Consider the following 57,671-nt stretch of genomic DNA (forward strand, 5'->3'; position numbering starts at 1 on the left):
ATCAAACTCTCCAATAAAGAGTAAGATTAGCTCATGCTAAACTCTAGCTTTTGTATTGCTTGTTGTTTCTTTTATAACAAAAATTATAAAACGATTATTGTTGACGTTTTGTTTGTTCAGTTTTCAAAGAGCAATTTTTTTAATTGGAGCGGGTGATGGGAATCGAACCCACGACATCAGCTTGGAAGGCTGAGGTTTTACCATTAAACTACACCCGCATATTTATTTTAAAAACTGGTCGGGAAGACAGGATTCGAACCTGCGACCCCTTGGTCCCAAACCAAGTGCTCTACCAAGCTGAGCTACTTCCCGAAATATGGCGCGCCCGAAAGGAGTCGAACCCATAACCTTCTGATCCGTAGTCAGACGCTCTATCCAATTGAGCTACGGGCGCATATTTATTTATAGCAACTTTTCTATTATACTTCACACCTTGCCGATTGTCAATACTTTTTTTAGATGCGGCCGAGAGGACTTGAACCTCCACGGGGTTAACCCCCACTAGGCCCTCAACCTAGCGCGTCTGCCATTCCGCCACGACCGCACTATAAAGAGTTTATCTCGTTGTATAATATTAATATTTTGTTTTAAATAACAATGCGGGTGAAGGGAGTCGAACCCCCACGCCTTGCGGCGCTAGATCCTAAGTCTAGTGCGTCTGCCAATTCCGCCACACCCGCATATTTTTTATTCAAATGGTGAGCCATGGAGGATTCGAACCTCCGACCCTCTGATTAAAAGTCAGATGCTCTACCGACTGAGCTAATGGCTCATACTGGCTGGGCTAGCTGGATTCGAACCAACGAGTGACGGAGTCAAAGTCCGTTGCCTTACCGCTTGGCTATAGCCCAATATAATGGCGGTCCCGACGGGAATCGAACCCGCGATCTCCTGCGTGACAGGCAGGCATGTTAACCGCTACACCACGGGACCTTTATAAAACCTTTTATAAAAAACACAATATAAATTATATGACCCGTACGGGATTCGAACCCGTGTTACCGCCGTGAAAGGGCGGTGTCTTAACCGCTTGACCAACGGGCCATGTTTTTTATTATTAGTTACAAACCAACTTCTGGCGGAGAAGGAGGGATTTGAACCCTCGCGCCGCTTACGCGACCTACACCCTTAGCAGGGGCGCCTCTTCAGCCTCTTGAGTACTTCCCCATAATGGCTCCGCAGGTAGGACTCGAACCTACGACCGTTCGGTTAACAGCCGAATGCTCTACCACTGAGCTACTGCGGAATAATAGAAGTTGTCCATCGAACATTCAAAGCATTTTATCTACTTGTTTTGTCGACTCTTATTATTATAGGCACCTATAAACAAAAAGTCAACACACTTCCAAAAAAAATTTCACTAACTTATTAGAATCTACTTTTCTTCATTATTAAACAAACAGGAAACACTCTTCATCTGCATAAAAGAAGAAAATGAAGCATTTATTTATATAAAGATGAATAATAATTTCAGTTTTCCCACCATATCTTCCAATAAACCGTAAATCAAATCATCTTTATATCATATAAACTCAACTTCCCTCTACATTTGCCGCAAATATACTTTTCTGTATTAACTCTTTTTCGCCTATAAAAAAGCTGGGAGCATGTCTGACATTTATAGATGATTATTTTAGTTGTTTTGGACAGTTGCTTTTGTGGTAAATGAGAACAAAAACGAGGAGCACCTACCTTTTCCAGCAATTGTTTAAAATCCTTATCACGATGCTGATATCCCATCTTTCTCAAATGAAGATGATAATGGCATAACTCGTGTTTAATAATGCCAATCAGCTCATCGATACCAAACTCATCCAAATACTTTTTATTTATTTCTATATTATGGCTCTTTAATAGATATCTTCCACCAGTCGTTCTCAACCTCGAATTAAACATTGCACGATGTAAAAACTCTACCCCAAAATGCTCCCTGGAAATATCCTCGACAAGCAGTTGCAGCTCTTTATCTGTCATACTTCTCCTCCTCAACAAGACAAACCATACCAGCATATATTAATATTAAATTATTCTTCAGCTTATCTTGCTCAACCTCAATATAATACATTTTATAAAAACAGCTTTATGAATGAAGCTATTGCAAACAGCAACTGACCACTAAGATTTTTTATAGAAAGACCATTTTCACTTCCCTTATAACTGTCAATCAAACAACGATAATCCTTTATTATTTATACATGAATAAAAACACACTACTTTTTTATCTGCCAATTAATAAATCCGCCGCTTATTCTTCAATAAATCATTTTATACCATCCTAAAAGTAGCGTCGTCTATTTTCACTTGGCTTCATTCATAATTTTTGCCTATCTATTCATTTTTTTAGCCTTAAACAAATAGCACATTAAAAAAACTAACTATCAGGGCAGATTTCTTTGTCCCCCTAACAGTTAGTTAAAATCTAACCTTTAGTAGCTAATTTTCTCTCTTCACCTTAAAAAGTTGATCTATCTGCCATGGATAGAAATAAACCCTAAAATAAAATAATCCAATTAAAAATCAACTATAAAATCAGTTGCTTATCTAACTGTAATTCCCTTTAGCAAATTTACTCTTTATAAAGGAGGATGACTAATGCCTAGTTGGTTGCAAAATCAAATTAAAAGAGCTTTCTACGAAAAAGACAGATACCAAATAAAGATACTGAATCAATGTTGGTACTATTATAGAAATAAACACTCCTCTTAAATAATCTCGAATATTGTTTATGGATAAAAAGTAACAAGTGATCGTTGTCTTCTACAATACCACGTATTAAAGGGCTTTTGACACTCCAATCAAGTCTCTAAGGAAAACAAAATCTAGGCGCCCGAAAAGCATGATTGGTTCAACCAACAATCAGTAGGGGATCTGATTGTTGGTTGAACTTTACTGGAGACAACTTTAACTTTCTCAATTACAATTGTTCACTAGGCTGAAGCATAGTAAGAGCCACTCTTCCTTTGTTGTGGTCGATTCCATCGACCCAGACAGTTACTACATCTCCAACACTAACAATGTCTAAAGGGTGCTTCACAAATTTATTGCTTAACTTGGAAATATGAACGAGTCCGTCTTGTTTTACCCCAATATCAACAAAAGCGCCGAAATCAACAACATTACGAACTGTTCCTTGAAGCTCCATTCCTTTTTGTAAATCTTCTAGTTTAAGCACATCTTTTCTTAATAGTGGTGCTGGCACTTCATCACGAGGGTCCCTTGAAGGGCGAACTAGTGCATCTGCTATATCCTTCAGTGTCAATTCCCCTACAGCTAATTCGTTTGAAGCTGATTTTAAATCAATAGCTGCAAGCGCCTCTTTTAATTCTCTTGTACCAATATCATTAGATGACAATCCCAATTTTTTTAATAGATTTTTCACTTCTTCATAATTTTCCGGATGAATTCCTGTTCTATCTAATGGCTCTTCACCATCGAGCACGCGCAGGAATCCTATTGCTTGTTCATACGTTTTTGCTCCAAGCCTTGGAATTTTCTTTAGCTGTTTGCGACTGATAAATTTCCCTTCTTCTTCCCTCTTTTTCACAATATTATTTGCAACTGCCTTAGATAATCCTGCTACATATTGCAAAAGAGATGAGGATGCTGTATTAACGTTGACTCCAACTTTATTTACCGTTGTCTCCACTACAAAAGTCAGCGATTCTGATAATTTTTTTTGTGAAACATCATGCTGATATTGACCTACGCCAACAGATTTTGGATCAATCTTCACCAATTCAGCCAACGGATCTTGAAGTCGTCTAGCAATAGAAACAGCACTTCTTTCTTCTACCTGGAAATTCGGAAACTCTTCCCTTGCAACTTCAGAAGCAGAGTAAACACTTGCCCCAGCTTCATTTACAATCAAATAAAAAATCTCCCTATTTTGCTGTTTAATCATATCCACTACGAATTGTTCTGTTTCTCTTGATGCAGTTCCATTGCCTACCGCAACCATTTCAATTTGATATTTTTGCAGCAGATTTTGAAAAATAATAGACGCCTCTTTTGTTTTAGAGACGGGAGCATGAGGGTATATAACGCCTATCTCCAATACTTTTCCTATTTCATCTACAACCGCTAATTTACAGCCTGTCCGATAAGCAGGGTCGACGCCTAAAACCATCTTTCCTTTTAATGGCGGCTGTAAAAGCAAGTTCCTTAAATTCTCTGAAAAAATATGAATAGCTTGTTCTTCCGCCTTTTCTGTTAATTCACTCCGAATTTCTCTTTCGATAGAAGGCTGTATTAATCGTTTATACCCATCTTCAATAGCTTCCTTAATAATTGCAGAGGAATGCTCATCCTCTTTAGATATCCATTTCTTTTCTAAATATTGTAAAATTGTATCATTAGGAACCTTAATCGCTATCTTTAAGATATCTTCCTTTTCTCCGCGATTTAATGCTAACGTCCGATGTGGCACGATCTTATTTACTGGTTCATCATATTCGTAATACATTTCATATATATTTTTTTCATCTTTTTCTCTATCTTTCACTTGTGAAGAAATGCTTCCTAAAGAAAATGTTTTATTGCGGATCCATTTTCTGCTTTCCGCGTCATCAGAAACACGTTCTGCTATAATATCTTTACTGCCATTGATAACCTCTTCTACTGATAATACTTTCTTTTCTTCTGAAATATATTTTTCGGCTTCCTCTTTTATTGATAATATAACTTTGTTTTCTAGCAGCCAATCAGCAAAAGGTTCCAATCCTTTTTCTTTTGCAATAGTAGCCTTTGTTCGTCTTTTCTGTTTATAAGGACGGTAAAGGTCTTCCACTTCTTGCAATTTAATGGATTTTAAAATACTTTTATGTAAATCATCTGTTAATTTTCCTTGCTCTTCTATAAGCCTAATTACTTCTTCTTTTCTCTGCTCTAAACTTTGTATATAGTGATAACGATCCATAATTGCTTTTATTTGCACTTCATCTAAAGCACCAGTTTGCTCTTTACGGTAACGGGCAATAAACGGAACTGTATTTCCTTCATCTAATAATGAAATAACATTTTTTACCTGTTTTGCGTTAACAGCTAGTTCACTTGCAATAATAGTTAAATATTCTTGTTTTTTTTCTAATACTTTCTCCATAGCAACTTTTCCCATCCTTTCATTATCTGTATTCTATTACATTACACTTCCACTTTAAATTTTTCCAATTTCTAACCAACTAAAATAATAAATCGCAAATTTCAGCTTTCCTCTTATTGTATCAAACTCCTACACTTTATTAATAAAGACAAAAAGAAAAAGCTTACTTTTTTAGAGCAAGCTTCCAAGAATAAAGGTAGAATCATCATCATTATTTTTATATTTCGTTATAATAATATCAGCAATTGTTTCAATGGGAATATAACCTTTAAGCAACGCCTTTATCCCCTGTATGTTAAATCCATCAGAAAAAACAAGGAATTTTGAGTTCGCTTCATATGTAAAACATTGAGTATGATAATTTTGAGGTCTGCCTGACAAATAACCAGTAACCGGTAATGGATACGTTAATTTGCCAGTAGGAGAATATAAAAAGAATCGAATATTGCCTACGCTGCTATATATAATGTTCTTGGATTCATAATGTACTTTAAAAACACAAACAGCCGCGCCTCTTTTTTTTATTAAAACTTTATTGCAAAGCTCCATCAATTCCTCTACTGGGGCATGATGAAACTCCTCAATAACATTAATCACAGCAACTGATGCTTCATTAGCAAACTCACCACTTCCAAGCCCATCTGCTAATACACAAATAAAATATTGATCGGTTGATGTGAAGAAATAACTATCTCCGCAAAGCAATTTCCCTTTTTTTATCGTTTGATGTGCAAGTACGTGGACGTTATTGTTTATTAGGGTTGTCATAAAATAATCTCCGAATTATTGGTTTCCGCATGTATAGCTTCTTGCAGTTTTTTTATAGCTCTTCGCTGCAGCCGCGAAACATGCATTTGTGAGATGCCTAACTTATCTCCAGCGTCTTTTTGGCTCATATTATCTAGATAAGTATATTGAATAATACTTCTTTCTCTTTCTGTCAATACATGGAGAACCTTCTCTAAAACTAGCTTTTGATTAACTCGTTCAAAGCCTTTATCCACATCTCCTACAATATCTAAAAGCGTCACTGTTCCGCCTTCTGAATCTGCTTCAATAGAATGATCTACTGACAGCGCTTGATAGCTTTTCCCCATTTCCATTGCTTCAAGCACTTCTTCCTCTGAGACATCGATATAATCGGCAATTTCATCTACACGAGGAGAGCGCTGCAATTCAGTTGTTAGCTCTTCTACCGTTTTCTTGATTTTGGGGCCTAACTCTTTAATTCTTCTTGGAACATGCACACTCCATGTCTTATCACGCAAAAAACGTTTAATTTCTCCTATTATCGTTGGTACCGCAAAAGCCTCAAAGCTTTTTCCAAAGTTTTCGTCATATCGCCGTATCGCTCCCAATAACCCAATAACCCCTACCTGGCTAATATCTTCATGAAACATTCTTCCTTTAGAGTATTTTCGAGCAAGCGTTTCTACTAAATAACGATAATTTCTGACTAGTTTATCTTGCGCTTCTTCATCTTGGTTTAATTGATACGCTTTAATTAACTCATGAACTTCTTCTTTTGTTAATTGGTGCTTAGGTTGAGATTGTTTCTGCATCCCTCTCCACCCGCTCTCCTTCAAGGTATTTCGTCATAGAGACAGTTACACCGTCATTATGATAAATTTTAACCTCATCCATTAATGTTTCAATTAAATATAAACCTAATCCTCCCTCACGAAGGAACTCAATAGACTCATCCTGTTCATATGGACCTAACTCTTTAATAGTAGAATGAAAATCGAAGCTTTTGCCATTATCTGATACCATTACTTCTAATCGATCACTAAATAATCGAAAACCAATCAAGACTTCTCCAGCTTCGCGATTTTTATAAGCATGTTGCACTGCATTAGTACATGCCTCACTTGTAGCTATTTTCAAATCTTCAATTTCATCATAGCTAAAGCCCATTCGGCTAGCAATTCCAGATAAAGTCAAACGAATTATGCCTACATATTCTGGTTTAGAGGGAATCTTCATTTCGATGTATTCAAAATGCTGGCTCATTAAATTCCACCTTCTATCTTACTAGTAATATCAATAATGTCTGCTAATCCCGTAATTTCAAAAAGCCTTTTTAAGCGCTCAGATAAATTGATCAACTTTAATTCTCCATTATTAGCACGGATATTCTTAAAAACTCCAACAAATACACCTAAACCAGTACTGTCCATATAGTTTACATCTGATAAGTCTACAACCATCTTAATGCCTTGCTTTTCAGAATAACTATAAATCCTTTCTCTTAGCTTTGGAGCAGTATATGCATCTATTTCCCCACATACCTTTACTTCTACATTTAAATCTTGTTCTTTGACATCTATTATTATATTCATACACGTCCCACCTTTCCCCTTCTTACGTACGTCTATGTTCAATACCCACTATGTACACTTATTAAACCTCTCTTTTAAAAATAATTAATGTAAAGTCATCTCGAAGCTGAAAATCTTGAACCTTTTCTAATTCTTTATAAACATTTTGCACAATTTCTTGAGCATTTAAATGCATATGTTTTTTTATGTAGTCAATTAACTTCTCTTTTTCTATAAATCCATCTTCTGTTCTGCATTCTGTCACACCATCAGACATGAGAATAATCATATCTCCAGCATTTATATGCTGTATGACTTGTTCATATTTTGTTTTTTGATCCACACCCAGTAACAGACCTTTTGCAACCAGCTCACTAAATTCTCCAGATGCCGCATCATAAAACAAGCCAGGCTCATGTCCTGCAGAAGAATAATGAAATGTATGGGACTGAATATCATACACTCCATAAAACATGGTGATAAACATGCTTGGATCTACATTTTGTTCCACCACACGATTTAAGTTTTCCAATACATTACTTGGGAACTTCCTATTTTCTGGAAGACTATCCATTGCATACTTTATCATAGACATGCACAAGGCAGCTGGAATACCTTTTCCAATTACATCAGCTATTGCAATACTAACTGTTTGAGATCCATCCTGAACAAAATGAAAATAATCTCCATTCATCATTTTTGCTGGAACACTTATTGCACCAATATCCAGTTCTTTCACATCAGGGATTTCTGTGCTTAAAAGAGTTTGCTGCACATTTGCAGCAATTTCCATTTCACTTCTTAATTCTTGCTGTACATGGCGCAAACTCTGATGCTCCCGGTAAGCCAGTCCATAGCCAATCATTACCTCCAATAAAATGTCGAAAGATTTTATAACATATTCTGGGATATCTGGATATAAATCTACCATTAAGTTTTTATGTAAACTGATAATATCTTCTGGTGACACTTTATGCTCAATTGACTTCCTGCTAAACTTCTGCCCCTGATACAGAGCCTGTTCAGATTCATCCTTGATATAACTCACTAGAAGATCCCGATACTTAGAATCCATCATTTCTCGGAAATCCATTTATCTCCCCCCTATCTGAGCCATTTTATTGCCTTTATATCTGTCCCGACGCCTACAGAAGTTTCGATATTAAATTCATCCATTAATCGTTTGACACCAGGCAGTCCAGCACCTAAACCACCAGATGTCGAAAATCCATCTTGCATAACTTGCCTTAAATCTTTAATTCCCGGACCGTTGTCTACCGCACTTAACTTTAAACCGACTTTTCCATTTTCCATTAGTTTCTCTATACATATTTGCCCTTGCCCAGCATACAAGTATATATTTCTTGCTAATTCGCTTATTGCTGTAGTAATTCGCGCCTGGTCAACTGTGCCGAATCCCAGTTCTTTTGCAACGTTTCTTCCCAGCTGTCGCGCTGCAACTATATCCCATTCATTCACAATTTTCACACAGGATTGGTGTCCCATCGGTCAATCCCCCAATTCCTGTTGTAATTTCTCCAGACCTTTTTCTAAATCTAAGGCTGTTAATACATCATCCAAGCTAATGCCTAGTTCAACTAAGGTAATAGCAACTGCTGGCTGAATTCCTGTTAACACAACCTTTGCTCCCATTAGTTTAGACATACCAATCACATCTCCTAAGACTTTCGCAATAAAGGAGTCAATAAAATCAATAGATGTTAAATCGATTACCACACCATTTGCACTTGTTTCATGTATTTTATTTAATAAGTCTTCCTGAAATTTCAGCGCCGTCTGATCATCCAATTCCCATTGAATAGAGACCAGCAAACAATCATGAAGCTTTAAAATTGGTATTCTCACTTTATTCACCCCAATCCAACCAACTTTCTATTCGTATATTCTAACGCACTTTCCATCCCTTTTTTCAGTGTGTTTTTTGTTTCAAACTGATCTAAATTTATGCCTAGGTTTACAATCGTTTGCGCAATTTCCGGCCTTATGCCAACAATCATGCTTTTTGTTCCCACTAATCGCACCGCATTAGTTGCTTGGATAATATGGTGTGCAACCATCGTATCTACCACAGGTACACCTGTTATATCTATTAGCACAACTTCTGATCTATGCTCCACAACACCATTCAGCAAGTTTTCCATAATCTGTTTTGCTCTTTGTGTATCTATTGTACCAACTAATGGCATAATTGTTATGCCCTCAAAAACTGGAATTAACGGAGCAGATAATTCCTGCAAAGCAACTTTCTGCATAGAAACCGTTCGCTCCCAAACATTTGAATACGTTTGAATCATTTTATTACATAAAGGATGGAGCCAACTATGGAAATCTCGTACATATTTTAGTTGTTTATCCTTATCCAAGATTCCTTCATTCTCCATTCCTTCAAAAATAATTTCTTCAAATATTTGCAAACCTGCTATTAAGATATTTAAATGCCAATTTATACTAACTGCTTTTTCAATAAAAACAATTATTTTATTATCAGAATCGTCAATCAGGCCAAGCAAGTCCTTGATAAGAAGATCAATATATTCTTGAGAAGTTGAAAAAAGCAGATGATCTTCTTCTAACTTTTTAGCCATTCCCTCTGTATTCTCGTTAATACGCTTTATCCAACTAGCTGCTATATCTTCACGATGATTCTGAATATAAGTCGAAAATTCCTTTCGCACGGCCTTGCCTCCATTTTACCATATTAAAAACATAATTTATTTTATGATTACTCTTTATATAAAAAATCCTTTTTATTGCAAAGAATTGCTTTATGACTTTTTTATATACCCTCTTTTTTCCTTTAATAAACCAAATTGTTTTATAAAAAACCCAAAAAAACTTCCATTATTTACACGAATACAAAAAAATATTTAAGGATAAATAAAAAAGCAAGTAGAATTTATGCTACTCACTTCTTTGGCACAGAATAGAAAAAGCGCTCCATTAAGAAGCGCACCATGTTTTTTAGAATTCTATGAGACCTAAACTTATTTGTAAGGCTTCATCCACTTTTTCCATCATTTCATCATCGAGATGAGTGATTTTGTCCGTTAGCCTTTGTTTATCTATTGTGCGAATTTGTTCCAAAAGAATTACAGAATCTCTTTCAAAACCATATCGTTTCGCGTCAATTTCCACATGTGTCGGCAATTTCGCCTTCTGTATCTGAGCCGTAATTGCTGCTATAATGACTGTGGGACTGAACCGATTCCCGATGTCGTTTTGAATGACAAGTACAGGACGGACACCGCCTTGCTCTGAGCCAACAACTGGGGATAGGTCTGCAAAGTAAACGTCACCACGTTTAACAATCAAAGGATTACCCTCCGCTTACAAGACGTTCAACTGTATGCTCTGCCTCATATTCTGCCAAAAAGCTTTCTGATGCAATAGATAAATTTAATTTAGCCATTTCCATATAACCTCGTCTCATGGATTCCCGGATATGTCTCTTTTTCCGTTCACGAAGATACATTTTAGTCGCTTGATAAATAAATTCACTACGATTTACATTTTCCTGCTTTACGAAACCGTCCAATTCAGTTAACAAATGCTTTGGTAATCTTATTAAGATTTCTGTTGTTGCGCTAGATTCAGACACAAACATACACCTCCACCATCACTACACACCATATTTAGCTCTGCTTTTTTAATCATACCATTAATAAAACAATATGCAAAGTACATTCAGTAATTCTACTGTATTATCCGCCAAAAAATGTATCTTTTATGCATAGGTGCATATTTTTTTAAGAATACACTTTATTCATTAACCTTGTTAAATCATCCTGTTTTTTTTCATTCCATTAATCAACAAAATTTAATAACAAAGAGTAACGGCCGCATAATTTTGTTCTCGCTTGCAAATTTTACTGTTCTTTTACATAATAACCGCTATCAAACTAAAGGATTAACCACTTCTACATAAATTCCTTCTTTTCTATATAAGCGTGGGACTCTATTAGATATGGAACAGGTTACCTCATAATTAATGGTCTTTAATTTGGCTGCAATCTCATTCACAGAAATCTTACCAAAATCTTGTTTTCCAATCAATGTAACTTTTGTCCCGGGTTCTGTATATGACTGCAGCTTGATCATACATTGATCCATACAAATTCTGCCGATAATAGGCACCCTTTCGCCATTTACAAGCACTTCTTGACCACTCAATTTTCTTAACCACCCATCAGCATACCCAATTGGCAGCGTTCCTATCCATTCATCTTCCATTGCCTCATACGTAGCACCATAACTTACTTTTTCCCCTTTTTGCAGTTTTTTCACTTGAACAATTCGTGTATGAAGGGAAAAGGACTCCTTTAAAGGAAAAGGCAGACTTTGTTCTATTTCCTGAGATGGGGTTAGCCCATACATAGAAATCCCCATTCTAATAGCATTATATTGCAAATCTGGATGAAGCAGGCTGCTAGCACTATTGCTGCAATGAATAATCGCTGGCTTTTCGGAGAAATAAGAAAGCAATTCCCGAAAACGCTGAAGCTGTTTTTCCATATAAATAGTATTTAATTCGTCTGCTGTAGCAAAGTGTGTAAAGACTCCTTCTACTACTATATTCTGATTTTCAGACAATATGTTTTCAACCTCAATAAGTTCTTTTTTCTCCCTCAATCCAATTCGGCCCATACCTGTATCTAACTTCACGTGAACTTTTAGTGAATGTTCTCCATTTAAAAAGGAGGATGCTTTTTTCAGCCAATCTAAATCAAACATAGTAACTGTTATATTATTTTTCACCGCCATTTCTAGATCAGTAAAACGGACTGCTCCGAGCACCAATATTGGAGCACCTATCCCTTTTTGCCTTAATTGAATCGCTTCATCCAAAAAAGCTACCGCTAAGTATTCTGCTCCTGCCTCTAAAGCTGTTTGGGCAATTTGAAAAGCACCATGGCCATATCCATTCGCTTTTACAACAGCAAATACTTTACTTTTGGGCTCTAGTCTTTTTTTCATTTCTGCCACATTATAAAAAATGGCATCCAAATCTATTTCTGCCCATGTATCTCGAAAAAATGCTCCTTCTAATTCCATTAACTTATGACACTTCCTTTTAAGGGTAAACTTTTATTAAATTATTCTACTCTCCATACCCCTTGTCAACATGCCAATGGCCTTTTTATACATAAAAAAAAAACAGCTTCTTTAAAGAAACTGTCTCCAACTATCCTGTATATATCGCTTTTTATTTAATCGCTTCCCCTTGTACAGAACGGGCAACGCTAGCCATTTCATCTTTTGTCAGCTCTGTTGAAGCAATAATATAGTCTACTCCGCCGAAAGTCCATGTTACTTTATTATCGCTTAATGAACCGATCGTAAATCCAAGATCAATAGGATCTCCTGTCATCGTTATTGGTCCTGCTGTTGCTGGGGCTATTTCTGCTTTTTCTTGAATAATGGTATAAGACTTCCCGTCTCCTTCATAAGTTAAGACTACTCGACTTCCGTTTTCTGTTACCACTTTTTTCTCTTCTACTAAACTTACTCCTTCAATTTGCTCTTCTGGATACTTAACAGAGAATGTTTGATCATCTACCTCTCCCATAACCGGTACTACAAGTTTGGCAGCTGTCATGCTCTTTTTCAAATCAAAATCGGCTTTATCAAAATCCACATCAAATTTCACATTTGAGAACTTTACTTTTACTACTGCTGCCCCCTCTGTATCTTTTACTTTCACACTAACTGGCGAAAGATCTTTTTTATTTAATGTAATCTCTTGTGTTGGCAGCATTTTATTATTTTGATAGCGTGTTTTTGTTTCAAAAATATAATATTTATCTGTCGCTTGGAATTTCGCTCCTTTATCCTCTTCTATATCTTTGACCAAGGATTCATACAAATATGCCTGACTGCTGTTTTCTGGCCATTCACTTTGAAATTTAAAACTTTTGTTTAATGCAGGTGTTAATACATATACACCTTCATCATTCTTCAAAATCATTTGGCTTTGGTCTTTTTTGGCATTTTTAAGATTTACTCGATAATAAGACGGATCTTTATGCCAAATTTGCACTTCGTATGTTTGTGGATCTGTTCCCATTTGCAAGGTCATTTCTGCATCAGCTTTGTATCCTTTTGTTGAAACCTTTTCGTTTAACTCTTTTAAGACTTCATCCTTTGACTTTGTCCCACAGGCAGTTAACAAAAGCATGACTGTTAGCCCTACAAATAGCAACCATAACTTCTTGTTCATTTTTTCAACTCCCCTATTCTCATTTCACGTTCAAGAAGAAAAAAGACAGAATCCGTTTTATAAGAAAAACTAAATGCTCAGTCCATTCTTATCCACATCAGGTTTCACCGCTTATTTCTCCTATTGCTCTATGAATATATGAGACAACCATAGGAAATATGCTACTAACAATTGAACAAGCTCACAGTTGCTTTATTCTTTTTCAATAACAACTTGTGCACAAGCATACTCTCTGCTGTGGGTAATTGATATATGCACTCCACTGGAAATAGGCTTAACAATATAAGGTTTTCCCTGTCCATCTTTATCCACCTCTATATCCTGAAAGCTTAAGTTTTTTCCTATCCCCGTTCCCACTGCTTTGGAAAAAGCCTCTTTTGCTGCAAATCTGCCAGCAAGATATTCTATTTTTCTATTTCCCTTTAATTTTTTATAGTTTATCAGCTCTTTTTCTGTTAGTATCCGCTTAGCAAAGCCTTGTTTTTTTTCTACAAGCTCTTTTATTCTATCTAGTTCAATAATATCGATTCCTATTCCACTAATCATATGACACATCCTTCTAATTCCATGATTTTAAGCATAAATTTAGTACTACTTTTCCCTTACATTGGCTATTATGTAAAAAGGGGCGACAGAGGAGGGTTTTTATAATGTTTACAAGAAGAGAAAGTTTTAAAGAGTTTATCGCAAGCTATCCTATCGTTTCAGCTATTCTGATTATCCATCTTCTATTATATATAGTCACTACTATCCCCATTTTTCCAAATGATTATATTTTAGAGCAGACAATCGGGGTTAATTTATATATTGTTCAAGGGGAATGGTGGAGACTGCTAACGCCTATTTTCATCCATGGAAGCTTTTCGCATTTTTTATTTAATAGTTTCAGCATTTTTCTATTCGGGCCTCCTCTAGAAATGATTCTAGGAAAAACTCGCTTTACGGTTCTATATCTTGCTACAGGAGTACTCGCCAATATTGCTACACTCTTAGCAGAACCTTTGACGTATACCCATCTTGGATCAAGCGGCGCCATTTTTGGGCTATTTGGCTATTATATTGCGTTGATTGTTTTTAGAAAAGATATTATCTCTAAAAATAATTCCCAAGTTATTGCTACAATTGCCATTTTAAGTTTAATTATGACCTTTTTACAGCCAAACATTAACGTATCTGCTCATATTTTTGGTTTTTTATGCGGATTGGTGATTGGAAGCATTTCACAAAGCAAAGGAAAAAAAATCCTAAATACATATAAAGAAGAGTTTTCTCATATCAAAAACAACCTTTCTAGAAGAAAAAAGCCGCCTATCAAAACCATTGTCATTTGGGGTATTCTCCTGCTTCTAGCAGCAATTGGATTATTTCAATAGGCTGTTTGCGTATAGATTATTGCTATTCAACCACAGGCTGAATACATTTCGCTTTCGGCGGGGCAAGAAACCTGAGCCGCTTCGTCGTTTTACTCCTGTAAAGCCTTGTAATCCCGAAGGAGTCTACATGTATTCAGCCTTCTCAGTAATTTTAAAAGTTTTTCCTATTATTCAACAAGCAGCAAAATTTCAGAAAATACGCTTTCCATAAAAGCATATTTTACCAAATATATAAAAACCCTGTATTTTATAGGACTTCTATATAGTTAGCAACGCTTTTAAGCTTTTGCTAACTATTCGAAATAGTATGGATTATTTATTATTTTTTCACAGAATAGGAATACCAATTATATACTTTTTCCACGTCCTCTTTTCTTAAGTCATAAATAGTCCCACCAGATCCTCCCATTCCGGAAGCAACTAAGCAGTTTAATGAAGCGAGATCCGCCCCCCTCTGCCAAAATCCTTCTTTATAATCTAATGCTTGAATTCGATTTTTTTTCATAATAAGGGTCGTTTTTTCTAAATGACGAAATGAAATAGTTAACTGTTTGTTTGTGACATCCCATCCAGCAGCACGATATTTAAGATAACCCCAACTAGGCAAAAGCACAAACAAAACAATAGAAATCATCCCCCATAGGTGAAAATAATAGAATGACACCCCTGCAATAGGAACAGCAATCCAACTATCGCGAAGAATATATCGAAAGCTTGCTTTTTTTGGAGGAGCATGCAAATCGTCCACCAACTCATATTCAGGCATTATTTCCAATAAAAGCTTTTTTATTTTCACTTTTTTGCTAACAGGCATTATCACCATACTTGACGCTTCATTGTCGTTTAACGAGCCCCCAGCGCTTTCTAAATAAACGGCTGCTAAACCAAAGGGCTGTCTTAAAATATTCTCCCTTATTCTAATAGCCTGGATGCGGCTCAACGGGATCGTAATTTGCTTTTTTTCTAATAATCCTCTTGATATAACTAAATCATTATCTATTTTAGCTAGTGTAAAATTTGCATATTTTAGCATAGTAATCAGGAAAGAAACTAACCATAATAGAATAAATAAAATAAAAATAATAGATGTAAGAACAACCATGCCGCTTGAGACAGCATGCTGCAATTCGCTAAATATTTTTTTGTATGGAATTAAGTCATCAAATTGCGAAAAAACAGCAATAAGAGCGGAAAAAATGACCCCAATACCACCAGAAGTTGTTGCTAATATAAGCAGTTCTTTTATGCTTATTTTGTATAAGTCCTGTTTATTATCCGTTAAGATTTCATCTTCTGCTTCATTTTTTTGATTTTTATGTTTATTGATATAATCCCTTAATTTAATGGCATCCTTCATAGGAATAGCCGTGAGCACAGCTTCTGCCTCACCTGCTCCTCCAGCTGTTTCTATTTTTACTTTCACCAGCCTAAATGGTCTATGCAAAATTCCCTCTGTAAAATCAATGCTTTGTATTCTTTCGAAAGGAATAAACCGTTTTTTCTTAACAAATACGCCATTTTCAATTCTAAGTTCACCTTGATGCAAATAATAGCGGAAAAAGAACCAAGAAAGCACTCCTCCAACAAGAACAAATATACTAAAAACAATTAAACCTATGTGATAAAAAAAATCCCATTTAGATGAAGTTCCTCCAAATACAAAAATAGCAATCACAGGAAACAGAACCTCTTTTAGTTGACGAAAAATATTATATAAGATGGTGATGGGATGAAGTTTCTTTTGCTCAAACATCTTCTTTTGCCACCTTTGTTTTTACAGAAATATAAGTTCTTATTTCTTCTGCTTCTTCTAAACCAAGTGCAGGGATTTCGTGGACAGTTGCAGCTGTTGAAATAGAAACAGTCGCTAAACGGTATCTCCTAAGCAATGGTCCCTGCTTTGTATCAACATGCTGCACACGGACCATTGGCACAAGCGTTCTTTTTATCACTAGCACACCTTGTTGTATTTCGATTTCATCCTCTCTAATTTCATATCTCCACCTTTTCCACTTCATTTTTGGCAATATGCCAACAAAAAACACAAAATAGATAATGATGATTGAAAAGCTTATGATTGAAAATAATAAATGCCAATGAAATATAACGGTTAATATGATTACTCCAGCAAATAAAACACATAGAAAAAGTCCTGAAATAATCCCCATTATCCTCCATATCTCCACTGCTTTTGGCGATAATCGATTATACGGTTCTGTTATCATAAAATTCCCCCTTTATCTTTTTATATGGGATGTCTGTGTTCGTTTTCTCTGCTGTTTGTTTTCCCGATAGTATTGTTTACGGCAAAAGAGGGAAATAGTTTCACACTAACCACTCTTTTGCATGCTATTGTTTAATTCCTCATTTTATCACGCATTAACGGACAGTAACCCCCACTGATTGAAGTTTCACTTTATAAAACGAAAAGATGTTTCATCAATAAACATGATATTCTCTCTTTTTTTCAGGGCTTTCACTAACTCAAATAAAGCATCGTCTTTCTTTTTTGCTTCTATCATGCAATCTATATGAGGAACTGTTCCATCCACCTTTATAAGAAATTCTAAAAATTGTTCACTATTAATATAATCAGCATGAGCCCGATCTTTTTCATTTGTGCGAGGACTGGAAATATGCATTTTAATCGGCAAGGAGGAATTGCTCCAAGTTTGGACAATCCGTTCCCAGTGATCTTCCCAATAATCCTCTTCGTTATGAACAATATGATGATGCAAATCAAATACGCAAGGAATACTTAGTTTTTCACAAAGGTAAAGGACTTCATTTAAAGTAAAATTCGTATCGTCATTTTCAAGCATAATCATCTTTTGCCATTTAAGAGGAATCAGCCCCCAATTAGAGATAAATTGTTCAAGCGCTTGCTCCTTATCATTATAAACACCACCTACGTGAAGTACGCAGCGATGTTCTATATTTACTTCCATTCCCCTTAACAGCCGTTCATGCATTTGCAGTGTTTTTAAAGAAGTTTTTAAAATATCCTTATCCCTATTATTTAAAACAACAAAATGGTCTGGATGAAAATCAATGCGCATATTATTTTTGTTTGCAAACTCCCCAAGCTGGAAAAGCATTGGTTTTAAAGGAAGAATATAATCCCAATTGGGCAAATCAGGATGGTTGACCAGAGGGATAATTTTAGAACTTAATCGAAAAAAATGAATATCATTGATTGCGTTATGCTTTAAAAGACGCAGACAATTTTGCAAATTACTTATAGCTATTCTTTCTAATTTCTTAATCGCTGCTTCTTTATCTTTTATCGAAGAATATTGCTTGTATGTCATTGTTTGTGATGGTGAAGCATTTTGCAGATGAACGCTCATCGCTACATATCCTAGCCTAAATACAGTCACAAATGACCCTCTTTTCTCATTAATTTTTGATTAGTATATGCAAAATTTATGTAACCATCTGTTTCATCAGCAAATAAAGTGAAACTGCAATCAAGATGAGTTTACTACGTCTCCCCTGATTGACTCTTGAAACAGGATAATGGAAATAGATTACTAATCTTTGCTATATGATCTGGGCGGGAATCAAAATCCAATTAAATAGGGATAAAAAAATCCTTGTAAACATATTCATGCTTACAAGGATTTTTGGTTAACGATATGTGTTGGAATTTGAATTTGATTTAGAATAGCCGCTGCCATTTTGTTGGCCTGCTCGTTTATTGCTGTAGCCTTGACGTTGACGAGGATTATTATTTTTTCTATTTCTATCTCTATAGCCATTATTATTTTTGTCATATGGTTTGCGATCCCGCTTCATTGGCAATGGCTTTTCTTCTGTAAGTCGCACTGGTGTTGTATCAGGCTCTTTTGTCAGCAATTTTAAAACTGCGGCAACAACTGTATTTGCATCTTTTTGGGCTAATAAATCATCAGCAACTTCTTTATAAGAATCCAAATTATTTGCATCAATTGTCTGCATAATTTTTTCCATTACTGCTTTTTGCTGTCCTTCTATTGCTTGATCTACCGTTGGAGGAATCATTTTTTCCATTTTTCTTTTTGTTGTTTTCTCCACAACTTGAAGGTATGATCTTTCACGATACGTAATAAATGTAATCGCTACTCCTTCCTTGCCAGCTCTTCCTGTTCTGCCGATACGGTGAACATAACTTTCTGGATCTTGTGGAATATCAAAGTTATAAACATGCGTCACCCCTGAAATATCTAAACCACGAGCAGCAACATCTGTAGCAACCAGAACCTCAATAGATCCCTCTTTAAACTTTCTAAGCACAGACATACGTTTCGCTTGGCTTAGATCCCCATGTATCCCCTCTGCCGTATAGCCTCTTAAGTTAAGCGCTTCTGACAGCTCATCGACACGACGTTTTGTACGGCCAAAGATAATCGCTAATTCTGGGGATTGTATATCTAAAAGTCTTGTCAAAATATCAAACTTTGTTTTTTCCTGTGTTTCAATATAATATTGTTCAATCAACGGAACAGTCATTTCTTTTGCTTTTACTTTTACTATTTGCGGCTCTTTCATAAAACGCTCTGCCATTCTTCTAATAGGCGCCGGCATTGTAGCTGAAAATAATAAGGTTTGTCTTTCCTCTGGAATTTTAGAAAGAATAGACTCGATATCATCAATAAAACCCATATTCAGCATTTCATCTGCTTCATCTAAAATGACTGTGTTTACATGATCCAATTTTAATGTTTTTCTATTAATATGATCTAAAATACGCCCTGGTGTTCCAACAATAATATGTGGATTTTTCTTTAATGCGCGGATTTGGCGGTTAATATCTTGACCACCAAAAATAGAAAGGACTCTTGTTCTTTTTCCGAAACCAATTTTATAAAGTTCTTCTGAAACTTGAATAGCCAGTTCTCTTGTTGGAGCAATAATAATCCCTTGGATTACTTCATTTGCTACATCTACTTTGTCAACTAAAGGCACTCCAAAAGCTGCTGTTTTTCCCGTACCAGTTTGCGCCTGCCCGATTAAATCCTTATGTTGAAGACTTAAAGGAATGGTTTCTGCCTGAATAGGCGTCGCTTCTTCAAAGCCCATTCTTTTTAATGATTTCATTGTAGCAGCACTAATACCTAAATCTTGAAACTTAACCAATATATCCAATCTCCTTCTAGTCATTAAAAATATTCACAAATGACAGTGATTTCCATGCACTAACTTTATATATGTACCTCATTTCTTATCAAAGAAACATATTGTTATGGCGTTAGTTTTTATCCACTTTGCCGCTATTCCCCAAACAATTATATTAACGCAGAACAAAACAAGTTTAATGTGAAAAGTTTTGTGGGATTTATCAATCCATCATTACTCATTTGGAGAAACATGGGGTTATATATGCTTATTTGTTAACTAAATAAGATACTGTAAAATTGAGTTTTAACAGAGAGGAAATATTTCAAATGACTTCCAATTTTTTATTTAAGTTTACAGCTAATATTTTCAGTTAGCCAAATACAAAGAAATTTTTATTGAAATTATGCAAGCATGTATACATTTCCCTTATTAGGAAGAGGTTCCTCTTAATTAACAAAACCGAAAAAATCCACCTAATAAAAAAAGAAAAAATGATTAAAAATAGACTTTCCAGTCCTTCAAAATTTCTCTCTATTTGGCTATTTTCTTTTATAAGGGATTTGCCTAGAATCCAGTTGATATACCACTTTTATTTATTGCTCTGCCCTCCTAAAAGAAAACATTCCATTAGCTAATTTATGCAATTGCATGTAAAAATAATCTTATCACTTAAAAATAAGGTTTGCAATAATATGACATTTTAAACCAACGATTTCATATAAGCCCTTTTAAATAAGAAAGGCATTTTCTTTTTGATATATGCACTTTTAATATGCAATAACTCAAAATAAAATATGATGGTATTCGACAAATATCAATTTTCCCCATCTGAAAATTATAAATTTATTATTATTCAATGAATTTTTATAGATTGCTCCTTTTGACCAAATTGCCTGAGAGGTCCATACACGTAAATATTATAATTACAAGTATGCAAACCTCATCATTATAGAAAACTTCCTAACTGTTACTGTAATGCACGGACTACTTCTTCTAATCTCATCCCTCTTGATGCTTTTATTAAAACAACTGTTTCTTGGTCTATTTTTTTGTTTAAAGCTGCGATAAGTTCCTCTTTATCAGCAAATGAAAAAACACGGTTTTCAGGCAGATTTTTTTTTGCTCCTTCTGCAATAAATAAGCCGAGTTTCCCATATGTGAATACATAATCCATTTCCTCTGATAAACTTGTTCCAACTTCATAATGGTATTGTTCTTCATCTGGCCCAAGCTCCAGCATATCACCAAATACAATTATTTTTTTCTTAAATCCGGGAAGTTTTTTCAGCACATTTATGGCTGCTAACATGGACGTGGGGCTGGCATTATAAGCATCATTGATAATATGAACCCCATTTTTCCCTTCCAGCAGCTCCATCCTCATATTGGTTAATGTTAAATTTTTAAAGCCTTGATCCATCTCTTCAAAAGATATATGGAAATATTCTGCAACTAGCATGGCTGCCAAAGCATTTAAGATATTATGATCACCTAAAACTGGCAGCTCAAACTGTTTCGTTAGGCCGTTAATTGTAAATGTGCTCCCATTTTCCTTCTGGACTATACTGACAGGATACACATCATTGCTTGAATTTTTGCCAAACGTTTTAACATCAGCATCCTTTTCTAATTTTGTTATCCTTTCAGAAAGAAGGGGCTCATCTCCAAAATAAATAATTCTCCCACCATTTTTTAATCCATTAACAATTTCTAGCTTTGCTTCTGCAATCCCTTCTCTAGACCCTAAATCAAGAAGATGTGATTCTCCGATATTTGTAATTACTACAACATCTGGTTCTGCCAGTCTAGTCAAAAAATCAATTTCTCCCCGTCCGCTCATTCCCATTTCTAATACAGCAATATCTGTATCTTCTTCTAGATTTAGAACAGTCAAAGGCAGCCCAAGATGATTATTATAGTTTCCTTCTGTTTTTTGCACTTTATATTTTAATGCAAGAAGATTTGTTGTTATATCCTTTGTAGAAGTTTTGCCATTGCTTCCTGTAATCCCCACTACTTTGACGGAGAGCTCATCCCGATAGCTTTTCGCTAAATTCTGGATGCTGTTTAGTGTATCCTCTACATATATAAGCGGAAGATGCTTAGGGGGATTGGGTACATCTTTTTGCCAGAAGGATGCTGCCGCTCCCCTTTTAATAGCATCTTCTACATATTGATGCCCATCTGTTTTTTCCCCTTTAAAGGGCACAAATAAATTTCCTTTTTCTATCTTTCGTGAATCAATCGTAACACCTTGTATTTCTATCGCTTTTGCAAATTCAGCCGCATCTTCTGCACCAGCCATTTTTGCTACTTCTTCTACGGTACGCTTTATCATCAAGAACCCTCCATCCATATGTATAACTCCACTTCATTAACAGGCAATAAGCGTCTACCTAAAAAATATAAAAATCCTATTTAATAGGCAAGCATAGCCTGGAAAAGAATAAGATAAAAATTCTCATTAGACGATGGAAAAACGCTTGCTCATCAAAGCCCCCTTTTGTTCTCCGTTTAAAAAAACGAAAAATAAACAAAGCAGCCCTTGTTGGTCAAACGTTTTTATCCGTCCAATCAGCTAAAAATAACCGATCTTTACATCGTATATTTAATCATTTGCTTCTCTGCATGTCTTTCAAGAGCAAGATCAACTAATTTTTCAATTAAAGCGGAATATTCTAAGCCGCTTTCCTTCCATAAAAGCGGGAACATGCTAAATGGAGTAAAACCAGGCATGGTGTTTACTTCGTTTATAAATACATTGCCCTCTTTTGTCAAAAAGAAATCTGCACGAACTAATCCTGAGCAATCTAATGCTTTAAATGCTTTAATCGCTTCTTCTTTTATTAGGTTATACTCTGCTTCTGAAACTTCAGCAGGAATAATTAATGCTGTATTTCCATCCTCATATTTTGCCTTATAGTCATAGAAATCTTTTTTCGCAACAATTTCACCAGCAACAGAAACTTGAGGCTCATCGTTCCCAAGTACAGCCACTTCAATTTCTCTTGCTGTAACGCCCTCTTCGATAATAACTTTTCTGTCAAACTGAAACGCCTCTACAAATGCTGCTTCTAGTTCTTCCTGATTTGTACACTTGCTGATTCCTACACTTGACCCTAAGTTGGCCGGCTTTACAAAACATGGAAATCCAAGCTCTTGTTCTACTTTTTGATAAGCTTTTTCTTTATTGTTTTGCCAATCTTTTCGGATAAAAGAATTATATTTAACTTGTTTTAATCCTGCTACCTCAAAGATATTTTTCATAATCACTTTATCCATTCCAGCTGAAGAAGCTAACACCCCGTTTCCGACATATGGCAAATTCAACAGCTCTAATAACCCTTGAACTGTGCCATCTTCTCCATTCGGTCCATGTAAAAGGGGAAAAATAACATCAAAATTATTATTTTCCGTTGTTTCAAAAAGGCTGGAGGAAAGCGCTGTCGATTGAATTTCCTCCCTTTTTGAAAATGCCAGCTGATCCACATTTTCAACTGGACCTGTCAATTGCGGCCCTTTAATCCATTCTCCCTTTTCTGATATGTAAATAGGATAAATATCGAATTTATTTGTATCTAATGCTTTAATAACCGCCATTGCTGTTTGCATACTAACTTTATGTTCAGCAGATTTACCACCATATAATAAACCAAGCTTTTTTTTCATTTTATGTTCCTCCAATTTATCAATCATACCTATTTTATTCTACCACTAGATGATGTCTATTCAAAAGCAGAATCCCGATATTCCTTTATCTTTTCATCAAAATGTAATAGTCTCTTCATGTTTGTTATTAATCTATGTTATATCCTTTAAACTGGAAGCTTATTTTATGCATAATATTTTGCCAAAAAAAGAACAAACTTACTTGTTCTTTAGAGTACTCCTGCCTTTCGCTACTTTTCTATAAAAGAAATGGAATGGAAATAAGAACTGGTTAAGTTTCGCAGCATTTGTTCTTCTTCTTCCTCGTACTCTATTATAAAACAGGTGGAAGGACCAGCAGATTTATTAATATCTAATGAACAATGAATTTCTCTCTCTTCCATTTCCCCTAGCAAAACAGAAAGCTCTGCTAAAATTCCCTTTGATCCAACAGGAAGCAAATGATATTTCCTTGCTTTTGCTAATGAATAAAATAAAGATAATGGAGCAATCTTTTCTTTTTCCTCTATTACCTCATTTCCAACAAGGGGGCTGCCAATAACTGCGACTCTGCTATTTTTAATGTTAAAGCTCTCCTGATAGCTGTCTTTTTTTCCAAGCACTGTAAGACCAACGGCAGATTGATTTAGCGTAAAATTGCTCTCTGTGCTCCCTGTAATAGCTAACTTCTCTCCCCCTACCTCGATCATGCCCTGTTTTATTCCCACTATAAGCTTATTCCAGGCAATTTCTCCGCAAAAATTCTGCAAAATAACAGAAAAAGGAATCGCCCTGGCTGCGACACACTCCATCCATGCGACACGAAAAGAAAAATAGGCAACTGTCTCATAATCAACTTTTACTACATCCTGTTCTTTTAAGCCTATTCCTCCACTATTATCTGCTGCTATCACCACTTCTTCCTTTTCATTAAAAGGAATTATTTGCACATCTCTCATTGACTTCTTTTTCTCCATAATTTTATCAGCTGCAATCTAGGCAATAATACTGCAGCAACTGCCCCATTAAGCACCGCCCCTATAAATAAAGAGGGAATAGCAGCAAAATAGAACTTCTCGCTGATCAGAAAGAGAAATGGCAACGGCAAAACAACACTATTTGCAATAATAAATATAATACTCCCGATATAGATCGAGTATTTTTTATGCAGCCATGAATAAACAAAAACCAATAAAAACATTTCCAATCCAATGATTACATGGAAAGGGCCAAGAGGAAAACCTCCGAGAAACGCAGATAAAACATGACCGACTGCCGCTATGACACCGCCGCTAATTCCTCCTAAAAGTACACCTGCTATCAAACTAGGAAAACTATCCAATCCAATGCTGCCAACAGAAGATGGAATTTTAAAGGCCGCCCCTACAGCTGATAAAGCAATAAACAGCGCATAAACACTAATTTTCCTGCTGACCATCTCTTGCATCTCCTTTTCCTTTTCCCCCACGAAATACTTTAGCACTTCTTATATATTCTATATCCCCTACTTGGCTGCGGAAATTAATGACACGTGCTAAGGCAAAAAAGTAATCAGATAGACGATTTAAATATTGCAAAGACAAATCCGATACATTTTCATCTGCTTTTTTTAAAGTCACAACTAATCGTTCTGCCCTTCTTGTTACAGTTCTTGCGATATGAATACTTGCTGCAGCAAGATGGCCTCCTGGAAGAATAAATCGCTCTAGAGATGGTGCCTCTTCTATAAATTGATCAATTCTTTTTTCTAAATAGGAGATAGACTCTGCTGTAAGTTTGACTGGATGGTTTGGCAGGATATTTGCCAAGTCGCCGCCACAATCAAAAAGTTCATGCTGAATTTTTTCCAAATCATCAATAAGATCTGCAAATGTATCTTTTTCTAACTGAGCAATAGCCTGCCCTACAAAACAATTTGCCTCATCTACTGTCCCATAGCTTTCTATACGAATATCATCTTTATCTACTCTGCCACCAATAATGCTCGTTTGTCCTTTATCTCCTGTTTTTGTATATATGCGCATTTATGCTCCTTCTTTCTACTTTTTAGTTTTTTAATGTATCATTTACTCCATACCAAATAACATCTACTCTTTTAGCATTTCGTGCTGCTTCTTGATAAATCCAGCCAACTGCATCTCGCCACTCTCTATTCTCTTTCTCAATAGGCACAATCCCTTTTGTAATATCGCTGCCAATTACAATGACACGACGTTTCTCCTCCTGTTCCTCCCAGCTGATCAATTCTTTAAATAACTGACGAAAATAGCAAGTTGTTTCTTCGATTCCCAGCCTTGCTAACTTTTCCTGCACAAAATACTCCAACCCTACCAACATAAGTACAGGCTTCTCTAAGAGAGAAATATTCTCTATAGCAGTATTTTTATAAAAACTGAGAAGCTCGAGTTCTTCGTTTTGTGTGGTAAGTTGATAAAAATTCAGCGCCCATTTCCTTTTTCCATTAAAGTTTCCTCCCGTAATGAAGTGCATCGTTTTCTCCCCCTAAAATCCTCCTGATTATTCCAAACAAGTTCAAATCCGCTTTCCACATCTACAGAATAGTCAAAAAAACCTTTACTGTCTGATCCATAACATTGCAGCAAATAACGAATTACTCCACCATGTGCAACAATAGCTGCTTTGTCTGCCCTTTCACTTGCTTCTATTAGTAGATCCCATCCCTTTTCCACTCTTTTTGCAAAGTCTGAGAAGTTTTCGCCATTTGGAGGTTGTATGGCAAAAGGATTAGAAATCCATTCACAATAGACTTGGTCATTCTTTAGCTGTTCATATGTTTTTCCTTCCCATTCGCCAAAATGCATTTCCCGAAACATGGAAGTAGTGGTCACTTTTCTATTTGGAAAAATAATCGCTGCCGTCTGTTTTGCACGTAAAAGATCGCTGGAGAAAATTTGATTATATTGTTTATTCGCTTTTTTGTTCATTAAGTGATTACGGCCTTTTTCGCTTAAAGGACTATCCAGCCATCCAATATAAGCCTTCTGTTCATTTTCTTTTGTTAAGCCATGACGAAATAATGCAACAACCATAGACTTGCCCATAATATCAGTTCCACCCCTTCTACAGATGCTCCCAACAAATCTCCTGTTAACCCTCCAAACCAACTGACTATTTTTTTGGATAGAAATAAATAGCTTAACAAACTAGCAGTAAACAATAGGAAGACAATAGGAAGTATATCTTTATACAAGAAAAAAAGACCTACAAAACAAAAGCTAATATACCCTAAATAAATAACCGTAATATGCGGATGGGCTGCACGCTTAAAAAAGGAACCAAGCCCGCTGTCCTTAGCTTCTGGTACATAAATCAGCAATAATCCCATTACCATTTTTGAAAAAAACGGTAAAATCAATAGGAGAATATAGTCTTTCGTCTGCCAATTTTGCAAAATCTCATAAATAAATAAAAATTTTGCACTTAATAATAAAAGAACGGATAAAACCCCAAACGCACCTATTCGAGGATCTTTCATTATTTCCAGCCGTTTTTCCTGATCTTGATAAGAAAAAAAAGCATCACTTGCATCCATCCATCCGTCTAGGTGCAGCCCTCCAGTCAAACAGATCATCCCTAGCCATAAAAGAAACGATACAGCCAATAAGGAAAAAGGCGAAAAATTCAGCAATATATAAACAAAACTGCTGTATATCAATCCTTGAATAATCCCTAAGATAGGAAAAGTGCGTACACTGCTAGTTATAAACGCTTTTTCCATCGGCAGGGATGAACGAATTGGGATGGCAGTGAAAAATTGAATATTTATTAATATTCCTATCCATAATTTTTTCATTTGTCCGCGCCTTGGAAAATGATTTTCTCCAACATATCCCAATCTATGTGACTTTTCATTATTTCTGCTATTAAGTCAAAACGCTTATCTTTCATTTTGCTGATAAAATTTGTTTCCTTGATGGAATATCCCTTTTGTATTCGCAAACGATTCAGCCATATGCTTCTGAATTCATCATTATGAAAAAGATGGTGCATATATGTTCCTATAATCCGCCCATTTTCTGCGTAGCAGCCATCCTCCTTGCCATTATCCAATAATAGAAAGGGCATAATTCCTTCTTTTTTATTTATGGTTGTTTCACCTATATGTATTTCATACCCTGTTATTTTTTCTCCTTTTAATTCTGTTGCCGGAAAAAACTCACCTTCTACTAAGATTGTCTGTTTGTTTGGCTGAAAAGTGGTGGATGCAGAAATGATATTTAGTCCCATCATCTGCAGCCCTTTTTTTCCAGTATCCGCTCCAAATGGATCTTCGAGCTTCGTACAAAGCATCTGGAAACCGCCGCATATTCCAATAATTGTTCCAGACTGTTGATTATATTGCTTTAGCGCTTCTGTCAATCCAACTTTTTGCAATTGAGCTAAATCAGACAAGGTGCTTTTTGTGCCTGGAATAATAACAGCATCTGGATTTCCTAATTCTGCTCCTGTTTCTACAAAACGTATACTGACATCTTCTTCATAATAAAATGGCTCCATATCACTATAATTCGAAATAAAAGGAAGTTTAATCACCGCAATATCTAGCGCATTTGTATTTGTTGTTATTCTTTTTTCATGAAAAGATAAAGAATCTTCCCCATCAATCATGTGATCTTCTATATATGGCAAAACACCTAACACAGGAATCTTTGTATGTTCTTCTAGCCAATCGATTCCATCTGCAAACAAATCGATATCTCCGCGAAATTTATTAATAATAATTCCTTTTACACGACAGCGCTCTTCCGGTTTTAAAAGAGCCAATGTACCGACAATGCTTGCAAAAACTCCTCCACGATCGATGTCAGCAACTAAAATAACCGGAACATCAGCCATTTCAGCAACCTTCATATTTACAAGTTCACGTGATTTTAAATTAATCTCAACAGGACTTCCTGCTCCCTCCATCACAATTGCATCATACTTGTCTTTTAAATAATCCAAGGATTCTTGAATGACAGCCAACCCTTGTTCATAAAATTGGTCTCGATATTTTTTCCCCGATAAAACTTTTAGAGCTTTCCCTAAAAGCACAACTTCTGCCTCCATATTGGAACATGGCTTTAATAAAATTGGATTCATCCATACAGATGCGTTGGTTCTTGCTGCTTCTGCCTGTATTCCTTGCGCTCTTCCAATTTCCTTTCCGTCTATCGTCACATAAGAGTTATTGGACATATTTTGTGATTTAAACGGGGAAACCTTTATGCCCTTATTGGACAATATGCGGCAAATCGCTGTTGCTATAAAGCTTTTTCCTACATCAGAGGAAGTCCCCACAACCATAATACCCTTCATATATGTCATCCTTTCTTTATCACCAAACCATTTTCCACTAAATAAGCCTCTGTTGCTATCTCCACAAAGGTTTGATGCAAATTTCCAAGAAGCCAGCTGTAAGCGATAAGCAAGGGAGTTTGCATTGGTTCATAGGAAACTTCATTGCTGACTATAATAAAATATTTGCATTTTCTGCTTAACAATATAACGGCAGTTACTATCTCCTGCTTAAGACTTTCTAGAAAAGATTTCGACCAATGAGCTTGTTCCTTCAAAAAAAGCTCGTTGCTGACTAATGTTGTTAAGCAATCAAATAAAACAACATCTTTTTTGCAAAATCTCTGCTGTAATGTATGTAAGTTTGCCTCCTGCTCCACTGTTTTCCATTGTCGCTGATAATTAGCTCTTATTTCTTGATGATGTTCTACTCTCTTTTGCATTTCAGCATCTGTCACAACTCCTGTAGCTAAATAATGCAGCTGCAAATCTTCCTTTTCCGCAAACTGTGCCGCCAATTGCTCTGCAAAAGAGGTTTTGCCGCTTCTGACACCACCTGTTATAAAAATCAGCGTTGAGTTTTCATCCATTTTGTCATAACTCCCTGCAATCTTTCGTTTTCCTGCCTATTTTTTATGGCAAAACGCAGCCATCTTCCGTCTAAACCAGGATAATTATAGGTGTGTCTTGCAACAATTCCCTCTTTTAATAGAAACTGAAGAAAAGCATGCTGCTTATCATATAGAGGATCTTTTAATAAGTAAAAGTTCGCCTGTGAATTTGTTATATTTAATCCCATTTTGGCATAAAAAGGAGCTAGTACTTGTTTTTCCTTTTCTACATACTGAATCGTTTCGGCTACAAATGCTTTCTCTTCAAGCAATAATTCCCCTGTTTTTAGTGCAATGCTGTTTAAGCTCCAATGGGGCTGAAATTCTGCCATTTTTTTGATAACAGAAGGATTTGCCACCATATAGCCTAAGCGGATGCCTGGAATGCTGAACATCTTGGTCATGGATCGAACAATGATTAAGGAAGGATAATTCTTTTGTTCTGGAATCATATTTTCATAGGCAGGCACAAAATCATAAAACGCTTCATCTAAAATAAAATAGCAATCATGTTGCACACATTCTTTCAGCAAAACAAGAAGTGCCCCTTTTTGATAATAAATCCCTGTTGGATTATTCGGATTGCATAAAAAAACGGCATCCACCTGATGGATTATCTCTTTTATTTTTTCCAGATCCAGCTGCCAATCTAGATCGTTCATTATATAATAATGAACCTCACACCCATTTGCTCTGCATACTTTTTCATACTCTGAAAATGTTGGCTGGATTAAAAGCACCTTTTTGCCCGCAAGCATTCTTCCGACCAAAGCAAGCAGTTCAGCTGCCCCATTTCCTAATAGCACTACCTGTTCGCTGATTTTTTCATTTTCGGCAATTTTTCTCTTTAAAATTCTTCCTTCTGGGTCTGGGTAAACTTGCATCTGTTCATAAAAGCTATCCCAATTTTCTTTTAATATGCCTGGTGGTCCTAAGGGATTGATGTTAGCGCTAAAGTCGATTATATTTTTTGGCATTGCTAACCCAAGTTTTTCATATAAATAATGGGGATTAGCCCCATGAGATGGCAAATTCAATTATCGAACCTCCTATCCATAAAAACAGCAAAAAGAGTAGTGTCGCTTTTTCCATTAATGTATTGCTTGCAATAATATGTGCTTTATTTCTCTTTACTTGAGGCAATCCCATTTTGGCGCGGTTGGAAATTTGCCCTTTATAATAATTAATCCCACCCAATTGGATCCCTAAAATAATGGCGGTTGCAGATTCTCCCCACCCACTGTTTGGCGAGGGGTGTTTTTTCGCATCAGAAAATAATAATCCCCATGCTTCTCTTTTAGAGCAATAAACAGGTTGGCTAAAAAGAAGAAGCAGGATGGCGGTTATGCGGCTTGGCAATAAATTGACGACATCATCAAATTTCGCCGAAAAATAGCCAAACTGTGCAAATTTACTATTTTGATAGCCTACCATGGAATCACATGTATTGATTGCACGATAAACTAAACTAAGAGGTGCTCCGCCAATTAAAGCCCAAAACAATGGGGCAGTAATGCCATCGCTTGTATTTTCAGCAACCGTTTCAACAGTTGCCCGCACTATTTCATCCTCTGTTAGCTTGTCTGTATCTCTGCCTACAATATAAGAGAGTTTTAATCTGGCAGTTGCCAAGTCTTTTTTCATTAACGGTTTATATACATCAAGAGCAGCTGTTTTTAAGCTTTTTTGTGCAATCGTTGTTGCTATTAAGCAGCTTTCCACTAAGATTCCTACAAGAGAATGGAAAGAATAGCTAATTGAAATGATAGAAACTGATACTAAATATGTAATAAAAACAACAAAAAGAAGCATGCATAATCCCTTCAGCTTTCGATTTTTCCCCTTGTTGCCTAGATTCTCTAGTACTGCTATCATGCTGCCCATCCATTTTACAGGATGAGGCCAATTTGATGGATCTCCAACTATTTTATCGATAATTACAGCAATTGTTATGCTAATAAGGTGATAGAACATTATTTTTTCATCCTGTCATTTCGTTTCTTTAAACTTTCTGTTAGACATTCGGTTACACCTGCTGCGATTAACTTCCCTAAAGGTGCAATCGTTCCAGCAAATTCTGCTCGTGCTCCTTCTTGTGTTGCTGCAATTAAAATGCTATCTGTTGAGGTGCCTGTTGCTATTGTGCCAGTTATTGGATCCATTACTTGCTGGCAGCGAAGCACACTTGCTTTTGCTTCTGTTGCAGTTATCACGCTTTGTATATAGGCCTCTTCAGATAGTTCACCATTCACAAATATCCATATATTAATTGTTCCCGGCAACAGCTCTGAGGAATGATCCATTGTCCTGGCTGCGTCAACAGCATTGCCCACACCTGCCGTTACGACAATAAAAACAGATAAATCTTGGCAAACAATACTTTTATATGCCGCATCTTCTATATAAACTGCTGTCATCATCCCAACTGTTTGTTCTGGAATAAAATGATTAGCTCGCAAATAGCTCTTCATTTCTTGTTGGTAGTCATCACACCTGTAACTTTTATCAACATGACGATTAACAAAATTCGTATACCAGCCAACGCCTGCTCCCGTCACTCCAGAAGAGAGGGTTTTTAATGGTTTCGGCACTGTCATCGCCAAATGGCTTTTGCTTGCTGTTAAGTAACTTTCATCTATAATCAGCTTCTTGCCACTAGGGTCTGTTTTTGGTAAAAGGGCAATTTGTGGAGCAGCAAGTTTTGGATGCGGGATTTGCTTTACATCTGTTTGATAAACTTTTTTTATCATCTTTTCTTGGAGGACTTGTTGGGGACTAGAAATAGCTTCCACCATTCCCTCACTAAGCATTAGCAGCCTATCACAATAAAGTCCTGCTAAATTCATATCATGAAAAATGCTAATGACTGTCAGGTTGTTTTTTTTGCTCCATTCTTTCAAGTTGTCCAAAAGCTCTTTTTGATGGGATAAATCAAGATGATTGGTCGGTTCGTCCAATAATAGAATTTCTGGCTGCTGAGCCAAAGCTTGAGCTAAATATACTCTTTGCTTTTCACCGCCAGAAAGCTCCTGGATAGCAGCATCCTGCAAACGGCTGACACCTGTTATTTCCATAGCCTCTTGAACAATCTCTTGGTCTTCTTTGCTTTGGGACTGAAGCCAATTTTTCTGATGAGCATATCTTCCAAGAGCCACCACTTCTTTCACTTGATAAGAAAAGGATTCTTCCGCATGTTGAGAGAGAACGGCCACAATTTTAGCCAACTCTTTTTGCTTATAGTTTTGAATTTGTTTACCTTTTAAATAAACTTTTCCGCTTTTACATGGATAAATGCCGCTAATTAACTTTAGCAAGGTTGTTTTTCCACTGCCATTTGGGCCCATTATTCCGAAAAGTTCTCCCTTTTTCACTGAAAAGGAAACATCTGAAAGAATGGTTCGCCCACCATATTGAAAAAAGATATTGTCTACTTTAAGCATTCTGTTTATTCCTTCCTTTACGGCGATTTAATAGTAAAACTGCAAAAACTGGCGCTCCTATTAAAGCTGTTATCACCCCAATTGGAAGTTCTGTTGGGGAAATAATCGTTCTTGCAAGTAAATCCGCCAATATAAGAAACCCGCTGCCAATTAGCATAGATAATCCCAACAAATGCGAATGATTTGGTCCTGCCGCTATTCTCACCAAGTGGGGAATAACTAAACCAACAAACCCAATAGTCCCTGAAACAGCCACTGCTGCACCGGTTAATATCGAGCCTGCGATCAATATTAAAAGCTTCCTTTTATAGACATTTACTCCTAAGTGCTTTGCTCTTTCCTCTCCAAATGCTAGTGCGTTCAATTCTTTCCCTTGTGCTAAAAGGATAATGGAGCCTACTATAAAAAACGGCAGAATAATTTTAATGTATGCCCAGCCTCTCATTGACACACTGCCAAGAAGCCAGCTAATAATTTGGCGAAGTTCCTCACCTGTTAAAGCAATCATCAACGAAATAAACGCACTTAAAAAGGAACTAAATATAATTCCTGTTAAGATAATCGTTTCTACACGCATCATTGGATCCATTTTTTTTGCAAAAAGAAGTACGAAAAAAATTGTAAGAAGGGAGAATACTACACTTAATAGAGGAAGGGTGTAGCTCCCAACAAAAGGAATGCTTATTTGAAAAAACAAGGTGATTACTGCTCCTACAGATGCACCAGAAGATACTCCCAATGTATAAGGATCTGCCAAAGGATTTCTTAAGAGGCCTTGAAATGCAGCACCTGCTATAGAAAGGCTGGCACCAACAAGTCCAGCTAATAAAACTCTTGGAAGTCTAATATTTTGAACAATATTAATATGCATTGGGTCAACATTTTTTACTATTGATTCAGGAAGAATACTGTTTGCCAAAATTTTGATGACATCTAGTGGGGGAACAGAAACAGTGCCGACAGCAATTCCCGTAATAATGGAAAAAAGGAGAAAAAAAGCGGCAAATAAATACGCCGCTCCAGTTTTATTTAAATTCATTCGGATATACTGCTTTTGCAAGTTCTTCTACTCCTTCTACTAAACGAGGGCCAGATCGAGTTACCGTATCAGAATCCACATCTGCAACTGCTTTTTCTTTAACAGCTGTAACATCTGCCCATCCTTTGCGGTCAAGCACTTTGTCAACAGGATTTTCTGTCGCATAGCTGCCATATGTAGTAATAATCACATCTGGATTTGCTTTAATAATAGCTTCTTGATCGACTTGAATCCATCCCTCTTCTGTTACAACATTTTTGGCATTAATCATATCTAGCATTTCTTGCATAAATGTATTTTTTCCTGTTGTATAAATGCTAGGTTCGCCACTAACCTCAATATAAACCGACTTTTGGTCTTTTTCAGCTGTTTTTGCTGCCTTATCTTTAATATCTGTCATTTTTTCTTTCATATCATCTACTAACTCATTTGCTTCTTTCGTTTCCCCAGTAGCTTTACCAATCATATCAATGCTTTCATATACACCAGCAAAATTTGTGGCATCATTTACAACCAGCACATCTATTCCTGCATCACGAAGCTGCTGCAAACCTTCTGTTGAATTATGGGCGCTAGACGCATGTGCCAACACTAAATCTGGTTTTAATGAAATGATTTTTTCTACATTAAATTCTGTTCCACCAATTTTTTCAATATTTGCTGTTTCTTTTGGATAGTTGTCATAGTCTGAAACACCGACCATTTCATCACCTAACCCTAAAGCAAAAGCAATTTCTGTATTGCTAGGAATTAAGGAAACAATTTTCTCCGGCTTGTCATCAATTACTACTTCTTTATCAACTGCATCTTTGATTGTTACAGGAAATGCTGCTTCTGTTTGAGTTACATTTTCTTTTTCTTCTGTTTTTGTTTCGCCACACCCTGCAAGAACACCTACTGCAAGCATTAATGCAAATAATAATGAATAAAGCTTCTTCATGATCTATTCCATCCTTTTTAAAATAGTTGCCAAAAAAACAAAAAACATCTCCACATAAATAGAGATGTTGGGATCACTTTCATAAAAGCTAAAGTTTGCTCCACACCCTCCTATCCTCGTAGGTTTTTTAGGTGCATAGAAAATATGGCAGGTCTCCTGACTCATGATACATGTTCCCTGAACCTTCCCATACCTTTTGTACAGTGGCATTTTCAGTTTACAATCATTTACAGTGGCGGGACCGTGTCGGATTTTCACCAACTTCCCTTTTAAGTCTTTACGAGCTTGATTTTTACATCATCCTGTATAAGACACCATTTCCTATCTATTTTATTTTTTAAGCCGTTTTTGATTATACACTATTTTTACTGAAAACTGCTTAATTATCAGAAATTATAAAAAAGTATTTTTTGCGATAACTGGCACCACTTGATTCCAACTGATTTTTTCTTTTGTCAGAATGCAATTATAACCAATTAAATGTACTCCAGCATTTTCTGCCGCTATTAATGCTTCTGCGAATTTATCATCAATATGTGGAGCTGATGTAATCAGCTTAATATCTTCTCTTTGAGCGATAAATAAAATAGCAGTCTTTAGCTGTCCCCTTTGGTGGATTTCAGTAATTTCCTGAACATGTTTTGTTCCTCTTTTTGTTACCGCATCAGGAAACATCCCAATGCCTTTCTCCGCTAAAGTAACGCTTTTCACTTCAAGGAGCAGCAACGTCCCATCCTTATGTTCCAGCAAAAAGTCCCATCTTGAATTTCCTAGCGTATATTCTGATCTTACCCACTTATATTCGGCCAGTTCTGGAATGATTGCTTCCTTTAGCATCTTTTCTGCCAGCTTATTTGGATAAGCTGTATTAATGGAAACAAACACGCCACAAGATTCTACCAGCATCGCCGTCCACTTTGTCTTTCGATTAGGATTTGCACTCGGCAAAACATATACAATTGTACCTTCCAACAATAATTCCTTTAATCTCCCTGGATCTGCTAAATGAACAATCTCTAGTGAATTCGTTTCTTCTGAATAACAATGGAGAATAAATCGATTTGGCCTGCTTTTAAAAATCATTTTTGATAAGGAAACTGGAAACTCAACAGAAATATTTTCTTTCATTTATACTCCTCTTAAAAGCTTTCTAGAGAATAACAACTTGCCATTCTTTTGTTTTTTTATCCAAAATAAGTTTAGCATCGCAATTCTGTTTGCTCTTTTTTTCATACTCCTCATACATGCTGTCCATATTGGCAAAATCTCCAATAATCCAAATGGGAATTTCAAGGCGAAATCTGTTTTGAATGATATTTTGTATGGAGATAACCATTCCTTCTTTCATAAAATCCTTTAGAGCCATTATTGTTTGTTTTGGAAGTGGTGTATATACTCTTTTTTTCTTGATTCCAAACAATACTTTTTCCATTTTTAAATGAGATAATTTACTTGTTACCACATCACAAATCAAACTATAAAATGTTTCCAGATTTTTATAATATGTTTTATTAAACCAGCCATCTTCATGCGCCAAGTAAGCATACTTATTGTTTAGCTGCTGATAAAAAGGCACTCTCAAATGATCTTTTATATGACCAAGATATAGAAGCTCTGCGATTGTTTGACCTTCCAACAAATCAAGAGCTTCTGTCTCTTCAAAGTCAATCCATGAAAAATCACCATAATCTTCAACATCTTGTCTGCTAAGTTTCTCTAATTTCTGCTTCGGAACATAATCAAGCATAGTATGGGGATGGAATTCTCCATCTTCAAATTGATGTTTTAATAATAAAATGGAGGAAATAGTATCCTTTAGAAAATGATAAAATTCCTTAAACTCTATTCCATATGAAATGACAAACCGTTCCTTTTCATGTAAATGAACATATATTAAATCGCGCATATCAGCATTGCCTGTTTTCATCATTTACCCCCAACCCTTATGGCAAAAAGATTAATATATTCCTTGTTAATACCTTCTATTGATAAAAAAATCCTGCTTACCTAACAAATATTTTTCAATTATCTATTATATTTATCTATAACTAGAAAAAATTTTAATAAAGCGAATTTTAATCACCAAGGGTTTTTCCCTCGCCCTGATTGTTAGTTAAACCGACCGGGCTTTTATGGAAAAGTTTCTGCCCATCTAACTTTCTCCTGCCCTCTCCTAATATTGAGGTGAAGTTTTGCTGCCGGTTAAACACAGGATTAAAACACTTTATTTATTCACCTTTTCCCATTAACCAATTTGATTACTGTAACCATTCCAGCTCATATATAAAAGATAAAATCATTATCTTTTTCTCTCATCTTAGTTTATCAAAGTTAAAGAAAAATATCTTATTAAATGTTTATTGCAAAATAATTTTTTTAGTAAAGGAAATGCAAAAAAGCAGAATTGATTGTTGTTTTGAACCAATCAATTCTGCTGGTGCCTGCAAAACACTTTAATTTTCATCATTCCTTTCCATTTACTCCACATTAGCGTAAAGCAACATCCCCACTGACTGTATGCTTATCTTATATTTGATCGTTTCAGCAGTCGTTTAATGCTAGTATTTGATTCTTTTAAAATAATCTCTTTATCTAATGTTTTCATTATTTTATTCTCCATCACAATTTTCCCATCAATTATAGTAGTTTCTACATCTGCCCGTGTAGCAGAATAGACAATTCGTGAAATTGGATCTACATCATAGGAAGGGTACGTATGAAAATTATGAAGGTTTAAGATGGCCAAATCTGCTCTTTTCCCTATCTCGATGCTGCCTATTTCCTTCTCCATTCCCACAGCCTTTGCTCCCCCAATAGTAGCCATGCGGAATACAGTTTTTGCATCCATGGCAGTTGGCCCATGTATAGGTTTTTGAATAAGGGCCGCCAGCCTCATTTCATTAAACATATCCAAATTATTATTACATGGTGCCCCATCTGCCCCTAAGCTCACAGATGCATGATTACAAACTAGATAAGGCGTATCAGCAATTCCTGATGCAAGTTTTAGATTAGAACCTGGGCAATGGCTGACATGCACTCCTTTTTCTTTAATAATTCGCTTTTCTTCCTCATCCAGCCAAATGCAATGCGCCAAGATTAACCGATCGTTTGCCAAACCTAAATGGTCCAAATAAACCACATTGCGCATCCCCGTTTCTTCCTGCACTATTTGGATTTCCCCTTGATTTTCTGATGCATGAGTATGAACTTTAACATGATAGTGGTCTGATAAACTTTTCACCTCTTTTAATAATTCCTCTGTACAAGAAACAACAAACCGAGGGGAAAAAGCATACTGTATCCTGCCATGATCAAATCCATTCCATTTCTCCAATAATTCGACACTTTTGCTAATAGACTCTGCAGTTTTTTCTTGAAGCGGAAGAGGAACTTCATCTCCCTTATCCATCATCACTTTTCCTGAAAGAGCACGTATCCCGCTTTCTGCAATTGCTCGAAAAGCTTGCTCTGTATGATGGACAGTTTCCATATCTACAATGGTTGTTGTTCCACTTTCAATCAATTCTCCAATGCCAAGCATAGCAGAATAATAAATCGATTCTTCATCATGGGCAGCTTCTAGAGGCCATATTCGATTACGCAGCCAATCCATCAATTCCAAATCGTCTCCTTTTCCTCGAAATAATGTTTGGCACAAATGAATATGCGTCTGAACAAATCCTGGGATAATGGTGCGATTAGTGCCATCAATAATTTTATCTGCAGCATGTGCATTTAAATTTGTTCCAATTTGCTTAATTTTATTATTTTCAATCAGCAGATCACCAATGAATATTTCTTCCTTTTTATTCATTGTGATTATTTGAATATTTTTTATCAATATAGTCGTCATAGAAATTCCTCCTTTAATTCTTAGTTAGCCCTTTTAATGCCAATAAAAAAGCTACAAAAAATGCGCAAAATTATTGCACATTTTTCGTAGCCAGAAATTTACGGTTTCTAAGTAGAGACCCTTAAACCAATTTTTAAGGATATACGAATAATATATGAAAGCTTATATCCTCATTGTAAATAATAAAAATTTTTTCGCAATTAAATTGTCAGAAAATATAACAAACTTTTTATGCTAAAATTTCTTCTTTACATAATAATTCATAAATTTATCCATTTCATTCTACCGATTTATTACATATAATAATACAGGGTATACACCTATGATTTTTTCTTGGAAGGGAGCGTGAGAAGTATGATTCAAAACATGACAGACAACCAAATCACACTTCACATCATTAATGCATTAAAAGAAAATAAAAAATCGACTTTTGACTCTATCGTTGATGAATTACAGCCATACGATATTGCTCAAATATACGAAAGTCTCCCCGATGAGCATAGGACCCATTTTTTGCTCTTTTTAAATATGGACTTACTTGCAAATTTACTAGAAGAATTAAATAAAGAAGATCAATTAGAAGTCTTAAATAAACTTGGCATTGAAAAAACTGGAAAAGTCCTTGATTTAATGGATAATGATGATTTAGCATCGCTACTGAATGAATTGTCGCCTGAACGTATTAAACAGCTTCTTTCAGGAATGAAAAAAGAAGAGTCTTTAATTGTTCAAAATTTAATGAACTATCCCGATGAAACAGCGGGACGCCTCATGACGAACCGTTTTGTCTGGATTCGCGACTACTACACAATAAGAGAAGCGGTTGACAAATTGAAGTCATTCGCAGATTTCGCAGAAACGCTCAGTTATTTATATGTAGTTGATCAAAAACGAAAACTTGTAGGAGTTGTCTCCTATAGAGATTTATTAATTGCAGAACCGCAAGAGAAAATCCGCAATATTATGTATGAACGAGTTATTAGTGTATCAGTTGACCAAGATCAGGAAGATGTAGCACAAACCATTCAGAAATACGATTTTTTAGCCATTCCAGTCGTAAATGAAGAAAATGTGCTTATGGGAATTGTAACAATCGATGATATGATTGATGTTGTCATACAAGAAGCAGATGAAGATATTCAAAAGCTTTCAGCAGCTGGTAAAGCCATTGATTTTGATACAAAAGCAGTTGTTGCGGCATATAGAAGACTTCCTTGGTTAATTTTGCTTTTATTTATAGGAGTCTTGTCTGGAAGCATCATAAGCAACTATTCTGATATTTTAAGCAAAGTTGTGGCACTTTCCTTTTTTATGCCCATGATTTCTGGCATGACGGGAAATACAGGCACTCAGTCATTGGCAGTAATCGTTCGTGGACTTATCTCAAATGATATCAACAAAAAAATAGTTACACATGTAATTATAAGAGAACTTGCCGTAGGATTGATTATTGGATTAACTTGTGGAATTTTCATTACTTTAATTGCCTATTTTTGGCAAGGCGATCCAATATTAGGGCTTGTTGTCGGCAGTTCTTTATTTTTCACACTAATTATTGGTACGTTATCTGGAACTATTATTCCATTGATTTTGTATCGTTTAAAAATTGATCCGGCAGTTGCTTCTGGTCCGCTTATTACAACATTAAATGATATTTTTTCCTTATTTATCTACTTTGGAATTGCGAAAATTTTCCTTACTCATTTATTATAAAAAGAGCGACTTTCATCGATGCCAGCTTTCCAACAGGAAAGCTGGCATCGATGAAGTCACTCTTTTCTTATTTTTTGCCATTTTTTTCACCAGTTTGACTTATCCCTCTTAAGCAATTCTACAAAAAACTTTTGAAAATCTTTTGCCATTAAATAAAAACTTCTAATTTTAAGCAAGTCTTAATCTATCTGTCATAAAATAAAAAAATCGAAACAATATTGTATCCTTTATCGTCTAAGTTATATGGACTTTTTACAATAGCAATCTAATGCATTAAGGAGCTTAATAGTATGCAACGTAGTAAAGATAGTTTTTCAGATAAATTTGATTGGACATTATGCCTTCTTTTACTAATATTTTGTTTAATTAGCTGCTTTTCTATTTTTAGCGCCCAAAAAGAGGGAGCTTCTTTTTTAACATCGCAAATTTTCTGGTATGCCATCGGATCAGGAGCAGTTGCTTTATGCCTCTATTTCGATAATGAACAGTTTAGAAAAATGACTTGGTACCTTTATGGATTTGGAATATTTCTGCTTATAGGGCTTATTATCTTGCCGCAATCTGATTTCACCCCGGTTATTAATGGGGCAAAGAGCTGGTATGTCATCCCAGGTATTGGCAGCATACAACCCTCTGAATATATGAAAATATTTTATATACTCGCATTATCAAAAGTCATGTTCCGTCATAACGAGGAAACTATTTATAAAACCATAAAAACCGACTTCATTTTATTAGGCAAAATAAGTTTAGTTGCTTTTTTTCCCATCGCTTTAGTTATTAAGCAAGATTTAGGTACGACTCTTGTTCTCATCGCTATACTTGCCGGCATGATACTGGTATCAGGAATAACCTGGAAAATCATTCTCCCTATATTCGGCGGCATTGCAGCATTTGCTTCCCTTGTATTATATTTGGCGATTTTCGCCAGAGAATTTTTAAAAAAATACTTAGGCATTAAAGAATACCAATTTGCCCGCATTAATTCCTGGTTAGATCCAGAAAAAGCTGGCGATGATGGCCTACAGCTTGTCAAATCCCTACGAGCGATAGGATCAGGCCTTGTTTCAGGCAAAGGGGTTGGCAATATTGATGTATATATTCCAGAGAGACATACCGATTTCGTGTTTACTGTTATTGGGGAAGAGTATGGTTTTATCGGAAGCAGCTTAGTCATCATTCTTTATTTTCTATTAATTTACCATTTAATTCGCACTGCATTTTCAGCAACTGATGCGTACAGCATTTATATTTGTGTAGGCGTCATCAGCATGATTACTTTTCATGTATTTGAAAATGTCGGCATGACTATCCAGCTGCTTCCTATCACAGGAATACCACTGCCCTTTATCAGTTATGGCGGCAGTTCTCTTATGACGAATATGCTGGCAATGGGCCTGATTTTCAGTATACGTTATCATCATAAAAGCTATATGTTTTCTTCTAAATCATATTAATATAACGAAGGGTGAGAAAATAAACTTTCTCATCTTTTTTATTATTTGTTTTCCTTTAAAAAAACTGTTGTTTTTAAGCAGCCTTTCTTTCCTCAAACCGTTCATAAAGAAGTTGGTTGGAGCGAGATTGCCTTCTCCTTTTTTATTAACCGCAACAATTATTTATGAAAAAAGCCTATTATTTTCATCCCCTTGCTTCCTTATAGCAATATATAGCTCTTTTTTTATTATACTTTTTAATTTTTTTATAAAAGTAATCGTTTATTATACAAAATGTAGGGAATTATTATCATTGTACATGTCCTTCATTATCAATAATAACCGCCGAATATTATCAATGTTATTGTAAATAATAAAAGGTGAATTTGAATATTCTATGAAAAATAAAGAATAATCTACCATTTTTGTGTTTAATATGCTATTTTTTTAATAACACATAGCAGTTTATTTTTATAATAAAAGTTAAATTAAAATAATTATAAATAAGTATTGATTTTAATTTAAAATTTGTTATAATTATTTTATAAATTACTTGAAGGGAGTTTTTAAAAATGGGATTACAAACAAAAGTAGAATTGGAAAAAGAATTAAATGTGCAAATTGCTAACTGGAGCGTTCTTTACACAAAACTTCATCAACATCACTGGTATGTAAAAGGTCCTCTATTCTTTACATTGCATGAAAAATTTGAGGAATTGTACAATGAAGCAGGTGCAGCTGTTGATGAAATTGCTGAAAGACTATTAGCAATCGGGGGAAAACCTGTTTCTACTTTAAAAGAATACATCGAAACTTCTACTTTAACAGAAACAACAGAAAAATTAACAGCTTCTGAAATGGTTCGTTCTTTAGTAGAAGACTTCAGCCAAATTAATACACAATTAAAAGCACTTGCAGAACATGCCGATCAATTAGATGATACTATTACAAATGACCTTGCTATAGCTCTAATCGGCAGCATTGAAAAACATGTTTGGATGTTGACTGCTTACTTATCTGAATAAGCTATAAAGACCGTCTATTTTATAACTAGAGGCGGTCTTTTCTGTATGTTTTTACGCTAGTCCAACAGGAGTAAGGAAACGGAGATGCCCTGGAAGCATTTTTATATTACTTGGTGTAGTTGTATAAATTTCTCCATCCATATCCACATCTAAATTTTCTTCTGCTGTTATTTTCACTTCTTTTACCCTTTGATAAATAACTTCCTCTTGCATAATTTCATCAGAAGCAGCTTTTCTCATTGCCATGATATCTTTCGCTGCTTGAAAATTGGGATTTTTAATAATAAATACATCTAAATATCCATCCATATAATCAATAGCTTGAAAAGGAAGCAATTTCCCTCCCAGATACTTTCCATTGGCTACTAAAACCATAGCGGCTTGGGTTTCTATAACCTTTCCATCTGCTTCTATCTTTAGAAAAAAAAGATTTGCTTGCTTTAGCGTCCTAACAGCACTTAGCAAATAGCTTGCTTTGCCTAATATATTTTTTTCTTCTGGCCTTATATTATTTGAGGCTTCCGCAACTAACCCAATTCCAAAGAAGTTCAAAAAATAATCTTCATTCACTTTTCCTATATCTACAGGCACTTCTTCTCCACGCATCAGTTCCTCTATAGCCATTTCAATATTTTGTGATATATTTAATGATCTAGAAAAATCATTGCAAGTTCCTCCAGGCAAAATCGCTAGTGTTGGTCTTTTCAGAAGGCTGGATAATCCATTAATGCATTCATGGATAGTTCCATCCCCTCCTAATATAATCACTAAATCAAATTCTTCTCCAAATGTTCGGCATAATTCTTTTGCGTGTTGCGCATATGATGTTTGATATACATGTACTTCTTCTAATTCTCTTGATAATGTTCGCATAATAATGCCTATTAAAGGATGTATATCTTGATTCCCTGCATTTCCATTATATAAAAATAATCCTTTTTTATATTTCATTCCTTTCATCCTCTCTTAACCTGCTATTCTTTACCCCCTTTGTCAAAAAATCATGCAAAGATACTGGGAAAACGTAAGGTATTCGAGGCTATTCTTCCCATTTCCAACCAGTGCACTTTATAATAATTATATAAAGTATCATACTTTGGAGGTTTATAGATGAATAAACAATTTGTTGTCATTGGTCTAGGCAATTTTGGCGGAAGCCTTGTAGAAGAATTTTATGAAATGAAGGCAGAAGTAATGGCAATAGACCAATCTATCGAAAGAGTAGAAAAATATCAGGGGCTTGCTACACATTGTGTTCAACTTAAAACCTTATCGATGGAATCTTTTGCCCAACTTGGCCTTAGAAATATGGACCATGCCTTTGTTTCATTTGGAGATGATGTGGAGTCAAGCATACTCGCAACCCTTATTTTAAAAGAAATAGGAATCAATCAAGTATGGGTAAAAGCTTCGGACAATTATCATAAAAGAGTGCTAGAGAAAATAGGAGCAGACCGGGTTATTCACCCTGAAAAAGATATGGCCAAAAGAATAGCTCATCATGTTGTTTCCGAAAAAATGATTGATTATATTGAACTATCTAAAGAGCATGGAATAGTAGAAATGATTGCCTCTAAAAAAGTGCATCAAAAGACACTTTTAGAGTTAGATATACGTGCAAAATTCGGCTGTACAATTATTGGCATTCAAAGAAAAGGAGAGACCATTGTATCTCCCTCTGCAGATGAATATATACAAAAAGGCGATACATTAATAGTGATCGGTAAAAACGAAGATATCTATAAGTTTGAAGAAGAAGGACTTTAAGAAAGAGGGGAAATATTTCCCTCTTTTTTTTATCTTAAACCCATTTTTCTCATTCTCTCTCCTTTTTTTTCTTAACAGTTACTTTTTTAGTTTTTCTCGTTTATTCAAAGAATGACAGGGTAAATGGTTACTAATCTACTAGGAATATAAGGAGTGATAGTTGTATGAACAATGCAAATTTTTGGAACGGATGGGGCTATTATTTAGATAGACTCCCCGACTTTTTATTAGCAATTTTAGTATTAATCATTGGATGGATTATTGCTAAATTTATTGAAAAAGCAATTCTTAAAGGATTACAAAAAACAAATCTGGATAATAAAATTTTTAGAGAGGGCACAAAACCTAATCGAAAATACTCTTCTGAAAAAATTATAAGCAAAGTAATTTATTATATCTTGTTAGTGTTTGTATTTACACTATTTTTTAATATATTAAATTTAACAGCATTTACTGCTCCATTAGTTAATATGCTTTCCTCTCTTTTAGGAGCAATACCAAATATTCTAAAAGCTGCTATTATTTTAATATTCGCTTGGATTATTGCCTCAAGCCTAAAATTTATCATCAAAAAAGCCGGCAGTACTTTACAGGCTCACGAAAAACTTCAAAAGTGGAATGTTATAGAAGGAAAAAATCATACAAATATAGTGGACAAATTGGCGAATATTAGTTTTTACTTTGTGCTCTTATTATTTTTGCCTGCTGTATTAGGTGCTTTAAATCTTCAGGGTGTTTCAGAACCATTTACTAATATGCTTCACAATATTTTAGCATTTTTGCCTAAGTTATTAGCTGCTGCTTTAATTGTATTAGTTGGATATTTTGTCGCAAAAATCGTTCGCACCATTGTTACAAGTTTTTTGCAAAGCATCGGCATAGAAAGCTTAGTTCAGCGCATTGGTTTAAATAAGCTATTTGAAAACACTAGTTTATCTTCTATTATTGGTAATATTGTTTTTATTTTTATTATGATTCCAACTATTATATCCGCATTAGATAAGCTGGATATTCAGGGAATTTCTGATCCTGCCATTAATATGCTGAATGACATCCTAACAATGATTCCAAATATAGCCGTTGCGATTTTCTTAATTTTAATCGGCGTATGGTTAGGCAAATGGGTAAAACAAATGGTTGTTGCCTTATTAGTAAACTTAGGGTTAGATTCTTATGTAGGTAAAATGGGCATTAAAACAACATCGAATGTTTCATCTATCATAGGTTCTATTGTACAAGTATTAATCGTGTTCTTGCTTGCCGTACAAGCTCTAAACTTAATAGGTTTACAATTTTTAGTAACTCTTTCTACTGCCATTATAGCCTATTTGCCGCAAGTTATTGCAGCTATTGCTATTATTGGAGTAGGTTTATGGTTAGGCTATTTAGTTCAAAGAATTTTAGGTGGATTCTTGCAAGGGGCTCATTTCCGTTTGCTTCCTGCAATTGCTAAATATTCAATTATCACCATTTCCATCTTTATGGCACTAGATCAATTAGGCGTTGCTTCATCTATTGTCAACTCTGCCTTTATTCTAATACTTGGCGGATTAGCATTAGCTTTTGGACTTGCCTTTGGACTTGGCGGGAAAGATTTTGCTGCCAAACATTTACGCAAATTAGATACAGCAATGGAAAATACCAAAGTCAATAAAAACAATAATGAAAAAAATCTTTAAACTTAGCAAAAAGAGTTGATATGAAACCCGTTTCATAGTTTACATTTAAAAAGAAGAAGGATATGGCAGCGTTATGTATAACCAATTTATACAGCGTGATAATATATTCTTCTTCTTTTTGATGACAAATTTTATTTATCCCTATTTAATGGACATTAAAATTCCCATTTCACTTTATTAATTCATAACCATCTACCAGTTTGGACAGCGGTACAATATCTGCCTCTTGCAAAAAGACAGGAATATATTCTTTTAAGACAGTTACCACCATTGGTCCTGAAATGCCTACATGACCAATAGCAATTAACTTCTCTTGATCATCCAGTTCATTTGCTACTTTATTTGCCTGTTTGACAATATGCTGATTAGAATAAACATGATCAAAAAATAAATTATTTTCTAAATAAGGGACATGCATTTCTTCTGCTAATTTTTTGACCACACTATTGCCTGTTGTTTTGCTGTCTAAATAGAATAAATTATGCTTTAGGCATTCATCTAAAATAATGCGCATTACTCTTTCATCTTCTGTCGCTTTAGATCCCATATGATGGTTCATACCGACCGCAAATGGAATACTTTCTATTGCAGCTTTTGTTCTTTTTCTTATTTCCTTGTCACTTAAATCTGTTGTGATAGCTCCAGGTCCCAGCCAACTTTTTTTCCCTTTTTTGGGTTCCAACGGCAAATGCACAATAACTTCATGCCCTTTTTTATGTGCTCTCACTGCATCTTCCTTGCTTGTCGGCAGAAATGGCATAATGGCTGCTGTTATAGGAACCGGGAGATTCAGCATGTCTTCTGTTCCCTTCATGTTATTGCCGAAATCATCAATAACAATTGCCAATGCTTTTTTACTTTCTGTTTCTTTGGCATGGATAGCTGCATTTGCAGGAAAAGAAAAGAACAGCAGAATTACTAACATGACTTTTTTCATCATAACTTTCACCTCTTTTTATAGTATTTTCTAATCTGAATTTATTCATCCTATAAAAAGAAATGGAATAGCAAAAAAGCTGAGCATCTTCTGCCCAGCTTTTTATTATTTACGATGCATTTTAAATTCTAAAAACAAATCATTATATTCTGCAAGTGATTTTTGGCCAAGATTTTCGTACACTTCCAATTTGGCAGTCATTGCTTCATCTAAATAAAACCGTTTATCTTCTTTAATCTCTTTCGGCAAATATTTCATTGCTGCTTTATTTGGCGTAGAATACCCCACATACTCTGTATTTTGTGCAGCATTTTTTGCATCTAGCATAAAATTGATGAACTTATGTGCTCCGTTAATATTTTTGGCAGTTTTGGGAATTACCATATTATCAAACCAAAGATTTGATCCTTCTTTTGGTACTACATATTCCACCTCTTCATTTTCCCACATAATCTCTGAGGCCATGCCAGACCATAAGACACCTACAGATGCTTCGCCATTTTCAACCAGCATTCTAATTTCATCGCCAACAATTGCTTTTACATTAGGGGTTAACGCATCCAAGTTTTCTTTTGCTTCTCTTAAATGCTGGTGATTTTTATCATTTAAAGAATAATGCAGACTATTTAGGCTCATCCCCATTATTTCCCTCGCGCCATCCACCAATAATATTTGGTTTCTTAAATCTTTATCCCATAAATCTTCCCATGAAGTTATTTTTTTGCCATTTAACATATTAGGATTATACACAATCCCCACTGTTCCCCAAAAATATGGAATAGAATATTTATTTTCCGGATCAAAAGATAAATCCATAAATCGACGATCAATATTTTTTACATTTGGTATCTTCGAATAATCAATTGGAAGAAGCAAATTTTCTTCCTTCATCTTATCTATCATATACTCAGATGGAATAGCGATATCATAATTTGTTCCACCTTGTTGGATTTTTGTCATCATCGCTTCATTTGAGTCAAATGTCTCATAAACTACTTTTATGCCTGTTTCCTTTTCAAACTTCTTAATTAAGTCCGCATCTATATAATCTCCCCAATTATAAACGTTTAGCGTATTGCCGCTTTTGTAGCCACTCGATGAATTCAATTTATCCACTATAACCAAAAGTGCTATGGATAATACTACTATAATAATAAGCCCACGCAGGAGCGATTTCATTTGTTCACCCCCATATTAGATCCTTTACTTGTTCTTCTATTAATAAAGTAGTAGCCTACAACAAGCAATAATGTGAACAGGAACAATATGGCTGACAATGCATTAATATTTAAAGAAACGCCTCTCCTAGCTAATGAATAGATTTCAACAGATAATGTAGTAAATCCATTTCCTGTAACAAAAAAAGTTACGGCGAAGTCATCTAATGAATAGGTTAATGCCATAAAAAAGCCTGCATAAATTCCTGGAGAAATATAGGGCAAAATAACTTTCGTAAGCACGTCCTTCCAGCTTGCTCCCAAATCCAGTGCTGCATCTACTAAGTTCGCACTCATCTCTTGAAGCTTCGGCAACACCATAATTACTACTATAGGAATAGAAAAAGCTATATGGGATAATAAAACAGATGCAAAACCTAGCTTTATTCCTATAATTGTAAATAAAATAAGAAAAGATGCCCCAATAATAACATCAGGACTAACAATTAACACATTGTTTAAAGAAAGAATCCCATTTTTCCATTTCTTCTTTTGGAACATCGAGATGCTAATTGCTCCAAGTACGCCAATAATCGTTGAAATAGCCGCAGATAATAAAGCAATAATTATCGTATTTAGCACAATAATAAATAGTCTCATATCATGGAACAATTCTTTATACCACTTCAAAGTGAATCCCTCAAAATGATGCATTGTGCCTCCGCTGTTAAAGGAGTAAAAAATAAGGTAAAAAATAGGAGCATATAAAATAACAAAAACAAGCACTAAATAAGCAATAGAGAATCCAGATAATTTTTTCATTATTTATGCTCCCTCCTTTTACTCCCAGTAAGAATCATTATTAATATCATGACGATAATAAGGAATACGGCAATAGTGGAACCCATTCCCCAATCTTGTGTAATTAAAAAATGCTGTTCAATGGCCGTTCCAAGGGTTATAACCCGGTTTCCTGCAATCAATCTTGTAATCATAAATAAAGATAAGGCAGGGATAAAAACAGCCTGGCACCCTGACTTGACTCCATCAATCGTTAATGGAAAAATAACGCGTTTAAATGTAACCCACGGGGAAGCTCCTAAATCTTGTGATGCATCTAAAAGACTTCCACTCATCTTCTCCAGCGAATTGAAAATAGGCAAAATCATAAATGGAATGAAAATATAAACACTTACAAATAAGAAACTAAAATCAGTAAATAAAATTTGCTGTTTATTCATTCCAATAAATTCCATCATTTCATTTGCCGCTCCATATGTTCCAAAAATCCCTAAAAATGCATAGGCCTTTAATAACAAATTAATCCATGAAGGCAAGATAATTAATAATAGCCACAATTGTTTATGTTTTGTTTTTGTTAAAAAGTAAGCTGTTGGGTAGGCAATCAGCAAAGAAAAAAGGGTAATTAAAAATGCATACCAAAAGGAATTTAACGTCATCTTTATATAAACAGGGGCAAAGAACTTCTGATAATTAACTAAAGTGAAATTCCCTTCGATATCAAAAAAAGAATAATAAACAATTAGTGCCACTGGTGCTATAACAAATAAAGCAATCCAAAGATAATAGGGGATTGTATACCACTTTACTCTATTTTTCATTTTGCCACTCCGTCATATGCTTCTAAACGGCGATCAAATTCTTCTTCTGTTTCTCCAATTCTCATAACATGAATAGCTTCTGGTTCAAAATCCAACCCGATTTCTTCTCCTACCGCAGCTTTTTTTGTAGAATGAACAAGCCATTCATTTCCTTCTTCATCGTAACAGCAAATTTCATAGTGAACTCCTCTAAACAACTGACTATCAACCTTTACTTTTAATTTCCCCCTATTAATAGAAGTAATCTCTAAATCTTCAGGCCGTATAACCACTTCCACTTTTTCATTTGGATGAAAGCCTTGGTCTACACATTCAAATGTTTTGCTGCCAAATTGTACAAGAAAATCATCTTTCATAAATGCTGAAACAATATTAGACTCTCCAATAAAGTCTGCCACAAAACGGTTAATTGGTTCATCATAAATATCTGTCGGTGTTCCGCTTTGTTCTACTTTTCCTTTATTTAAAACAAAAATTTCATCAGACATAGCCAACGCCTCTTCTTGATCATGTGTAACAAAAATAAAAGTAATGCCTAATCTTCTTTGCAGCTCTCGCAACTCGTATTGCATCTCTGTCCGCAATTTTAAATCTAAAGCGGAAAGAGGTTCATCTAATAGAATTACTTCTGGTTCATTAACAATTGCTCTGGCAATTGCTACACGCTGTCTTTGACCACCAGACATTTCATTAATCTCTCTATATTCGTATCCTTTTAAGTTTACAAATCGCAATGCTTCTTCCACCTTTTTTTCAATCGCCTTCTTTTTCCATTTTTTTATTTTAAGGCCGAAAGCAACATTTTCAAAAACATTTAAATGAGGAAATAAAGCATAATCTTGAAATACTGTATTTACTTGTCTTTTATTTGCAGGTATTTTATTGATAATAGATCCATTAAAGAAAATGCTGCCTTTTGAAGGCTGCATAAAACCTGCGATTAATCGCAGTATAGTAGTTTTCCCGCATCCAGATGGTCCAAGTAGTGTATAAAACTTTCCTCGCTCTATTTCAAAGCTGACATCATCTAATACAAGAGTATCTTGATCATAAACCTTTGATACATTTTCAAATCGTATAATGGGTTGATCCGGCATAATATCCTCCTTTGATTACATCGTTTCTATTATTTTTTCTCTACACATGCAAAAACAAACCTATAAATAAGATTCTGTTGCTACAAGAATCAGTTCAGAAAATCCATCAAACGCATTTATCAGCTGATGTTCATCTGTTGCATGAAAATAAAAGGATTCATTTTGTTTGGCCTTATATTCTTTTTTCCCCAGTATCAAAACTACTTCTCCTTTTAATATATAAACAAAGGTTTCAGACCTTGATGGTTCGAATTTTTTAAATTCGCCTTTTGCTGAAAAAGTTAATTTAATAGGCTCCATTTCTTTTTCATTAGACTCTGGAACAAGCCACTTCACATGATAGCCCCGTTCTTCCTCATAAAAATCTGTCATATCTTCTTCTCGATAGACCACCTTTTGCTTAGAATCTTCTTCACTAAAAAATTCTGTCGGAGAGCATCCCAATACTTCAAGAATATCAAATAATGTTTCTATAGATGGTGAACTCAAGTCTCTTTCTAACTGAGATATATATCCTTTGCTTAAATCTGTTCTTTCCCCTAATTCCTCTTGTGTTAATCCCTTTTTTAAACGCAAATTTTTTATTTTTTTGCCAATATCCATTTTTCTACCTACTTTTTGTTTAGAAATAGTAAACTTATAATCAATATTGTTTAGTATTTTTAAACATAATGTTTAATTTAGCATTATTTATTATACAATAAACGAAATAGAGTGCAATATATACAAGTAAAAAATAAAAAAGCTAGAAATTCTAGCTTTTTTCACCTTTTAATCTAATAATGGAATATATTTTCCATTATCTATTTTTTCAATTTTATTAAATTGAATAAGTTTTTTTAATGACGCATTGCAATATGCCGATGCGTCATATTGATCTCTGCCAACTCTTAAACCAATTTCTGTTGGACCAACCCCTGCACACTTTCCCCTTTCCTTATACAAATCACATAAAGCTTTGTAAATATTTTCATCTTTTTCTGTAATTCGTAGTTTGGAATTTTGCTTCAATTTGCCATCCTCCTATACCATTCCCCATTGCCCTATCTATAAAAAATTTATCTTTATTTACCAATACCCATAATCGCATACTTTTTAAACGATTAATATAAAGAAGCCTTCTTTGAACGAGCAAGGTCATTTCACTAATTTTTTTGCCATTAAATTAAGCATACTAATCATTTTAAAAAATAACATTTATTAATGCACCATTTTTACAAAAATAGATATTAGGGTTGACAAGACAATAAAAAAACAGGTTGTTTATAGGAAAAAAAACATACTGAACTCCTCATTAGAAAAGGATAATAGACATACTAAATGGATATTTTTCACTTTCCTTTAGGATTGTTTAAACCCTCCATGTCTATGCATTCCTACCTTTTCATGAAAAGGCAAAAGCTTTAATTTCTTCACTTCTTCCGGATAATTCATCATCATTTCTTTTAATAATTCTTTTGCTGTTTTATTTTTAGTATCTAACCCTAATTTTTCAGCGGCTTTTATAATCTGTTTTTCTCTTACTTCATCTGCAATCTGATTAATTTCCTTATTTTCTGTTTTTACATCATATTTTTTCGCTTCTGCATAAATCATTTTTTCATGAACTTCTTTTGCAAGCTGCTCCATTTTTTTACCTTTTGTATCAATGCCCAATTCCTTTGCTTTTTTTGTAATCTTTGCTTCAAATACTTCTTTCATAATAAGCCTAATATCTTTATTATCTGTGTTGATGCCAAGCTTTTTCGCTTCATTTTTCAAATTCGTTTCATGCACTTCCATAGCGATTTGTTTTATATCTTTGCCTTCTGTTTTTATCCCCAATTTTTTTGCTTCCATTTTGATAAGCGTTTCATGTATTTCTTTTTTAATCGTAGCACTATCTTTATCTTTTGTATTAATGCCTAGATTTTCAGCCATTTTCTTTAAAAATTCTCCATCTTCTATATTCACTTTTGCATTTCCTTGGGGAGCTGGTGGTGCTGCATACACATTCCCCATATTTGCAGAAAAAATAACTCCTGCTGCCATTAATAATAGAATAAGTATCTTTTTCATTCTAATAAAACCTCCTATTTGTTAGTTGCCAATTTTTCGCATCCTTTTTATACTCTCCTTTGCATACATAAATATGTATAAATTATCAATATTTTCCCACTTCAAATTAGTATAGAACAATAGACATCTGGTATTACTTTTGCTATTTTTTAATAAGAAATGTTGATGGAGATGATAAGATAATGAGCAAATTCACAAAAGACTATATGTTAGTAATGGACGATATTATAAGAGAAGGTGCGCCCATATTAAGGGAAAAAACAAAGGAAATTTCCTTGCCGCCGACAGAAGAAGATAAAGAAGAATTATTATGCATGCTCCAATATTTAAAAAACAGCCAAAATCCAGAAATTGCAAAAAAACAGCAGCTGCGGCCAGGAGTGGGCATATCCGCTAATCAAATTGGTTTAAATAAAAGCATGTTTGCAGCATATATAAAAAACAGCAATGGGGAAGATTTCGAATATACATTAATTAACCCTAAGATTATTGCACATTCAACAAGCATGATTTTTATTCCAGACAGCGAAGGCTGCTTATCAATTGATCGCCCAATTGTCGGCTATGTTCCTCGCTATAAAAAAATTACTGTACGGGCATTTAATCTTAATGGAGAAGAGGTGAAAATTAAACTGAAAGGTTTCGAAGCAATCGTTTTTCAACATGAAATTGACCATTTAAACGGCATTTTATTTTATGATCATATTAATCAGAAAAATCCATTTCAGCTTCCCGAAAATATTGATATAGAACCGTTAAGCTAATAAAATCGTTTTAGCAAAAACAAAAGGCCGTCCTTCATAAGGACGGCCTTTTACCCACTAAATGCATTAATCATTAAGATAGTTTTTAATTTTATATTTTTCCTTTTTCTCTGTTAACCATGTGCTGTATTCTGTTTGAAGTTTTGATTCTAATAAAGCCTCTTTGATTTCTGCTTTATGATCCTCTAATTTAGCTGCTTTTGCATCTTTATGGCCTGTCACTTTAATAATATGGTAACCATAATCTGTTTTTACTGGATCACTGATTTCATCAGCTTTCATAGAGAAAGCTGCTTTTTCAAATTCTTCAGCCATTTGTCCTGAAGCGAAATAGCCAAGCTCACCACCATTTTCTTTTGTTGCTGTATCAGTAGAATACTCTTTGGCAAGCTTTGCAAAGTCTCCACCTTCATCTAATTTTTTCTTCACTTCTTTAGCTGTTTTTTCATCTTCAACTAAAATATGGCTTGCTTCCACTTGTTCTGCTTGGTCGTAATTCGCTTTATTTTCTTTAAAATATGCTTGGATTTCATCATCCGTAATTTTAATGCTTGGTTCTAATAATTTTTTTATTTTCAAGTAACGAACCATTTGCTCTTCAATATCTGCTTTTGAAGCGTTATTAGTTTCTAAAGCAGAATTAAATGTTTCTTCGCCTCCATAAGACTCGATCAGCTTATCCATTTCAGCTTTCTTTTCTTTATCTGTTACCTTAATATTTTCCTTGTCTGCTTCAAGGTCAACGATTTTATCTGCAATTAGAGAATCAAGAATAGTAGAGCCATATTGAGTATTTAGAGCTTTATTCAATTCACTTTTTGAGATTTTTTCTCCATCTACAGTTGCAGCTGTATTATTTTTTTGAACTAAAACTACTGCCACTACAATTAGGGCAATTAAAACAGCGCCTAAAATTGAAAATAATATCTTTTTATTTTTTTTCATTTCTAATCCTTTCTGATGCTCTTTTTATTTGTTGATAGTTCCTATTATCATTAACTTGCCAGTCCAACAAGGACACATAAGAATTTTACCATAAATTTATGACTAAACTATTAACAAATTATTTTTTTTGCAAATTTATTTCCCATAAAGAAGGAAATAAGGAGAAATCGTTTTACACATACTAATCAGATGGCTATATAGCCATCTGATTAGTGGATGAATAGTTAATTACTAGCCGTTGTATTGCTAGTCAGCTTTATTTTAGCGGTTTTTAGGCTGCCTTCATGATAATATTTTATCGTTACCGTATCCCCAATTTCCACTTTGGTATATAGATATTTTCTTAAGTCAGAAGATCCTTCCAAGTTTTTATCATTTATTGAAACAATCACATCTTGTACTTGCAGACCTGCTTTTGCAGCTGCAGAGTTAGAATCGATATTCGTCACCATTACCCCTTTTGTTACATTATTAGGCAAATCTTGCAAATACATACGTGGAACTTCTTCTAAACTAGCTAAACCTACTCCTAAATAAGGACGCTCTACTTTTCCTTTTTCAATAATTTCATTTACAATTGGAAGCAAATCATTACTTGGAATAGCAAATCCTAATCCTTCTACGCCATCTTCAGAAATTTTCAAACTATTAATTCCAACAACTTGACCCGAAGAATTAATTAAAGCACCACCGCTGTTCCCGGGGTTAATAGCCGCATCTGTTTGAATGACATTAAAATCCCAGTCTCCTGCTGAAGTAGTAACAGAAATGCTTCTATCAACAGCACTTACAATTCCTTGTGTAACAGTTCTTGATAAATCTAAACCTAATGGATTGCCAATTGCCCAAACTTGATCTCCAGGTCTTAATGTAGAAGAGTCTCCAAAATTAATTGTATCTGTTGCATATTTGGCATCGATTCTTACGACAGCAAGATCTGTTAAAGCATCTGCTCCAATTAATTTCCCTTCTGTTTTATCTCCATTATAAAGAGATATTTCTAAACTGTTTGCTCCTTCTATTACATGATTATTTGTTGCTATATACGCATACTTAGAATCCTTTTTAAAAATAATTCCAGAACCTGATCCACTTTCTACATCCTCACCAGAACTTTGAGAAAATTGACTTGTTTGCTGCTGCAAATTAACGATGCCCACTATTGCTTTGGAAGAATTCTCGACCATATCAGCAATTGAAGTAGATGCACTTTCAGAAGAAGCTGCAGCTGAAGTGGTTTCTGCTTTAATTCCGCTTGTTGCATTGCTGCTATTTTCAACTTTTTTTGTTAAGCTTTCCACCTGTTCTTGCATTTTATCATATTTCTCATTATATATATCTGTATATGGAATTGTAAAAAAGGTTAATGCCGAACCTAGAACTCCAGCTGCAAGCAATGAAAAAACACCTTTTAATTTTGTTTTTTTTGCTGTGTTCTTTTGTTGGTATTTTGTCCGATGCCCCTCCTCTTCCTCTCGGGATGCTGCTATCATTTCTTCTGCTTGTCCCCTATCGCTTACTAAGTTGTCCTGAAAAGTCTTTATTTCTTTTTCACTTGACTCCTCTTCTTGCAATTGATTCTCCACTATTCCTATGCTTCTATCTGTTTCCCCATTATTCTCTATGTATAGTGGATGCTCCTCCTTTCTATTTGCTTCACTATTTTCTCCGTTCATGTCTATGTTATTTCTATTTTTTGACAAATCTTTATTTGTTTCATCTTTTTCCCATTCGTTCATGAGATATTCCTCCTTATTTATATATCATGCTATATCTTAACAATCATTTTAAATGGCTGTGGTTTGTTGCATCCATGTTGTCAATTGCTTTATATTCACATAATAACCATTAGTTATGAATAAATTATTAACAAACTTTGAAAAGTCATAGAAATAATAAAGACCAATCTAAGAAATTGCATCTATTTTCTCCCTATAAAAAACTCTTTTCCTTTGTTTCTCAATAAAAAGGAAAAGAGCTGGTATCCGATACTATTTATTTTTAGGAAAGGTAATCGTAAATTTAGTTCCTTCTCCTTTTTCACTGGCTACTTTAATCTCTCCTTCATGGAATTGCACTAGCTGTTTGACAATAGATAAACCTAAACCGAACTCGCCATATGGCGTATTAGTGCGTGAAATATCCGCCTTATAAAATCTTTTCCAAATATTTTCTATTTCGGCTGCTTCCATTCCAATGCCTGTATCCTCAATCTCGATAACTGTTTTTTCTTCGTTCTCATAACCACGGAGCCATATTGATCCATTCTCTGTGAATTGAATGCTATTTTTGGTAATATTAATGATAATTTGGATTAATCGATCATAGTCAGCAAATATCATGATATCCTCTTTTACATCAATATGGATTTTCACCCTTTTCTCCTCTGCTTGTGTATAAAGCTGCTCTTGAATAATCTCTAATACTTCTTGCAGTTGAATATTTTCCTTCATTAACACCACTTGATTAGAACGAATTTTATCATAATCTAAATTTTCATTTACCAAAC

General features: G+C 34.9%; 57 protein-coding genes, 11 tRNA genes and 2 riboswitches (1 of these 70 running past the window's edge). Of the genes, 8 read left to right on the forward strand and 60 right to left on the reverse strand.

Features of this window, described 5'->3' with window-relative positions; genetic code table 11:
• Window positions 1-144: 144 nt before the first annotated feature.
• The 12 genes from NCCP28_RS19865 to NCCP28_RS19920 all read right to left on the reverse strand — a co-directional run bounded on the left by NCCP28_RS19865 (window position 145) and on the right by NCCP28_RS19920 (window position 1,974).
• Window positions 145-218 (reverse strand) — tRNA-Gly (locus NCCP28_RS19865).
• A 17-nt stretch (window positions 219-235) separates the two neighbouring features.
• A tRNA-Pro gene (locus NCCP28_RS19870) sits at window positions 236-312 on the reverse strand.
• A gap of 5 nt (window positions 313-317) precedes the next feature.
• A tRNA-Arg gene (locus NCCP28_RS19875) sits at window positions 318-394 on the reverse strand.
• Window positions 395-460: 66 nt separating this feature from the next.
• Window positions 461-544: transfer RNA gene (locus NCCP28_RS19880), tRNA-Leu, on the reverse strand.
• Window positions 545-598: 54 nt separating this feature from the next.
• A tRNA-Leu gene (locus NCCP28_RS19885) sits at window positions 599-680 on the reverse strand.
• Window positions 681-696: 16 nt separating this feature from the next.
• Window positions 697-772: transfer RNA gene (locus NCCP28_RS19890), tRNA-Lys, on the reverse strand.
• 4 nt (window positions 773-776) lie between these two features.
• Window positions 777-851: transfer RNA gene (locus NCCP28_RS19895), tRNA-Gln, on the reverse strand.
• A 6-nt stretch (window positions 852-857) separates the two neighbouring features.
• Window positions 858-933 (reverse strand) — tRNA-Asp (locus NCCP28_RS19900).
• A gap of 39 nt (window positions 934-972) precedes the next feature.
• A tRNA-Glu gene (locus tag NCCP28_RS19905) sits at window positions 973-1,044 on the reverse strand.
• A gap of 32 nt (window positions 1,045-1,076) precedes the next feature.
• Window positions 1,077-1,167: transfer RNA gene (locus tag NCCP28_RS19910), tRNA-Ser, on the reverse strand.
• Window positions 1,168-1,171: 4 nt separating this feature from the next.
• Window positions 1,172-1,246, reverse strand: a tRNA-Asn gene (locus NCCP28_RS19915).
• Between the two features lie 260 nt (window positions 1,247-1,506).
• Window positions 1,507-1,974: a SprT family protein gene (locus NCCP28_RS19920; RefSeq protein WP_248562973.1), complete on the reverse strand. Its 468-nt coding sequence runs from the start codon at window positions 1,972-1,974 to the stop codon at window positions 1,507-1,509.
• 618 nt (window positions 1,975-2,592) lie between these two features.
• On the opposite strand from NCCP28_RS19920, the gene cmpA reads away from it, so the two are divergent.
• Window positions 2,593-2,706 carry a cortex morphogenetic protein CmpA gene (cmpA, locus tag NCCP28_RS19925; protein ID WP_101177206.1) on the forward strand — a complete coding sequence of 38 codons (114 nt, stop codon included), beginning with the start codon at window positions 2,593-2,595 and terminating at the stop codon, window positions 2,704-2,706.
• Window positions 2,707-2,914: 208 nt separating this feature from the next.
• Here the strand turns inward: cmpA and NCCP28_RS19930 are convergent, their stop codons facing one another.
• The 14 genes from NCCP28_RS19930 to acpS all read right to left on the reverse strand — a co-directional run bounded on the left by NCCP28_RS19930 (window position 2,915) and on the right by acpS (window position 14,203).
• Entirely contained in the window at window positions 2,915-5,098 is a 2,184-nt protein-coding gene (locus tag NCCP28_RS19930) for a Tex family protein (protein WP_248562974.1), read from the reverse strand.
• Between the two features lie 171 nt (window positions 5,099-5,269).
• Window positions 5,270-5,866 (reverse strand): PP2C family serine/threonine-protein phosphatase, encoded by a 597-nt coding sequence (locus tag NCCP28_RS19935; protein ID WP_248562975.1) that lies wholly within the window; start codon window positions 5,864-5,866, stop codon window positions 5,270-5,272.
• Window positions 5,863-6,660 (reverse strand): RNA polymerase sigma factor SigB, encoded by a 798-nt coding sequence (gene sigB / locus NCCP28_RS19940; protein ID WP_248562976.1) that lies wholly within the window; start codon window positions 6,658-6,660, stop codon window positions 5,863-5,865. Before sigB ends, NCCP28_RS19935 begins: the two co-directional genes overlap by 4 nt.
• Window positions 6,638-7,111 (reverse strand): anti-sigma B factor RsbW, encoded by a 474-nt coding sequence (gene rsbW, locus NCCP28_RS19945; RefSeq protein ID WP_248562977.1) that lies wholly within the window; start codon window positions 7,109-7,111, stop codon window positions 6,638-6,640. The genes sigB and rsbW overlap by 23 nt, the downstream gene beginning before the upstream one ends.
• The gene (locus NCCP28_RS19950) at window positions 7,111-7,440 is read right to left on the reverse strand and encodes an anti-sigma factor antagonist (RefSeq protein ID WP_248562978.1); all 330 of its coding nucleotides are present in this window, start codon (window positions 7,438-7,440) and stop codon (window positions 7,111-7,113) included. Before NCCP28_RS19950 ends, rsbW begins: the two co-directional genes overlap by 1 nt.
• A 61-nt stretch (window positions 7,441-7,501) precedes the next feature.
• On the reverse strand, window positions 7,502-8,512 hold the full coding sequence (locus NCCP28_RS19955) for a PP2C family protein-serine/threonine phosphatase (RefSeq protein WP_248562979.1): 1,011 nt from the start codon (window positions 8,510-8,512) through the stop codon (window positions 7,502-7,504).
• Window positions 8,513-8,523: 11 nt separating this feature from the next.
• On the reverse strand, window positions 8,524-8,925 hold the full coding sequence (locus tag NCCP28_RS19960; RefSeq protein ID WP_248562980.1) for an anti-sigma regulatory factor: 402 nt from the start codon (window positions 8,923-8,925) through the stop codon (window positions 8,524-8,526).
• A 3-nt stretch (window positions 8,926-8,928) separates the two neighbouring features.
• A complete protein-coding gene (locus NCCP28_RS19965; protein ID WP_101177198.1) occupies window positions 8,929-9,285 on the reverse strand; it encodes an STAS domain-containing protein in 357 nt (118 codons plus the stop codon).
• Window positions 9,286-9,290: 5 nt separating this feature from the next.
• A complete protein-coding gene (locus tag NCCP28_RS19970; RefSeq protein ID WP_248562981.1) occupies window positions 9,291-10,115 on the reverse strand; it encodes an STAS domain-containing protein in 825 nt (274 codons plus the stop codon).
• 286 nt (window positions 10,116-10,401) lie between these two features.
• Complete coding sequence (gene ndoA / locus NCCP28_RS19975; protein WP_019156408.1) at window positions 10,402-10,752, reverse strand: type II toxin-antitoxin system endoribonuclease NdoA; 351 nt, start codon at window positions 10,750-10,752, stop codon at window positions 10,402-10,404.
• A gap of 4 nt (window positions 10,753-10,756) precedes the next feature.
• Window positions 10,757-11,038: a CopG family ribbon-helix-helix protein gene (locus NCCP28_RS19980; protein WP_248562982.1), complete on the reverse strand. Its 282-nt coding sequence runs from the start codon at window positions 11,036-11,038 to the stop codon at window positions 10,757-10,759.
• A 296-nt stretch (window positions 11,039-11,334) separates the two neighbouring features.
• Entirely contained in the window at window positions 11,335-12,492 is a 1,158-nt protein-coding gene (gene alr, locus NCCP28_RS19985; RefSeq protein WP_248562983.1) for an alanine racemase, read from the reverse strand.
• A 151-nt stretch (window positions 12,493-12,643) separates the two neighbouring features.
• A complete protein-coding gene (locus tag NCCP28_RS19990) occupies window positions 12,644-13,657 on the reverse strand; it encodes a LolA family protein (RefSeq protein WP_248562984.1) in 1,014 nt (337 codons plus the stop codon).
• 192 nt (window positions 13,658-13,849) lie between these two features.
• Window positions 13,850-14,203 (reverse strand): holo-ACP synthase, encoded by a 354-nt coding sequence (gene acpS, locus NCCP28_RS19995; RefSeq protein ID WP_248562985.1) that lies wholly within the window; start codon window positions 14,201-14,203, stop codon window positions 13,850-13,852.
• 104 nt (window positions 14,204-14,307) lie between these two features.
• Here acpS and NCCP28_RS20000 point away from each other — a divergent pair, with 104 nt between their 5' ends.
• A complete protein-coding gene (locus NCCP28_RS20000) occupies window positions 14,308-15,030 on the forward strand; it encodes a rhomboid family intramembrane serine protease (RefSeq protein WP_248562986.1) in 723 nt (240 codons plus the stop codon).
• Between the two features lie 319 nt (window positions 15,031-15,349).
• Here NCCP28_RS20000 and NCCP28_RS20005 read toward each other — a convergent pair whose 3' ends face one another.
• From NCCP28_RS20005 to NCCP28_RS20110, 22 genes are all read right to left on the reverse strand, one after another.
• Window positions 15,350-16,783 (reverse strand): PH domain-containing protein, encoded by a 1,434-nt coding sequence (locus NCCP28_RS20005; protein ID WP_248562987.1) that lies wholly within the window; start codon window positions 16,781-16,783, stop codon window positions 15,350-15,352.
• Window positions 16,776-17,255, reverse strand: a complete 480-nt coding sequence (locus NCCP28_RS20010) for a PH domain-containing protein (RefSeq protein ID WP_248562988.1) — start codon at window positions 17,253-17,255, stop codon at window positions 16,776-16,778. Before NCCP28_RS20010 ends, NCCP28_RS20005 begins: the two co-directional genes overlap by 8 nt.
• 186 nt (window positions 17,256-17,441) lie before the next feature.
• Window positions 17,442-18,410 (reverse strand): UV DNA damage repair endonuclease UvsE, encoded by a 969-nt coding sequence (gene uvsE, locus NCCP28_RS20015; protein WP_248562989.1) that lies wholly within the window; start codon window positions 18,408-18,410, stop codon window positions 17,442-17,444.
• Window positions 18,411-18,660: 250 nt separating this feature from the next.
• Window positions 18,661-20,148, reverse strand: a complete 1,488-nt coding sequence (gene cshA, locus NCCP28_RS20020; RefSeq protein WP_282579589.1) for a degradosome RNA helicase CshA — start codon at window positions 20,146-20,148, stop codon at window positions 18,661-18,663.
• Window positions 20,149-21,097: 949 nt separating this feature from the next.
• The gene (locus NCCP28_RS20025) at window positions 21,098-22,468 is read right to left on the reverse strand and encodes a UDP-N-acetylmuramoyl-tripeptide--D-alanyl-D-alanine ligase (protein WP_248562990.1); all 1,371 of its coding nucleotides are present in this window, start codon (window positions 22,466-22,468) and stop codon (window positions 21,098-21,100) included.
• A gap of 257 nt (window positions 22,469-22,725) precedes the next feature.
• The gene (locus NCCP28_RS20030; protein ID WP_248562991.1) at window positions 22,726-23,799 is read right to left on the reverse strand and encodes a D-alanine--D-alanine ligase; all 1,074 of its coding nucleotides are present in this window, start codon (window positions 23,797-23,799) and stop codon (window positions 22,726-22,728) included.
• 230 nt (window positions 23,800-24,029) lie between these two features.
• On the reverse strand, window positions 24,030-24,737 hold the full coding sequence (locus NCCP28_RS20035) for an ATP-binding protein (protein ID WP_248562992.1): 708 nt from the start codon (window positions 24,735-24,737) through the stop codon (window positions 24,030-24,032).
• Window positions 24,734-25,216 (reverse strand): ECF transporter S component, encoded by a 483-nt coding sequence (locus NCCP28_RS20040; protein ID WP_248562993.1) that lies wholly within the window; start codon window positions 25,214-25,216, stop codon window positions 24,734-24,736. Before NCCP28_RS20040 ends, NCCP28_RS20035 begins: the two co-directional genes overlap by 4 nt.
• Window positions 25,197-25,802, reverse strand: coding sequence for a cob(I)yrinic acid a,c-diamide adenosyltransferase (locus tag NCCP28_RS20045; protein ID WP_248562994.1), 606 nt, complete (start codon window positions 25,800-25,802; stop codon window positions 25,197-25,199). Before NCCP28_RS20045 ends, NCCP28_RS20040 begins: the two co-directional genes overlap by 20 nt.
• 22 nt (window positions 25,803-25,824) lie before the next feature.
• Window positions 25,825-26,268, reverse strand: coding sequence for a bifunctional adenosylcobinamide kinase/adenosylcobinamide-phosphate guanylyltransferase (locus NCCP28_RS20050; RefSeq protein WP_248562995.1), 444 nt, complete (start codon window positions 26,266-26,268; stop codon window positions 25,825-25,827).
• Window positions 26,217-26,840 carry a histidine phosphatase family protein gene (locus NCCP28_RS20055; protein ID WP_248562996.1) on the reverse strand — a complete coding sequence of 208 codons (624 nt, stop codon included), beginning with the start codon at window positions 26,838-26,840 and terminating at the stop codon, window positions 26,217-26,219. Before NCCP28_RS20055 ends, NCCP28_RS20050 begins: the two co-directional genes overlap by 52 nt.
• Window positions 26,798-27,592 (reverse strand): adenosylcobinamide-GDP ribazoletransferase, encoded by a 795-nt coding sequence (cobS, locus tag NCCP28_RS20060; protein WP_248562997.1) that lies wholly within the window; start codon window positions 27,590-27,592, stop codon window positions 26,798-26,800. Before cobS ends, NCCP28_RS20055 begins: the two co-directional genes overlap by 43 nt.
• The gene (locus NCCP28_RS20065) at window positions 27,589-29,097 is read right to left on the reverse strand and encodes a cobyric acid synthase (protein ID WP_248562998.1); all 1,509 of its coding nucleotides are present in this window, start codon (window positions 29,095-29,097) and stop codon (window positions 27,589-27,591) included. Before NCCP28_RS20065 ends, cobS begins: the two co-directional genes overlap by 4 nt.
• 5 nt (window positions 29,098-29,102) lie before the next feature.
• On the reverse strand, window positions 29,103-29,666 hold the full coding sequence (locus tag NCCP28_RS20070; RefSeq protein WP_248562999.1) for a bifunctional adenosylcobinamide kinase/adenosylcobinamide-phosphate guanylyltransferase: 564 nt from the start codon (window positions 29,664-29,666) through the stop codon (window positions 29,103-29,105).
• On the reverse strand, window positions 29,645-30,724 hold the full coding sequence (gene cobD / locus NCCP28_RS20075; protein ID WP_248563000.1) for a threonine-phosphate decarboxylase CobD: 1,080 nt from the start codon (window positions 30,722-30,724) through the stop codon (window positions 29,645-29,647). Before cobD ends, NCCP28_RS20070 begins: the two co-directional genes overlap by 22 nt.
• On the reverse strand, window positions 30,699-31,661 hold the full coding sequence (gene cbiB, locus NCCP28_RS20080) for an adenosylcobinamide-phosphate synthase CbiB (protein ID WP_309296643.1): 963 nt from the start codon (window positions 31,659-31,661) through the stop codon (window positions 30,699-30,701). The genes cobD and cbiB overlap by 26 nt, the downstream gene beginning before the upstream one ends.
• On the reverse strand, window positions 31,661-33,127 hold the full coding sequence (locus NCCP28_RS20085; RefSeq protein WP_248563001.1) for a heme ABC transporter ATP-binding protein: 1,467 nt from the start codon (window positions 33,125-33,127) through the stop codon (window positions 31,661-31,663). The genes cbiB and NCCP28_RS20085 overlap by 1 nt, the downstream gene beginning before the upstream one ends.
• On the reverse strand, window positions 33,120-34,187 hold the full coding sequence (locus NCCP28_RS20090; RefSeq protein WP_375709433.1) for a FecCD family ABC transporter permease: 1,068 nt from the start codon (window positions 34,185-34,187) through the stop codon (window positions 33,120-33,122). Before NCCP28_RS20090 ends, NCCP28_RS20085 begins: the two co-directional genes overlap by 8 nt.
• Window positions 34,153-35,106, reverse strand: a complete 954-nt coding sequence (locus tag NCCP28_RS20095) for an ABC transporter substrate-binding protein (RefSeq protein ID WP_248563002.1) — start codon at window positions 35,104-35,106, stop codon at window positions 34,153-34,155. The genes NCCP28_RS20090 and NCCP28_RS20095 overlap by 35 nt, the downstream gene beginning before the upstream one ends.
• A 129-nt stretch (window positions 35,107-35,235) precedes the next feature.
• Window positions 35,236-35,440, reverse strand: a riboswitch (cobalamin riboswitch).
• Window positions 35,441-35,499: 59 nt separating this feature from the next.
• Window positions 35,500-36,234, reverse strand: coding sequence for a DNA/RNA nuclease SfsA (gene sfsA / locus NCCP28_RS20100; protein WP_248563003.1), 735 nt, complete (start codon window positions 36,232-36,234; stop codon window positions 35,500-35,502).
• A gap of 22 nt (window positions 36,235-36,256) precedes the next feature.
• On the reverse strand, window positions 36,257-37,033 hold the full coding sequence (locus tag NCCP28_RS20105; RefSeq protein ID WP_248563004.1) for a hypothetical protein: 777 nt from the start codon (window positions 37,031-37,033) through the stop codon (window positions 36,257-36,259).
• 594 nt (window positions 37,034-37,627) lie between these two features.
• On the reverse strand, window positions 37,628-38,962 hold the full coding sequence (locus tag NCCP28_RS20110; RefSeq protein WP_248563005.1) for a 5'-deoxyadenosine deaminase: 1,335 nt from the start codon (window positions 38,960-38,962) through the stop codon (window positions 37,628-37,630).
• Between the two features lie 67 nt (window positions 38,963-39,029).
• Window positions 39,030-39,129, reverse strand: a riboswitch (purine riboswitch).
• A 187-nt stretch (window positions 39,130-39,316) separates the two neighbouring features.
• Between NCCP28_RS20110 and mgtE the strand changes: the two genes are divergently transcribed.
• The 3 genes from mgtE to NCCP28_RS20125 all read left to right on the forward strand — a co-directional run bounded on the left by mgtE (window position 39,317) and on the right by NCCP28_RS20125 (window position 43,136).
• Entirely contained in the window at window positions 39,317-40,675 is a 1,359-nt protein-coding gene (mgtE, locus tag NCCP28_RS20115) for a magnesium transporter (protein WP_248563006.1), read from the forward strand.
• Between the two features lie 290 nt (window positions 40,676-40,965).
• Window positions 40,966-42,132 (forward strand): FtsW/RodA/SpoVE family cell cycle protein, encoded by a 1,167-nt coding sequence (locus NCCP28_RS20120; protein ID WP_248563007.1) that lies wholly within the window; start codon window positions 40,966-40,968, stop codon window positions 42,130-42,132.
• A gap of 551 nt (window positions 42,133-42,683) precedes the next feature.
• The gene (locus NCCP28_RS20125) at window positions 42,684-43,136 is read left to right on the forward strand and encodes a Dps family protein (RefSeq protein WP_248563008.1); all 453 of its coding nucleotides are present in this window, start codon (window positions 42,684-42,686) and stop codon (window positions 43,134-43,136) included.
• Between the two features lie 51 nt (window positions 43,137-43,187).
• On the opposite strand, the gene NCCP28_RS20130 is transcribed toward NCCP28_RS20125, so the two are convergent.
• Complete coding sequence (locus tag NCCP28_RS20130; protein ID WP_248563009.1) at window positions 43,188-44,087, reverse strand: diacylglycerol/lipid kinase family protein; 900 nt, start codon at window positions 44,085-44,087, stop codon at window positions 43,188-43,190.
• Window positions 44,088-44,246: 159 nt separating this feature from the next.
• Here NCCP28_RS20130 and NCCP28_RS20135 point away from each other — a divergent pair, with 159 nt between their 5' ends.
• Together NCCP28_RS20135 and NCCP28_RS20140 are read left to right on the forward strand one after the other, a co-directional pair.
• The gene (locus NCCP28_RS20135) at window positions 44,247-44,903 is read left to right on the forward strand and encodes a potassium channel family protein (RefSeq protein WP_248563010.1); all 657 of its coding nucleotides are present in this window, start codon (window positions 44,247-44,249) and stop codon (window positions 44,901-44,903) included.
• Between the two features lie 164 nt (window positions 44,904-45,067).
• Window positions 45,068-46,582, forward strand: a complete 1,515-nt coding sequence (locus NCCP28_RS20140) for a mechanosensitive ion channel (RefSeq protein WP_248563011.1) — start codon at window positions 45,068-45,070, stop codon at window positions 46,580-46,582.
• 169 nt (window positions 46,583-46,751) lie between these two features.
• On the opposite strand, the gene NCCP28_RS20145 is transcribed toward NCCP28_RS20140, so the two are convergent.
• The 8 genes from NCCP28_RS20145 to NCCP28_RS20180 form a co-directional block, all read right to left on the reverse strand.
• The gene (locus NCCP28_RS20145; RefSeq protein WP_248563040.1) at window positions 46,752-47,519 is read right to left on the reverse strand and encodes a divergent polysaccharide deacetylase family protein; all 768 of its coding nucleotides are present in this window, start codon (window positions 47,517-47,519) and stop codon (window positions 46,752-46,754) included.
• Window positions 47,520-47,624: 105 nt separating this feature from the next.
• Window positions 47,625-48,698 carry an ABC transporter substrate-binding protein gene (locus NCCP28_RS20150; RefSeq protein ID WP_248563012.1) on the reverse strand — a complete coding sequence of 358 codons (1,074 nt, stop codon included), beginning with the start codon at window positions 48,696-48,698 and terminating at the stop codon, window positions 47,625-47,627.
• Window positions 48,695-49,498, reverse strand: coding sequence for an ABC transporter permease (locus NCCP28_RS20155; protein WP_248563013.1), 804 nt, complete (start codon window positions 49,496-49,498; stop codon window positions 48,695-48,697). Before NCCP28_RS20155 ends, NCCP28_RS20150 begins: the two co-directional genes overlap by 4 nt.
• Complete coding sequence (locus NCCP28_RS20160; RefSeq protein WP_248563014.1) at window positions 49,498-50,298, reverse strand: ABC transporter permease; 801 nt, start codon at window positions 50,296-50,298, stop codon at window positions 49,498-49,500. Before NCCP28_RS20160 ends, NCCP28_RS20155 begins: the two co-directional genes overlap by 1 nt.
• Window positions 50,295-51,395: an ABC transporter ATP-binding protein gene (locus NCCP28_RS20165; protein ID WP_248563015.1), complete on the reverse strand. Its 1,101-nt coding sequence runs from the start codon at window positions 51,393-51,395 to the stop codon at window positions 50,295-50,297. The genes NCCP28_RS20160 and NCCP28_RS20165 overlap by 4 nt, the downstream gene beginning before the upstream one ends.
• 60 nt (window positions 51,396-51,455) lie before the next feature.
• Window positions 51,456-51,998, reverse strand: a complete 543-nt coding sequence (locus NCCP28_RS20170; protein ID WP_248563016.1) for a helix-turn-helix domain-containing protein — start codon at window positions 51,996-51,998, stop codon at window positions 51,456-51,458.
• Between the two features lie 168 nt (window positions 51,999-52,166).
• Window positions 52,167-52,406 carry a hypothetical protein gene (locus tag NCCP28_RS20175; protein ID WP_248563017.1) on the reverse strand — a complete coding sequence of 80 codons (240 nt, stop codon included), beginning with the start codon at window positions 52,404-52,406 and terminating at the stop codon, window positions 52,167-52,169.
• 330 nt (window positions 52,407-52,736) lie between these two features.
• Complete coding sequence (locus tag NCCP28_RS20180; protein WP_248563018.1) at window positions 52,737-53,453, reverse strand: hypothetical protein; 717 nt, start codon at window positions 53,451-53,453, stop codon at window positions 52,737-52,739.
• 182 nt (window positions 53,454-53,635) lie between these two features.
• Here NCCP28_RS20180 and def point away from each other — a divergent pair, with 182 nt between their 5' ends.
• The gene (gene def / locus NCCP28_RS20185; RefSeq protein ID WP_248563019.1) at window positions 53,636-54,217 is read left to right on the forward strand and encodes a peptide deformylase; all 582 of its coding nucleotides are present in this window, start codon (window positions 53,636-53,638) and stop codon (window positions 54,215-54,217) included.
• 66 nt (window positions 54,218-54,283) lie between these two features.
• Here the strand turns inward: def and NCCP28_RS20190 are convergent, their stop codons facing one another.
• From NCCP28_RS20190 to NCCP28_RS20200, 3 genes are all read right to left on the reverse strand, one after another.
• Entirely contained in the window at window positions 54,284-55,162 is an 879-nt protein-coding gene (locus tag NCCP28_RS20190; protein WP_248563020.1) for a peptidylprolyl isomerase, read from the reverse strand.
• 224 nt (window positions 55,163-55,386) lie between these two features.
• Window positions 55,387-56,655, reverse strand: a complete 1,269-nt coding sequence (locus tag NCCP28_RS20195) for a S1C family serine protease (RefSeq protein WP_375709435.1) — start codon at window positions 56,653-56,655, stop codon at window positions 55,387-55,389.
• 498 nt (window positions 56,656-57,153) lie between these two features.
• Window positions 57,154-57,671, reverse strand: the 3' end of a protein-coding gene (locus tag NCCP28_RS20200) for a sensor histidine kinase (protein ID WP_248563022.1). It continues 889 nt past the right edge of the window; the window shows 518 of its 1,407 coding nt (coding positions 890-1,407); its start codon lies beyond the right edge, outside the window; the stop codon is at window positions 57,154-57,156.

It is taken from the genome of Niallia sp. NCCP-28, assembly GCF_023168165.1.
In the GTDB taxonomy this organism is placed as follows: Bacteria; Bacillota; Bacilli; order Bacillales; family Cytobacillaceae; genus Niallia.

Bases quoted from the DNA above. Each gene is read 5' to 3' on its own strand.
- NCCP28_RS20065 (WP_248562998.1), bottom strand. From the start codon at position 29,097: ATGAAGGGTATTATGGTTGTGGGGACTTCCTCTGATGTAGGAAAAAGC.
- NCCP28_RS20180 (WP_248563018.1), bottom strand. From the start codon at position 53,453: ATGAAAAAGATACTTATTCTATTATTAATGGCAGCAGGAGTTATTTTT.
- NCCP28_RS20085 (WP_248563001.1), bottom strand. From the start codon at position 33,127: ATGCTTAAAGTAGACAATATCTTTTTTCAATATGGTGGGCGAACCATT.
- mgtE (WP_248563006.1), top strand. From the start codon at position 39,317: ATGATTCAAAACATGACAGACAACCAAATCACACTTCACATCATTAAT.
- NCCP28_RS20130 (WP_248563009.1), bottom strand. From the start codon at position 44,087: ATGAAATATAAAAAAGGATTATTTTTATATAATGGAAATGCAGGGAAT.
- NCCP28_RS20190 (WP_248563020.1), bottom strand. From the start codon at position 55,162: ATGAAAAAAAATAAAAAGATATTATTTTCAATTTTAGGCGCTGTTTTA.
- alr (WP_248562983.1), bottom strand. From the start codon at position 12,492: ATGGAATTAGAAGGAGCATTTTTTCGAGATACATGGGCAGAAATAGAT.
- NCCP28_RS20045 (WP_248562994.1), bottom strand. From the start codon at position 25,802: ATGCGCATATATACAAAAACAGGAGATAAAGGACAAACGAGCATTATT.
- NCCP28_RS20140 (WP_248563011.1), top strand. From the start codon at position 45,068: ATGAACAATGCAAATTTTTGGAACGGATGGGGCTATTATTTAGATAGA.
- NCCP28_RS20095 (WP_248563002.1), bottom strand. From the start codon at position 35,106: ATGAAGAAGCTTTATTCATTATTATTTGCATTAATGCTTGCAGTAGGT.
- NCCP28_RS20165 (WP_248563015.1), bottom strand. From the start codon at position 51,395: ATGCCGGATCAACCCATTATACGATTTGAAAATGTATCAAAGGTTTAT.
- cobS (WP_248562997.1), bottom strand. From the start codon at position 27,592: ATGAAAAAATTATGGATAGGAATATTAATAAATATTCAATTTTTCACT.
- NCCP28_RS20105 (WP_248563004.1), bottom strand. From the start codon at position 37,033: ATGAAAACAGGCAATGCTGATATGCGCGATTTAATATATGTTCATTTA.
- NCCP28_RS19990 (WP_248562984.1), bottom strand. From the start codon at position 13,657: ATGAACAAGAAGTTATGGTTGCTATTTGTAGGGCTAACAGTCATGCTT.
- NCCP28_RS19920 (WP_248562973.1), bottom strand. From the start codon at position 1,974: ATGACAGATAAAGAGCTGCAACTGCTTGTCGAGGATATTTCCAGGGAG.
- cbiB (WP_309296643.1), bottom strand. From the start codon at position 31,661: ATGTTCTATCACCTTATTAGCATAACAATTGCTGTAATTATCGATAAA.
- NCCP28_RS19955 (WP_248562979.1), bottom strand. From the start codon at position 8,512: ATGGATTTCCGAGAAATGATGGATTCTAAGTATCGGGATCTTCTAGTG.
- NCCP28_RS20120 (WP_248563007.1), top strand. From the start codon at position 40,966: ATGCAACGTAGTAAAGATAGTTTTTCAGATAAATTTGATTGGACATTA.
- def (WP_248563019.1), top strand. From the start codon at position 53,636: ATGAGCAAATTCACAAAAGACTATATGTTAGTAATGGACGATATTATA.
- NCCP28_RS20155 (WP_248563013.1), bottom strand. From the start codon at position 49,498: ATGAAAAAATTATCTGGATTCTCTATTGCTTATTTAGTGCTTGTTTTT.
- NCCP28_RS19935 (WP_248562975.1), bottom strand. From the start codon at position 5,866: ATGACAACCCTAATAAACAATAACGTCCACGTACTTGCACATCAAACG.
- sigB (WP_248562976.1), bottom strand. From the start codon at position 6,660: ATGCAGAAACAATCTCAACCTAAGCACCAATTAACAAAAGAAGAAGTT.
- cmpA (WP_101177206.1), top strand. From the start codon at position 2,593: ATGCCTAGTTGGTTGCAAAATCAAATTAAAAGAGCTTTCTACGAAAAA.
- NCCP28_RS20000 (WP_248562986.1), top strand. From the start codon at position 14,308: ATGTTTACAAGAAGAGAAAGTTTTAAAGAGTTTATCGCAAGCTATCCT.
- rsbW (WP_248562977.1), bottom strand. From the start codon at position 7,111: ATGAGCCAGCATTTTGAATACATCGAAATGAAGATTCCCTCTAAACCA.
- NCCP28_RS20135 (WP_248563010.1), top strand. From the start codon at position 44,247: ATGAATAAACAATTTGTTGTCATTGGTCTAGGCAATTTTGGCGGAAGC.
- NCCP28_RS19930 (WP_248562974.1), bottom strand. From the start codon at position 5,098: ATGGAGAAAGTATTAGAAAAAAAACAAGAATATTTAACTATTATTGCA.
- NCCP28_RS20195 (WP_375709435.1), bottom strand. From the start codon at position 56,655: ATGATAGCAGCATCCCGAGAGGAAGAGGAGGGGCATCGGACAAAATAC.
- NCCP28_RS20035 (WP_248562992.1), bottom strand. From the start codon at position 24,737: ATGAGAGATGTGCAAATAATTCCTTTTAATGAAAAGGAAGAAGTGGTG.
- NCCP28_RS20070 (WP_248562999.1), bottom strand. From the start codon at position 29,666: ATGGATGAAAACTCAACGCTGATTTTTATAACAGGTGGTGTCAGAAGC.
- NCCP28_RS20050 (WP_248562995.1), bottom strand. From the start codon at position 26,268: ATGCACTTCATTACGGGAGGAAACTTTAATGGAAAAAGGAAATGGGCG.
- NCCP28_RS20055 (WP_248562996.1), bottom strand. From the start codon at position 26,840: ATGGGCAAGTCTATGGTTGTTGCATTATTTCGTCATGGCTTAACAAAA.
- NCCP28_RS20160 (WP_248563014.1), bottom strand. From the start codon at position 50,298: ATGAAAAATAGAGTAAAGTGGTATACAATCCCCTATTATCTTTGGATT.
- NCCP28_RS20150 (WP_248563012.1), bottom strand. From the start codon at position 48,698: ATGAAATCGCTCCTGCGTGGGCTTATTATTATAGTAGTATTATCCATA.
- NCCP28_RS20025 (WP_248562990.1), bottom strand. From the start codon at position 22,468: ATGATAAAGCGTACCGTAGAAGAAGTAGCAAAAATGGCTGGTGCAGAA.
- NCCP28_RS20125 (WP_248563008.1), top strand. From the start codon at position 42,684: ATGGGATTACAAACAAAAGTAGAATTGGAAAAAGAATTAAATGTGCAA.
- NCCP28_RS20110 (WP_248563005.1), bottom strand. From the start codon at position 38,962: ATGACGACTATATTGATAAAAAATATTCAAATAATCACAATGAATAAA.
- NCCP28_RS20030 (WP_248562991.1), bottom strand. From the start codon at position 23,799: ATGAAAAAAAAGCTTGGTTTATTATATGGTGGTAAATCTGCTGAACAT.
- sfsA (WP_248563003.1), bottom strand. From the start codon at position 36,234: ATGAAAGAAAATATTTCTGTTGAGTTTCCAGTTTCCTTATCAAAAATG.
- NCCP28_RS20040 (WP_248562993.1), bottom strand. From the start codon at position 25,216: ATGGTCAGCAGGAAAATTAGTGTTTATGCGCTGTTTATTGCTTTATCA.
- acpS (WP_248562985.1), bottom strand. From the start codon at position 14,203: ATGATTAGTGGAATAGGAATCGATATTATTGAACTAGATAGAATAAAA.
- NCCP28_RS20145 (WP_248563040.1), bottom strand. From the start codon at position 47,519: ATGAAAAAAGTCATGTTAGTAATTCTGCTGTTCTTTTCTTTTCCTGCA.
- NCCP28_RS19960 (WP_248562980.1), bottom strand. From the start codon at position 8,925: ATGGGACACCAATCCTGTGTGAAAATTGTGAATGAATGGGATATAGTT.
- NCCP28_RS20005 (WP_248562987.1), bottom strand. From the start codon at position 16,783: ATGTTTGAGCAAAAGAAACTTCATCCCATCACCATCTTATATAATATT.
- NCCP28_RS20010 (WP_248562988.1), bottom strand. From the start codon at position 17,255: ATGATAACAGAACCGTATAATCGATTATCGCCAAAAGCAGTGGAGATA.
- NCCP28_RS20170 (WP_248563016.1), bottom strand. From the start codon at position 51,998: ATGGATATTGGCAAAAAAATAAAAAATTTGCGTTTAAAAAAGGGATTA.
- NCCP28_RS19950 (WP_248562978.1), bottom strand. From the start codon at position 7,440: ATGAATATAATAATAGATGTCAAAGAACAAGATTTAAATGTAGAAGTA.